Origin of the sequence: Candidatus Methanoperedens sp., assembly GCA_012026795.1 — an archaeon.
Lineage (GTDB): Archaea > Halobacteriota > Methanosarcinia > Methanosarcinales > Methanoperedenaceae > Methanoperedens.
Genome location: VEPM01000016.1, coordinates 1 through 57,671 on the forward strand (window position 1 = coordinate 1; position 57,671 = coordinate 57,671).

General features: G+C 41.3%; 62 protein-coding genes, 1 tRNA gene, 2 pseudogenes and 1 CRISPR repeat array (1 of these 66 running past the window's edge). Of the genes and pseudogenes, 19 read left to right on the forward strand and 46 right to left on the reverse strand.

Going from position 1 to position 57,671, the window contains the following annotated elements:
- Positions 1–230: 230 nt before the first annotated feature.
- Positions 231–752 (forward strand): hypothetical protein, encoded by a 522-nt coding sequence (locus FIB07_08945; GenBank protein ID NJD52979.1) that lies wholly within the window; start codon positions 231–233, stop codon positions 750–752.
- Between the two features lie 8 nt (positions 753–760).
- Here the strand turns inward: FIB07_08945 and FIB07_08950 are convergent, their stop codons facing one another.
- Positions 761–1,822 carry a site-specific integrase gene (locus FIB07_08950; protein ID NJD52980.1) on the reverse strand — a complete coding sequence of 354 codons (1,062 nt, stop codon included), beginning with the start codon at positions 1,820–1,822 and terminating at the stop codon, positions 761–763.
- Between the two features lie 82 nt (positions 1,823–1,904).
- Between FIB07_08950 and FIB07_08955 the strand changes: the two genes are divergently transcribed.
- Together FIB07_08955 and FIB07_08960 are read left to right on the forward strand one after the other, a co-directional pair.
- Positions 1,905–1,977, forward strand: a tRNA-Gln gene (locus FIB07_08955).
- Between the two features lie 354 nt (positions 1,978–2,331).
- Positions 2,332–2,577, forward strand: a complete 246-nt coding sequence (locus tag FIB07_08960) for a hypothetical protein (protein NJD52981.1) — start codon at positions 2,332–2,334, stop codon at positions 2,575–2,577.
- 88 nt (positions 2,578–2,665) lie between these two features.
- Here FIB07_08960 and ltrA read toward each other — a convergent pair whose 3' ends face one another.
- The 7 genes from ltrA to FIB07_08995 form a co-directional block, all read right to left on the reverse strand.
- Complete coding sequence (gene ltrA / locus FIB07_08965) at positions 2,666–3,916, reverse strand: group II intron reverse transcriptase/maturase (GenBank protein NJD52982.1); 1,251 nt, start codon at positions 3,914–3,916, stop codon at positions 2,666–2,668.
- Entirely contained in the window at positions 3,917–4,129 is a 213-nt protein-coding gene (locus FIB07_08970) for a hypothetical protein (protein ID NJD52983.1), read from the reverse strand.
- Between the two features lie 827 nt (positions 4,130–4,956).
- Positions 4,957–5,796 (reverse strand): hypothetical protein, encoded by an 840-nt coding sequence (locus FIB07_08975; GenBank protein NJD52984.1) that lies wholly within the window; start codon positions 5,794–5,796, stop codon positions 4,957–4,959.
- A complete protein-coding gene (locus FIB07_08980; protein ID NJD52985.1) occupies positions 5,797–6,051 on the reverse strand; it encodes a hypothetical protein in 255 nt (84 codons plus the stop codon).
- A complete protein-coding gene (locus FIB07_08985; protein ID NJD52986.1) occupies positions 6,048–6,254 on the reverse strand; it encodes a hypothetical protein in 207 nt (68 codons plus the stop codon). The genes FIB07_08980 and FIB07_08985 overlap by 4 nt, the downstream gene beginning before the upstream one ends.
- Positions 6,255–7,803: 1,549 nt before the next feature.
- The gene (locus tag FIB07_08990) at positions 7,804–8,313 is read right to left on the reverse strand and encodes a hypothetical protein (GenBank protein ID NJD52987.1); all 510 of its coding nucleotides are present in this window, start codon (positions 8,311–8,313) and stop codon (positions 7,804–7,806) included.
- Positions 8,314–8,471: 158 nt separating this feature from the next.
- Complete coding sequence (locus FIB07_08995) at positions 8,472–8,903, reverse strand: hypothetical protein (protein ID NJD52988.1); 432 nt, start codon at positions 8,901–8,903, stop codon at positions 8,472–8,474.
- Between the two features lie 649 nt (positions 8,904–9,552).
- On the opposite strand from FIB07_08995, the gene FIB07_09000 reads away from it, so the two are divergent.
- The 4 genes from FIB07_09000 (at position 9,553) to FIB07_09015 (ending at position 11,533) form a co-directional block, all read left to right on the forward strand.
- On the forward strand, positions 9,553–9,861 hold the full coding sequence (locus FIB07_09000) for a hypothetical protein (protein NJD52989.1): 309 nt from the start codon (positions 9,553–9,555) through the stop codon (positions 9,859–9,861).
- Positions 9,862–9,934: 73 nt separating this feature from the next.
- Entirely contained in the window at positions 9,935–10,756 is an 822-nt protein-coding gene (locus FIB07_09005; GenBank protein NJD52990.1) for a transcriptional regulator, read from the forward strand.
- Positions 10,753–11,163 (forward strand): hypothetical protein, encoded by a 411-nt coding sequence (locus tag FIB07_09010; GenBank protein ID NJD52991.1) that lies wholly within the window; start codon positions 10,753–10,755, stop codon positions 11,161–11,163. Before FIB07_09005 ends, FIB07_09010 begins: the two co-directional genes overlap by 4 nt.
- Positions 11,150–11,533, forward strand: a complete 384-nt coding sequence (locus FIB07_09015; GenBank protein ID NJD52992.1) for a nucleotidyl transferase AbiEii/AbiGii toxin family protein — start codon at positions 11,150–11,152, stop codon at positions 11,531–11,533. The genes FIB07_09010 and FIB07_09015 overlap by 14 nt, the downstream gene beginning before the upstream one ends.
- Before the next feature lie 158 nt (positions 11,534–11,691).
- Here the strand turns inward: FIB07_09015 and FIB07_09020 are convergent.
- The 9 genes and pseudogenes from FIB07_09020 to cas3 all read right to left on the reverse strand — a co-directional run bounded on the left by FIB07_09020 (position 11,692) and on the right by cas3 (position 23,620).
- Positions 11,692–11,959, reverse strand: a pseudogene (locus tag FIB07_09020) (hypothetical protein).
- A gap of 11 nt (positions 11,960–11,970) precedes the next feature.
- Positions 11,971–14,746: a CRISPR direct-repeat array (repeat unit 29 nt; unit sequence CGGTTCATCCCCACGCAGGTGGGGAACTC).
- Between the two features lie 143 nt (positions 14,747–14,889).
- Complete coding sequence (locus FIB07_09025; GenBank protein ID NJD52993.1) at positions 14,890–15,171, reverse strand: type I-E CRISPR-associated endoribonuclease Cas2; 282 nt, start codon at positions 15,169–15,171, stop codon at positions 14,890–14,892.
- Positions 15,152–16,063, reverse strand: a complete 912-nt coding sequence (gene cas1e, locus FIB07_09030) for a type I-E CRISPR-associated endonuclease Cas1 (GenBank protein ID NJD52994.1) — start codon at positions 16,061–16,063, stop codon at positions 15,152–15,154. Before cas1e ends, FIB07_09025 begins: the two co-directional genes overlap by 20 nt.
- 9 nt (positions 16,064–16,072) lie before the next feature.
- Positions 16,073–16,759 (reverse strand): type I-E CRISPR-associated protein Cas6/Cse3/CasE, encoded by a 687-nt coding sequence (cas6e, locus tag FIB07_09035; GenBank protein NJD52995.1) that lies wholly within the window; start codon positions 16,757–16,759, stop codon positions 16,073–16,075.
- Positions 16,759–17,499: a type I-E CRISPR-associated protein Cas5/CasD gene (gene cas5e / locus FIB07_09040; GenBank protein ID NJD52996.1), complete on the reverse strand. Its 741-nt coding sequence runs from the start codon at positions 17,497–17,499 to the stop codon at positions 16,759–16,761. Before cas5e ends, cas6e begins: the two co-directional genes overlap by 1 nt.
- A 10-nt stretch (positions 17,500–17,509) precedes the next feature.
- On the reverse strand, positions 17,510–18,691 hold the full coding sequence (cas7e, locus tag FIB07_09045; GenBank protein NJD52997.1) for a type I-E CRISPR-associated protein Cas7/Cse4/CasC: 1,182 nt from the start codon (positions 18,689–18,691) through the stop codon (positions 17,510–17,512).
- Positions 18,692–18,741: 50 nt separating this feature from the next.
- Positions 18,742–19,251 (reverse strand): type I-E CRISPR-associated protein Cse2/CasB, encoded by a 510-nt coding sequence (gene casB / locus FIB07_09050; protein ID NJD52998.1) that lies wholly within the window; start codon positions 19,249–19,251, stop codon positions 18,742–18,744.
- Positions 19,252–19,286: 35 nt separating this feature from the next.
- Complete coding sequence (gene casA, locus FIB07_09055) at positions 19,287–20,879, reverse strand: type I-E CRISPR-associated protein Cse1/CasA (GenBank protein ID NJD52999.1); 1,593 nt, start codon at positions 20,877–20,879, stop codon at positions 19,287–19,289.
- A gap of 14 nt (positions 20,880–20,893) precedes the next feature.
- Positions 20,894–23,620, reverse strand: coding sequence for a CRISPR-associated helicase Cas3' (gene cas3, locus FIB07_09060; protein ID NJD53000.1), 2,727 nt, complete (start codon positions 23,618–23,620; stop codon positions 20,894–20,896).
- 132 nt (positions 23,621–23,752) lie between these two features.
- Between cas3 and FIB07_09065 the strand changes: the two genes are divergently transcribed.
- Positions 23,753–24,352, forward strand: a complete 600-nt coding sequence (locus FIB07_09065; GenBank protein ID NJD53001.1) for a CRISPR locus-related DNA-binding protein — start codon at positions 23,753–23,755, stop codon at positions 24,350–24,352.
- A 134-nt stretch (positions 24,353–24,486) separates the two neighbouring features.
- On the opposite strand, the gene FIB07_09070 is transcribed toward FIB07_09065, so the two are convergent.
- The 9 genes from FIB07_09070 to FIB07_09110 form a co-directional block, all read right to left on the reverse strand.
- Complete coding sequence (locus FIB07_09070) at positions 24,487–25,185, reverse strand: hypothetical protein (protein ID NJD53002.1); 699 nt, start codon at positions 25,183–25,185, stop codon at positions 24,487–24,489.
- A 1-nt stretch (position 25,186) separates the two neighbouring features.
- Entirely contained in the window at positions 25,187–25,903 is a 717-nt protein-coding gene (locus FIB07_09075) for a hypothetical protein (GenBank protein ID NJD53003.1), read from the reverse strand.
- A 146-nt stretch (positions 25,904–26,049) separates the two neighbouring features.
- The gene (locus tag FIB07_09080; GenBank protein NJD53004.1) at positions 26,050–26,328 is read right to left on the reverse strand and encodes a hypothetical protein; all 279 of its coding nucleotides are present in this window, start codon (positions 26,326–26,328) and stop codon (positions 26,050–26,052) included.
- 134 nt (positions 26,329–26,462) lie between these two features.
- The gene (locus tag FIB07_09085; protein ID NJD53005.1) at positions 26,463–26,684 is read right to left on the reverse strand and encodes a hypothetical protein; all 222 of its coding nucleotides are present in this window, start codon (positions 26,682–26,684) and stop codon (positions 26,463–26,465) included.
- 1 nt (position 26,685) lies between these two features.
- Entirely contained in the window at positions 26,686–27,453 is a 768-nt protein-coding gene (locus tag FIB07_09090) for a nucleotidyl transferase AbiEii/AbiGii toxin family protein (GenBank protein ID NJD53006.1), read from the reverse strand.
- A gap of 1 nt (position 27,454) precedes the next feature.
- A complete protein-coding gene (locus FIB07_09095) occupies positions 27,455–28,240 on the reverse strand; it encodes a hypothetical protein (GenBank protein NJD53007.1) in 786 nt (261 codons plus the stop codon).
- Positions 28,241–28,404: 164 nt separating this feature from the next.
- Complete coding sequence (locus tag FIB07_09100; protein ID NJD53008.1) at positions 28,405–28,614, reverse strand: hypothetical protein; 210 nt, start codon at positions 28,612–28,614, stop codon at positions 28,405–28,407.
- A gap of 242 nt (positions 28,615–28,856) precedes the next feature.
- The gene (locus FIB07_09105) at positions 28,857–29,096 is read right to left on the reverse strand and encodes a hypothetical protein (protein NJD53009.1); all 240 of its coding nucleotides are present in this window, start codon (positions 29,094–29,096) and stop codon (positions 28,857–28,859) included.
- 45 nt (positions 29,097–29,141) lie between these two features.
- Positions 29,142–29,411: a hypothetical protein gene (locus FIB07_09110; protein ID NJD53010.1), complete on the reverse strand. Its 270-nt coding sequence runs from the start codon at positions 29,409–29,411 to the stop codon at positions 29,142–29,144.
- A gap of 637 nt (positions 29,412–30,048) precedes the next feature.
- Here FIB07_09110 and FIB07_09115 point away from each other — a divergent pair.
- Both FIB07_09115 and FIB07_09120 read left to right on the forward strand, forming a co-directional pair.
- Positions 30,049–30,312: a hypothetical protein gene (locus tag FIB07_09115; protein ID NJD53011.1), complete on the forward strand. Its 264-nt coding sequence runs from the start codon at positions 30,049–30,051 to the stop codon at positions 30,310–30,312.
- A gap of 3 nt (positions 30,313–30,315) precedes the next feature.
- Positions 30,316–30,726 (forward strand): putative toxin-antitoxin system toxin component, PIN family, encoded by a 411-nt coding sequence (locus FIB07_09120; GenBank protein NJD53012.1) that lies wholly within the window; start codon positions 30,316–30,318, stop codon positions 30,724–30,726.
- A 103-nt stretch (positions 30,727–30,829) separates the two neighbouring features.
- Here the strand turns inward: FIB07_09120 and FIB07_09125 are convergent, their stop codons facing one another.
- From FIB07_09125 to FIB07_09190, 14 genes and pseudogenes are all read right to left on the reverse strand, one after another.
- Positions 30,830–31,243 carry a VOC family protein gene (locus FIB07_09125; GenBank protein ID NJD53013.1) on the reverse strand — a complete coding sequence of 138 codons (414 nt, stop codon included), beginning with the start codon at positions 31,241–31,243 and terminating at the stop codon, positions 30,830–30,832.
- A gap of 349 nt (positions 31,244–31,592) precedes the next feature.
- On the reverse strand, positions 31,593–31,814 hold the full coding sequence (locus FIB07_09130; protein ID NJD53014.1) for a hypothetical protein: 222 nt from the start codon (positions 31,812–31,814) through the stop codon (positions 31,593–31,595).
- 187 nt (positions 31,815–32,001) lie between these two features.
- Complete coding sequence (locus tag FIB07_09135; GenBank protein NJD53015.1) at positions 32,002–32,586, reverse strand: hypothetical protein; 585 nt, start codon at positions 32,584–32,586, stop codon at positions 32,002–32,004.
- A 41-nt stretch (positions 32,587–32,627) separates the two neighbouring features.
- On the reverse strand, positions 32,628–33,956 hold the full coding sequence (locus FIB07_09140; protein ID NJD53016.1) for a hypothetical protein: 1,329 nt from the start codon (positions 33,954–33,956) through the stop codon (positions 32,628–32,630).
- A gap of 441 nt (positions 33,957–34,397) precedes the next feature.
- Positions 34,398–35,565, reverse strand: a pseudogene (locus FIB07_09145) (IS256 family transposase).
- A gap of 123 nt (positions 35,566–35,688) precedes the next feature.
- Complete coding sequence (locus FIB07_09150) at positions 35,689–38,724, reverse strand: hypothetical protein (protein ID NJD53017.1); 3,036 nt, start codon at positions 38,722–38,724, stop codon at positions 35,689–35,691.
- A 331-nt stretch (positions 38,725–39,055) separates the two neighbouring features.
- Positions 39,056–39,679: a hypothetical protein gene (locus FIB07_09155; GenBank protein NJD53018.1), complete on the reverse strand. Its 624-nt coding sequence runs from the start codon at positions 39,677–39,679 to the stop codon at positions 39,056–39,058.
- A gap of 13 nt (positions 39,680–39,692) precedes the next feature.
- Positions 39,693–39,899 carry a hypothetical protein gene (locus tag FIB07_09160; GenBank protein ID NJD53019.1) on the reverse strand — a complete coding sequence of 69 codons (207 nt, stop codon included), beginning with the start codon at positions 39,897–39,899 and terminating at the stop codon, positions 39,693–39,695.
- Between the two features lie 114 nt (positions 39,900–40,013).
- Positions 40,014–40,349, reverse strand: a complete 336-nt coding sequence (locus FIB07_09165; GenBank protein NJD53020.1) for a hypothetical protein — start codon at positions 40,347–40,349, stop codon at positions 40,014–40,016.
- 3 nt (positions 40,350–40,352) lie between these two features.
- On the reverse strand, positions 40,353–40,574 hold the full coding sequence (locus FIB07_09170) for a hypothetical protein (protein NJD53021.1): 222 nt from the start codon (positions 40,572–40,574) through the stop codon (positions 40,353–40,355).
- A gap of 422 nt (positions 40,575–40,996) precedes the next feature.
- Complete coding sequence (locus FIB07_09175) at positions 40,997–44,224, reverse strand: hypothetical protein (GenBank protein ID NJD53022.1); 3,228 nt, start codon at positions 44,222–44,224, stop codon at positions 40,997–40,999.
- A gap of 27 nt (positions 44,225–44,251) precedes the next feature.
- On the reverse strand, positions 44,252–45,160 hold the full coding sequence (locus FIB07_09180) for a hypothetical protein (GenBank protein ID NJD53023.1): 909 nt from the start codon (positions 45,158–45,160) through the stop codon (positions 44,252–44,254).
- Complete coding sequence (locus FIB07_09185; GenBank protein NJD53024.1) at positions 45,157–46,023, reverse strand: hypothetical protein; 867 nt, start codon at positions 46,021–46,023, stop codon at positions 45,157–45,159. Before FIB07_09185 ends, FIB07_09180 begins: the two co-directional genes overlap by 4 nt.
- A 47-nt stretch (positions 46,024–46,070) precedes the next feature.
- Positions 46,071–46,427: a hypothetical protein gene (locus FIB07_09190; protein NJD53025.1), complete on the reverse strand. Its 357-nt coding sequence runs from the start codon at positions 46,425–46,427 to the stop codon at positions 46,071–46,073.
- A 94-nt stretch (positions 46,428–46,521) separates the two neighbouring features.
- Here FIB07_09190 and FIB07_09195 point away from each other — a divergent pair, with 94 nt between their 5' ends.
- The 6 genes from FIB07_09195 (at position 46,522) to FIB07_09220 (ending at position 49,658) form a co-directional block, all read left to right on the forward strand.
- The gene (locus FIB07_09195) at positions 46,522–46,719 is read left to right on the forward strand and encodes a hypothetical protein (protein ID NJD53026.1); all 198 of its coding nucleotides are present in this window, start codon (positions 46,522–46,524) and stop codon (positions 46,717–46,719) included.
- The gene (locus FIB07_09200) at positions 46,712–47,041 is read left to right on the forward strand and encodes a hypothetical protein (GenBank protein NJD53027.1); all 330 of its coding nucleotides are present in this window, start codon (positions 46,712–46,714) and stop codon (positions 47,039–47,041) included. Before FIB07_09195 ends, FIB07_09200 begins: the two co-directional genes overlap by 8 nt.
- 430 nt (positions 47,042–47,471) lie before the next feature.
- Complete coding sequence (locus FIB07_09205) at positions 47,472–48,020, forward strand: VWA domain-containing protein (protein NJD53028.1); 549 nt, start codon at positions 47,472–47,474, stop codon at positions 48,018–48,020.
- Positions 48,021–48,033: 13 nt separating this feature from the next.
- Positions 48,034–48,252 (forward strand): hypothetical protein, encoded by a 219-nt coding sequence (locus tag FIB07_09210; GenBank protein NJD53029.1) that lies wholly within the window; start codon positions 48,034–48,036, stop codon positions 48,250–48,252.
- A gap of 90 nt (positions 48,253–48,342) precedes the next feature.
- A complete protein-coding gene (locus tag FIB07_09215; protein NJD53030.1) occupies positions 48,343–48,834 on the forward strand; it encodes a Rieske (2Fe-2S) protein in 492 nt (163 codons plus the stop codon).
- Entirely contained in the window at positions 48,831–49,658 is an 828-nt protein-coding gene (locus FIB07_09220) for a 4Fe-4S dicluster domain-containing protein (GenBank protein ID NJD53031.1), read from the forward strand. The genes FIB07_09215 and FIB07_09220 overlap by 4 nt, the downstream gene beginning before the upstream one ends.
- Positions 49,659–49,736: 78 nt before the next feature.
- Here FIB07_09220 and FIB07_09225 read toward each other — a convergent pair whose 3' ends face one another.
- Positions 49,737–51,119 (reverse strand): IS701 family transposase, encoded by a 1,383-nt coding sequence (locus FIB07_09225; protein ID NJD53032.1) that lies wholly within the window; start codon positions 51,117–51,119, stop codon positions 49,737–49,739.
- Positions 51,120–51,229: 110 nt separating this feature from the next.
- On the opposite strand from FIB07_09225, the gene npdG reads away from it, so the two are divergent.
- Complete coding sequence (gene npdG, locus FIB07_09230; protein NJD53033.1) at positions 51,230–51,880, forward strand: NADPH-dependent F420 reductase; 651 nt, start codon at positions 51,230–51,232, stop codon at positions 51,878–51,880.
- A 12-nt stretch (positions 51,881–51,892) separates the two neighbouring features.
- Here npdG and FIB07_09235 read toward each other — a convergent pair whose 3' ends face one another.
- The 5 genes from FIB07_09235 to FIB07_09255 all read right to left on the reverse strand — a co-directional run bounded on the left by FIB07_09235 (position 51,893) and on the right by FIB07_09255 (position 56,495).
- Positions 51,893–52,747: a hypothetical protein gene (locus tag FIB07_09235; GenBank protein ID NJD53034.1), complete on the reverse strand. Its 855-nt coding sequence runs from the start codon at positions 52,745–52,747 to the stop codon at positions 51,893–51,895.
- 224 nt (positions 52,748–52,971) lie between these two features.
- Complete coding sequence (locus tag FIB07_09240) at positions 52,972–55,074, reverse strand: heavy metal translocating P-type ATPase (GenBank protein NJD53035.1); 2,103 nt, start codon at positions 55,072–55,074, stop codon at positions 52,972–52,974.
- Between the two features lie 25 nt (positions 55,075–55,099).
- Positions 55,100–55,225 (reverse strand): CcmD family protein, encoded by a 126-nt coding sequence (locus FIB07_09245; GenBank protein ID NJD53036.1) that lies wholly within the window; start codon positions 55,223–55,225, stop codon positions 55,100–55,102.
- A 26-nt stretch (positions 55,226–55,251) separates the two neighbouring features.
- The gene (locus tag FIB07_09250; protein ID NJD53037.1) at positions 55,252–55,704 is read right to left on the reverse strand and encodes a universal stress protein; all 453 of its coding nucleotides are present in this window, start codon (positions 55,702–55,704) and stop codon (positions 55,252–55,254) included.
- Positions 55,705–55,814: 110 nt separating this feature from the next.
- Positions 55,815–56,495 carry a hypothetical protein gene (locus FIB07_09255; protein ID NJD53038.1) on the reverse strand — a complete coding sequence of 227 codons (681 nt, stop codon included), beginning with the start codon at positions 56,493–56,495 and terminating at the stop codon, positions 55,815–55,817.
- A gap of 164 nt (positions 56,496–56,659) precedes the next feature.
- Between FIB07_09255 and FIB07_09260 the strand changes: the two genes are divergently transcribed.
- Entirely contained in the window at positions 56,660–57,355 is a 696-nt protein-coding gene (locus FIB07_09260; protein NJD53039.1) for a cytochrome C assembly protein, read from the forward strand.
- Positions 57,303–57,671, forward strand: partial view of an AsnC family transcriptional regulator gene (locus FIB07_09265; protein NJD53040.1) — the 5' portion only. 339 nt of this gene lie beyond the right edge of the window; 369 of the gene's 708 nt are visible here — the first part of the coding sequence; its start codon is at positions 57,303–57,305; the stop codon falls past the right edge of the window. The genes FIB07_09260 and FIB07_09265 overlap by 53 nt, the downstream gene beginning before the upstream one ends.

The window sequence follows — 57,671 nt, forward strand, 5'->3', positions numbered from 1 at the left end:
GCGTACACAGCTATGCTTTCTTTCTGCACAGAAACTGAGCCAAATAAGCTTGGTTTACATTTTACTACCTGGAGTCTATCGAAACTACGTGATTATTATCTCAAAGAATCGATTGTACGATCTATAGACCTTGAAAGTGTAAGAGGTTTATTAAACTCTGAAGGAATGAAAATCAAGAAGAGCAAACGCTTTCAATATAGTAACGATGAAGAATTTGATAAAAAAAACTTGTGCTAGATACGCTGTTAGCATCACCACCGCCCAATAGCGTTATTTTATCTTTTGATGAAAAAGGAAAAACTCCTATCAAGAAATTTTCAGGAAGAAAATGGACTAATGATAAACATTACAGAATTCCCTATGCACAGAAGGTAAAAGGACTCGTAGATATTTTCGCTGCGTGGGATCCGCATAATGAACGAATCTACTATAGATTCTATGATTGGAAAAATGCCTATATTCTCATCGATTATTTTCAATGGTTATTGAATACGATTTTTCATAAAGAAGATATTTACATAATCCTGGATGGATGGAGCGTTCATAAATCGCATGCTGTTAAAACATTTGCTGCATTAAATCCAAGATTGCATCTTGTTCCGTTACCTTCCTGTTCCTCATGGATGAATTCAATTGAACGTATTTTTTCTAGAATCCAGGTGGAAGTTTTGGACAATAGCGATTTCCAATCACCTTTAGATGCAATTTATACAGTCAGTGCATTTTTTGAAAAAGAGCTTAATTCAACTTGAAGGCGTAGTTAGCTATGAAGTTCTTCCAGTAACTCTCCAACTCGCTGTTTCAACCAAACTATTTCTTTTCTTAACTCATCATTCTGTTCACTGACCTGATGGCTGAAATCTTCATTTTCTTTGAGCGCTTCCATTATATTTCTATTATCTTCCGCTATCTTACCCAACTGTAATGCCGCATCAGCCACACTGATTGGTTCTGCTTTTTTTATCTTTCCAACGGGTTTTCGTATTATCACTGGGGTCTCGCCAGGATTTACCGCATCCATAGCCTCCATAGCATTGATAACATCCTCGTCCACAATATGTTGATAAGTAGCTATCATTTTACTGTCACCAACCCAGCCGAGGTGCTTACGGATAATACTTTCCTGACATCCTCTGAGAACTAAGTCTGTAGCTCTTGCATGCCTGAAAGCGTGAGGATTAACATGTTTGCCAGTTTTTGCACTGCCCTCTATTGCATGTAACATTTCCGCGACAGCCGCCCTTTTTACTGGAAAGAGTCTGTCCTCTTTCTTTAAAACCGCATATGTTAAATGATTTCGAATATAACTGGCTGAAAATGTGTATAAACTGCGCCTATGATCTTCCCCTGTCTTAGTTGAAGGGACTGAGATAATCATTCCTCTGTCTGTTTCTTCTATATCTTCTACTTTGACCGCGAGGACTTCATTTATTCTTCCCCCACTTTCAAATAGAAAGCTGATCAAAGCTTTGTACATCGGAGAATCAATAGTTTCGATGAGTTTATTAACATCTTCCACAGATAATATATCATCCCTTTTCAGATTGCTTTTTGGCATCTTAACCCTTATGTGGGCTACCATCTCTGATTTGCCTAGCCAAACGAAATATTTTCTTAGAATACTTTTGGTGATTTCTACGGTTCCTCTTTTGGATCTTTTTTGGAGATCAATTATATATTGATTGAAAATGTTTTTATCCCATTCAGAAAGAGATTTATACTTCTCGGCTCTATTGAGGATGGATCTATGTGTCTGAATCGTATTCGGCTTGATGTAGTTGACTTCTTCTTCTTGGAGGAATTTGCTTATCATAAGTATCATAGACTAAAGGCCTAAAGAAGTATAAAAAGATGCTTTAGATATCTTTAATACGTAAAAAGCTATTATTTAGGCCGCTGTTTGAAGCCCGGTAGTGTAGCGGTCAATCATGCGGGACTCTGGATCCTGCGACCAAGGTTCGAATCCTTGCCGGGCTACTTTCCCCAATTTTATAGTCTGTTCATTTTTTCTATACAAATGTAATTAAGCTCACCCACTTCATCAGACAGGAAATTAAGTTTTACCCAGACTCAACCAACAAAAATTATCTATTATCCCATGGTGATTGTTTCGATGCCTTTCTCTGCGCAATTCAGGCCGGATGAGCATATGAACAGCTTGGGTATGGCATTCTGGAGGGATATGAATATGAGGGGGGATAGTTGCTGACCCGCGACTACTTTCTTCTAATTAATAGTCCACGCACTTTTTTAGGCAGATTGTGCATGATTTTTTATTCAAATCCTTGCCCCATAGGTATAAATATTTATAAGTATTATAATACGTACATAATGAAACGCAAAGAATTATCAGAAGCAAGTGTACGAAGAAACTATGCATTCAGTCAGCGCACAATTGAAAACTTTAATTGGCTCATAGATCACAAAATATACAGGAATGAGACCGAAGCTATTGATCTTACGATTGAACGCATGCGGACTATTTATGAAATGAGGGAAGAAGAATCAAAAACGTCAAATCCAGAAAAACCCGGTGACCTCAAAGCATCTAAAAAGGTTAAGACGGGCGATAATTAACCATATTCTTAATGACCTCAGGCATGAAACAAAAATGATCCGCTAAGCAGTAGAGTAAAAGAGAGGTCTTTCAACCTCCCCCTCCTCATCAAACCGTGCGGACGGATTTCCCGTACACGGCTTTCGTCTGACTTTTCCCTTTGCAGGAGACGGATTCATTCAGTAATGAAGAAAGAGAAATCAATCCCATCTTTTCAAGTTCGGATTGAGGAAGTGTATATAAAATTGTCTTCCAGGTACGCTTTTTCGCCTTAAAGCTCCTTAAGCGTGCCCTTATATAACTGTCGAGTATTTTAAACAATATCTTCACAGTACCGCCTTTGAAATAGTTTCCCCAACCCCGTATTACAGGATTGAGCAAACGTATCACAGTTTCAAGGCTTATTGGCTGCTGACGTCTTGTCCGCCGTTTTATCTCTTCCTTGAACTTTTTCCTTGCTTTATCCTTTGGTCTTCTCCATCGTCCATTAAAATGGAAACCGAGAAACTCAACCCCTTTCTTTCTTGCATGTATGATCTTTGTCTTTTCAGGACTGAGTTTTAACTTTAACTCCCCCTCAAGAATCTCCTTTGCTCGTTTCAGGGCATCCTGTGCGTCTGATTCAAACTTACAGAAAATAACGATGTCATCAGCGTATCGAAGGAGCAGATAACCATAATCGCCCATTCTTCTGTCGAAATGATTCAGATAAATATTCGACAGCAGTGGACTGAGGTTTCCGCCCTGGGGAGTGCCTTCAATGCTCTCCTCAAATACATCTTCATTCATTATCCCGCTTTTCAGGAACGATTCTATGAGAGAAAGAACTCTGCCGTCTGCGATCTTTTCACATACAAGATCCATCAATATTTGATGGTCAACATGGTCAAAGAATCCCTTAATATCGGCATCCACTACCCAATGGTAGCCTCTTTCAAGGTATACTTCACCCTTCCTTACTGCTGCATGGGCATCAGTGTTGGGTCTATACCCATGACTTTGAGGTAGGAATATTTCTTCAAAGATCGGTTCAAGTACGTTCTTCATTGCCTGCTGAACTACTCGATCTCTCACTGTAGGAATCCCAAGTTTCCTCATCTTCCCGTTGTCTTTTGGGATCAACACTCTTAAGACCGGGCTTGGTTCATAGCGTTTCTCTTTGAGTAGTCGCTGTATTTCGGCTAAATTCTGTTGTAGATTTCGTTCAAATTGTTCAATGGTTATTTCATCTATTCCAGCACTTCCTTTATTCGCTTTTACTCTCTTCCATGCCTTTTCAAGGTTCTTTTGATCCCATACTTTATGTATCAAGGCAAATGCCTTGAATTTGTCATGGTATTGCTGATTCCATTTTTTCATTTACTGTCTCCATCGGTTTTGGTTTCCAACAGTTGTTCCACTATCTTCATATACTGTCACCAGAGAGGGTTTTATCGCCATCTTGGCCATGCTTACTTTTCTGGTATCTTCTTTTGATACGATTGATGTTATCGTGCTGTTCACCTCTACTCTATCCAGACTGGAACTCCTTTGCTCGGTTGAGTTTTCCCTTGACAGAGTCGCCCCCTGCATCCATCGATGCAGGTTCTCTGTTTCATTGGCTCTACCATCATCGCTACTATGAGTTCTTCCGACGTCTTGCAGAGCTTCACTTTGGTTTTCCCGTCAGGTTATGCCTCCGTTACCTGTATCCCTTCCATTGAATTCAGTAACCCAGAAACAAGTAGGGTATACATTTCACCTTCGGGGAGGACGCTGCAAGACCTCCCTCGGTCACGCAAGAAGGCTTTTGAATCCATCCTGACCATGATCACCCCGACAATCACTATTCTGCTCAAGCTTCCATTGGAAATGGGAATGTCGCATCTTGTCAAGGCCACTTTTGGTTCACTTATTGTTTCAGGCTGTGGATTCCGATATCAGGGAACTCCGCACAATACTTCACAGTACTGCACTTCCCTTTCTCTTCGTACAGGAGCAGACCTGTACGGTGGGATTTTCACCCCGGTGGACATGTGCCGTTATGTTTTTTTTTGTCCTTCTTGTTCATTCTTTCCTTCCTGCGCTTCGAGGCACGCCACTTCCTGACTCTGGGCGAATGCCCAGACACCATATTCTCGCTGGAATATTCCTCAAACATTAGAAAGGGTCTGGGGAATCTATCCCCAGCGCACTTTCAAGAAGAAAAAGACGATATGAATGCAGAAAATAAAGAAACGTAAGGGGTGGATAGTGAAAGGTTTGCTATCTCATCATGAGGATTTGTACTCGCCCCAGGGGCTCCCCTGCCCCGCATGGGGCAAGGAGTATAAATCCCCCGTTTACTGTAGCGGCTCAATCATGAAGGCTGATACTGGTAATGTGGGGGTCATCACCCCAACAAAACCATAAGTGAATCTTCATCCGGTGCAGGCTGCGGCTTCCTGTGGGATATTGGCAGCAGCCGGGTTCATCCTTGTCCTGTCGATCACAAAAGTAACCACTTTCTCGATCCTTGACAGGGAATTAAGAAGTTCCTTGAAACTGTAACTTTCTATATATTCTTTGACATTACCGAGAGGGATCTTATAGCCCATAAGATACCCGATCACTGCGGCGCTGAATTCTGCTGTTACTTCCTGATCCTTCTTCTGGCCTGGCTTCAGGCCATTAAGCTTATCATCTACTGCGTGGCTTAACTCATGAAGGAATACTTCGATATCAGGGCTGGCAAGCTTGATATTTTTATTAAGAAGGTTATATGATCCATAGGATGTCCCACAGAACCGCACAGGTACAACCTTAAGATTGAGCTCCTGTATGATGCCGTTGAGCTCGCAGGGAATATTGACTTTGTAATCTTCTGTTATCAGTGGCGCTCCTTCTGTGTCTTCGCTCCTGAAAACCGGGATAGCCCTGAATCCTGCAAGGATTTCTTTTTCGTTTGTCTCTGTCTCACTTGATGCCGCAGGCTTCTCCTCTTTGATCTTTTTGAACACAGGCCCGAGGATATAGAAAGCCTTTGAACCTTTCATTACAAACCTTCCGGCTTCGTGCCATTGTTTGAATCCTCTTGCGTCTTCGGTGTCATGCATGAACATCACAATGCGATTAAAGAAACTCCATTTATCAGAGGGGATATTACCGCTTCCCCTGAATACTGCATGGGCGACTTTCTCAAGATTATCCTCATCGAATATCTTAAGGAGCAGGTCCATCGCTTCTTTTACCCGTGGATTCCTGGTTTCAGAGGCGGTCATTTAGACCACCTCCATAAAAAGGCTCATGTCCCGGGCCACAGCGATTTCATGCTTGCAGTTGTGGATTTTCGCATCAGGGCAGGAGCAGATAATATCCTGCCCCCTGATCTGTACTTTGTACCTGTGGCCGTTCTTGCCGTTCACAGCCTCGAAGTAATCAAAGCGGTTCAAAACCCTGATCCCTGCAGATCTGGCCAGCCTTTTCAGGGTGTCCATATCCCTTACATTCACGAAGCTTTGATCTTTCTTCATCATAGCCTCACCCCTTCTGCTTCAAGCTGCCTCTCTATTTCCCTGCAACCTTCAGCCCACTCCTTCCAGGCCTGATTTCCTTCAACCGTGAAGGGGTCGTATTGTGGCGCGCTTGCTGCCTGCTGGCTCAACAGCTTTTTGAGGTCTTCGATCTTTGCCATCTCCGAAGAGGAGATAGATTTAATTCTCTGTGCGTTGTTTTCCATATGCTTATTCCTCGGTACAGGAATGAGCCGCGCCTCTGGGTGTTAGTAGCACCGCAGGGGCAATTCTGCTCTTTTCCTTAATGCTTTATACGCATGCATACTATTTAAACTAAAGCATATTAAATCCCTTTAGAAAGTGCGTGCAAAGTATTAATATGAATGCATACAATTTAACATCGAGGTATAGTAATAAATGACTACTAAAAGCATCAGGCTCGATGAGGAAACATATAATAAACTCAAGGCAATACAGGAGCGCTATGAAGATTTGACTTTTTCCCAGATACTTGACTTTCTTATTGAATCAAAAGTTGATATGAAAAAGCTGGAAAAAGTTTCAAAATAAAATCACCATGCTGGCGCGCAGGTGAACAGCTTCAAACGTTCTGAGGATAAATCTATTCTCGCCAGGCGTACAGAGAGTGGAGGGCAGGCACATTATGTTTTTTACGTCTCTTCTCTTTGCGATTAATACGATATAAGTAAATTCGTAAAAACACGAACAAACACGGGCGCATAACTAAAAACATCGCGAAGCGCGTGGAGATAGAGGTATCCAGGGAGGTTAGAGCCTGACCCTGCCACAAAAAAATATCATAAGCCAAAGCAACAATTCAGGATCACTAAAAATCTGTGCGCTCTCAATACGTAGAGGAACATTCAAAAGAGTATATCCGTGGTGTCATCGCCTGCCCTGCCAAATAGATAAACGACGAATGAGATTATGATGGCTCGTCGCCGCGCGATTTTTTGCCGCAGCAAAAAACCCTTCAGGGCGAGCCTTCATTATCTCAGGCGTCGATGACGTTTGGCAGGAGCAGGCAGCAACACGGATATTTACTTTTTGCGTGAACGGAGTACATAATAGACCTGCGCACCCGTCGTAATTAGCAGCTTCAACCATTGGAGACGTAAAGCTGCAACTCTATGCAGTTCTTAAGGTCGCCCAATCTCACTTCAACGATCGGCCTATCGCGCCGCAGCGAGAACTGCCGATATCCGAAGCGAAGCGTAGGGCTGAGGCAGCGTGAGCCCCGGCGGAGCGAAGCGACAAATCAAAGATACGCTAATCATACCCCAAGGGCAGTCATAGTATCAATATCCCGGCTGCCCCACGATACGATAAATCCATGCCCCTTCATAATATAATGTTCTCGCGAGCCCGTTCTCAGTTAGCCGTTGCAACCTGAATAGTGAAAGGATCACCTAAACCGGCGACTCTCTGGAGCGAGAGCGAAAGAGTGTCGCCAAGACAGCAGCGACAATGACCGCAAGGCGAGAGCCGTGCCTGAGTGAACGACGCGCAAGCGTGCGGAGTGAGCGAAGGATGCGGTGATTGGAGTGTACGGATAAACAATGCAGCAATCCGCTGGAAGCGGCGCTTTGGATGTTGAAAAAATCCTCTAATGCTTCCAGAAATTGACAAAATGCTGCTTGCCCTTTACCTGCTAATCCAAGGCTGGCATCAAGAACTTGGGTGACCTCGACCGTTATTCCTGTAGGATACACCAATTATATTATATAATTGTAGTGTCAAGAAGTTTTAATTCTAATACAATTTCCCATTCTTCCAGAAAAAGGGCTTTTCTGGCGGTCTATTGAATTTATCGAACACACTTGGGTAAAGTGCTGGATATTTCGCTTCTTCCAATGGAATATTAAACATCTCTTCAGGGTCGTTGTCTACACCGCCTAATCCAATAACAATGAAAACAGGCATTCTCCGTTTATGCGAAAACTCTTGATACCTTTTCATTTGTTCAGGATAAGACCAATTTAAAAGACCTTCATTATTAAGATTTGAACGATATTTACATTCTACAGCGAATAATTCACCAGAAGGCTCATATCGAAAAACAAAATCTGGATTCATGCTACTTTCAACATAACGTTCTTGGTTTGTTTCAGTAGAATGTGTCTTTTCTACAAGGGAAAAGTATTTCATTGAAAATAAATCTAACACATAATCTTCAAATCTTAATCCAACCATAAAAGGTTCTTCAGAGAACGTGTATTTTATACCTTTAAGAAGGTCGATACCAACATCTAATATACCCATATTTTTTCACTATACATATATATAACACATTGATATTTTAAAGTTGTGAAAAATTAAAATGAGCATGATTTCCTTTGTGAGCTCTCCCTGAATGATACCAAAATTATTGGGGTAATATTGTACTATTTGCAGCTTTTAAACAGTTGTTCAAAGCTGCGCTAAAAAATAATTTTCTCAGAAATTCGTCTTGTTTCCTCAAGACCTCTGCTGAGGTATATTGCACCGAATAATGCTTCCAATGCCTCTGCATTTATTGTTTCGTTGGTTTCATAATCGGATGGTTTATTTCTTATATCCATATAATTCACTAACTCAAGTTTAATCGCTATATCGGCAAAGTTCTTATCCGATTCAATCTCTTCACCACTTTTTTTTGTAAGTTCTCCCTTTCCCCAATCAGGATTATTTATATAAAAATGCTCCCTTATTATCAGCTTCAGTACTGCATCTCCAAGAAATGCGAGTCTTTGATTATTGTTTGAATTGTTGCTGCTATGAGTCAACGCTTTTTGGAACAGTTCAACTTCATAGAAAGATAATGTAAAAATATCGCCCAATAAATTCTGTATGTCTTCAATTGAATTATTCATGCTCAGTCTCCACAGTTTAAATAACTGTGAAATATAATATAGTTATTCCAGCTGCCCATCACCTTTCGTGAGCATGAGAACGGACTTAAGGCTCCTGGGTGATCTCGGCAGGCCTGCTTATCGTATACTACAATAATACGATAAAATTGTAGTATTTATTCTCCATGCCTTCTCCTTCCCAGGACCAGACCTCTCACCCTGACACAGGCTGATTAGGACAGATACGGCTGGATAAGTATCTCATTCCAGCATCTTCCTTACGATCTTCTCTGCTGCAGGTTCTACTTTTTTGAGGAGCTTTTCAAATCTTTTCTCATTCTGAAAAGCAAACCAAGATTGTTAAGATGATGTCCTTCATTTCCTCTATCTCCGATTTTCTGAGAGATAGCCAGAGCTTTCTGGCAATTAGGGAAGATTGCACAATTTCTGCCGACTAAATTCACCATCTTGCGACGTTAATGATAATTCCGTTCCTTGACATGTATTGTATGCCTCGCAGCAACCGCCGATAATCTCCTTTATCCACCTGTGCCATCGTATTGGCACTCCATGCAAGTAATAAGATGCCTGGGATGTACTTCTCATATCCTGCCCCAAATTCACTTAAAACCTAACCTTTAATCTGAAATAGCAGGGATATAGATCGAATATGAATAACGATAACAAGGCCTTGTTTATCTTCAGTATGGTCTTTTTTTTCATAGGTGACCTGGCAACGACCTATATCGCCCTGATTAATGGGATACCGGAAAAGGGATTTATCAGAGTGATCGGAAGCTCTGGTCATGCAGATTTGGTTATCATGAAGCTGCTTTTTTTTACAGCCCTGTATTTTCTAATCATGTTTTTAGAGAAGCAGGATAATTATCTTTGCGGCGCCGTCCTCGGTCTTGTTGCGGGGATGGGGATGACGGTTACATGGATGAATGCTCTGGCTATTGTGGAGTATTTAGGGTGATGTAACCTATCACATGAAATAATGATAACAAACCGCGATAAGTTTATAAATACCTATAATCATTGTAGTATTTGTGATTGAATCAGGAATATATCTTACAGAAAATAGAAAAAGCCTTTCAAAGACAGAATCATATCTACTTTCGAAGCTATCTGAGGAAGGAAGGGAAATTTTTACTGTAAAAGATGCAGCCGATGTTTTAAAAAAATCTCACATACACTCCCGAAAAATAATAAGTAACCTTAAGGCTAAAAGATGGATTGAAAAAATAGAAGCGGGAAAATACCTCATAATGCCGTTATCCGCAGGCGTTAAGCCAAAATATACAGAACATGAGTTCGTGATCGGTTCAAAACTTATCGAACCTTATTATATCGCGTACTGGAGCGCACTGAATTACTATCATTTGACCGAACAGATACCTTTTTCTGTTTTAATTGCAACCACAAAGAGAAAGAGCAACAGGAAAATACTGGATGTGGATTATCTTTTTGTAACATTATCCAAAAAGAAGTTCTTTGGCTATACAACCGTAAACATTGCTGGAAAAAACATCTTGATGTCAGAGAAGGAAAAGACCATAGCAGACTGCCTTGACTATCCTGAGTACTGCGGCGATATTACTGAAGTTGCAAAGTCTTTGAAAGCCGAGGGTTTGTCTTTTGAAAAGATAGTTGATCATGCAAAAAAGATGGGAAATGCAACAATACTGAAAAGGCTTGGATATTTGTCAGAAATCCTATATATAAAACTAGATGAAGAATTAAAGAAAACTATGCTGGAAAATATTTCAAAAGGGTATTCCGTTCTCGATCCATCCATAAAATCAAGAAAGGGAAAATATAATGAAAAATGGAAGCTGTTGATAAACAGAAAAATAGGTGAAGAGTTTTGATAACTGCAGATGAAGTAAAAAAAGCAGCACGAAAGAAAGGATTTCCAGCAGGGGTTGTAGAAAAGGATTATGCACTGACCTGGCTGCTTTATGGGGTATATAATTCCGAGCTTAAAGATGTCCTGGCCTTCAAGGGAGGAACTGCATTAAGCAAAGTATATTTCCCTAAATTCTGGAGGCTGTCTGAAGATCTGGATTTTACAGTTGTTAAAGAAATCCAGCCACAAGAAATTGAATCAATGCTGAAAAGCGGTCTGAACCTGCTCAATGAAAAGACTGGAATGAATTTCAATATTGCCAGTTTCCATTCACATCCAGATCATGCCATAGTAGCAATACAATTCACGGGATCACTTGGCAAGAACGTCATCAGAATGGATATAAGCCTGAAAGATGCTGGTCATTAAACCTTTGAAAATGGAAAAGATTGATGATTATTCTGACAGCATAAGATTTACTATTCTTGTTTATTCTCTGGATGAGATATTGCTGGAGAAGCTTCGCTCAATTATTCAGCGCAGCAAGAGCAGGGACTACTTTGATGTCTGGATGCTCCTGAATAAAAATAAGTTTGATAAAGGCAAGATCAAAGATCTCTTCATAGAAAAATGCAAATTCAAGAATATCAAGCCAGACTATGAATTGTTTTTCGAGGATACAAAGCTGAATGAGGCACGAGATTTCTGGGAAAAAGGTCTGGGAAGACTGATGAAAGAAGTTCCTGTGTTTGACACAATCATTGCTGATTTGAGGAAAGAGCTTGAGTTTTTGAAATGAAATCTTTCTTTACAGAAAAGCCGGTCATTGCATCGATACTGAGTTCCCTGAATATGAAAATGGCGGAATCCATTTCCTCGAATATCTTTAAGTCGTCGTGAACTTTGCATCTGTCAGCATGATTCTCGATGAGGTCGACACATAATGAGTGGAAAGTCTTAGCGATCACTTCCTTTCCCTGAAGGATTTTTCTCTACTTTTTCGCGCATGTTCCTTGCAGCTTCTTTGGAGAAGGTGAGGGCGAGGATATGGGAGGGGTCGATGTTTGTTTTCGACCATGTATGCTATTTTTGCAGTTATGGTCGTGGTGTTGCCAGTGCCTGCGCCTGCGAGGATCAGGGGGTGGGTATGATTTATGGAGGGAGCTGGCGGGATAATAGTATTGACAGCATCAAAAATAAGGGCATGATAGCCCCTCTTCCACATCATATCGAAAACGGTTCATCCCCACGCAGGTGGGGAACTCATCTCCACCGCCGCCATTACCGCCCATCATACCGGTTCATCCCCACGCAGGTGGGGAACTCGGATGAGCTATACCCTTTCCCTTCATGATCTCCGGTTCATCCCCACGCAGGTGGGGAACTCCTCCTCCTCTACTATGAAACCCTCATCAAGGGCGGTTCATCCCCACGCAGGTGGGGAACTCCCCGTCCCGCATTGTTTCCATGAACTCAATATCGGTTCATCCCCACGCAGGTGGGGAACTCTCTGGCAGCATCCATTATTTTTGTGCAGCACTCGGTTCATCCCCACGCAGGTGGGGAACTCTGTATGAAATGACCTAACCTCTAAGATCGTGCCGGTTCATCCCCACGCAGGTGGGGAACTCAGTTCAAAGCACCAACATCAAAGTAATTGCTGCGGTTCATCCCCACGCAGGTGGGGAACTCCTTGCAAGTCTTTTCTCTGATTGTTTCAGGAACGGTTCATCCCCACGCAGGTGGGGAACTCGAGCCCCCGAACTCAACGAGAGCAGCGACAATAGGTTCATCCCCACGCAGGTGGGGAACTCTAAACGCAACCTCATAACTGAGGTTGTTTTTACGGTTCATCCCCACGCAGGTGGGGAACTCATATCGAAGGATCGCAGGATATCGACCGGTATCGGTTCATCCCCACGCAGGTGGGGAACTCCTATATAGACTAATTTATTCGTAGGATTCATGCGGTTCATCCCCACGCAGGTGGGGAACTCACAAAGGCGGAAAACAAGCGATCCGCAAAAAACGGTTCATCCCCACGCAGGTGGGGAACTCACAACTTCTGTTGGTGGATTAACTTTATCCGGCGGTTCATCCCCACGCAGGTGGGGAACTCATGGCGGTTCTGTCTCATGGCTCAATAGCTCGCGGTTCATCCCCACGCAGGTGGGGAACTCGTAAGTTATTGTACTCCAGGAAGGGATCGTACGGTTCATCCCCACGCAGGTGGGGAACTCCGAACACCATCTCAGAATAATGCGGCAAACCTCGGTTCATCCCCACGCAGGTGGGGAACTCCCAAGACCATCTCCATTCGTGACGATTGCCATCGGTTCATCCCCACGCAGGTGGGGAACTCTCGAGAATTTTGAAACATTCGATTATATGTTTCGGTTCATCCCCACGCAGGTGGGGAACTCATCCATCATAACAGTTAGTCCTGGACTGATCACGGTTCATCCCCACGCAGGTGGGGAACTCCCGGATTCGTTGTAGACGTCAGCATGGGTCCTCGGTTCATCCCCACGCAGGTGGGGAACTCGTAATCATTCAAGAATGAGGAGTTGAATTATGCCGGTTCATCCCCACGCAGGTGGGGAACTCTTTACACTAAGACGTTACGTAACCCGTTAGCTGCGGTTCATCCCCACGCAGGTGGGGAACTCGATTTTCTTTGTTGTTAAGTCTTCCGGGATTTCGGTTCATCCCCACGCAGGTGGGGAACTCCTGCCCGCGCTCGACTTTCAGGCGTTAGACTCCGGTTCATCCCCACGCAGGTGGGGAACTCACTACCGCCACATGGCAGCGATAGAAAGGAGTCGGTTCATCCCCACGCAGGTGGGGAACTCGTTGCGGCCTTGTTTTTCTCTTCTTCTGATGCCGGTTCATCCCCACGCAGGTGGGGAACTCATAATGCAAATTATACGCAGTTTTTGCATAAGCGGTTCATCCCCACGCAGGTGGGGAACTCGGGGGGCGGTTCTATCCCCTGCAAAGTACAGCCGGTTCATCCCCACGCAGGTGGGGAACTCGCATAAGCAGCAGTCAGGGTAAGCGAAGTGTTACGGTTCATCCCCACGCAGGTGGGGAACTCAGCCAATAGGCGCAGACATTAAAATAATATTCCGGTTCATCCCCACGCAGGTGGGGAACTCTAATGCAAGCTACCAGATAAATAGCGGTGCTGCGGTTCATCCCCACGCAGGTGGGGAACTCGCTCCATTTCACCGTTATACTGGCCGGATCGCCGGTTCATCCCCACGCAGGTGGGGAACTCATGTCCTTTCACCTTTTTGATGAGGGGCGTAACGGTTCATCCCCACGCAGGTGGGGAACTCTGCCACCAAGCGCACATTTCCATACGTCTATTCGGTTCATCCCCACGCAGGTGGGGAACTCTCCCTGATCTGCACTATATATACTCCGTCCGCCGGTTCATCCCCACGCAGGTGGGGAACTCACTATACTGTATTTTATATAATTCTAATTCTGCGGTTCATCCCCACGCAGGTGGGGAACTCAGTTCCACCAGTATAATGTCGTTGTAATTTCTCGGTTCATCCCCACGCAGGTGGGGAACTCATACAACGAACTGAAATTCAAAATTATGAAGGCGGTTCATCCCCACGCAGGTGGGGAACTCACGCGTCGCAGTATATCCTTCCCGCATCACGATGGTTCATCCCCACGCAGGTGGGGAACTCATAAATAGAAAAGATACTGGAGAGAGGTTTATCGGTTCATCCCCACGCAGGTGGGGAACTCTTAAGTGCGCCCTTCTCGCCAACAGTGTCTTCCGGTTCATCCCCACGCAGGTGGGGAACTCTTGCCCTCTTTGCAACCACGCAGTCCCAATTTCGGTTCATCCCCACGCAGGTGGGGAACTCATATTTTCTCATACCAGACGTCAGCGCGCGCTCGGTTCATCCCCACGCAGGTGGGGAACTCGGCGTGACTCCGAACGCTATTTTTGTTATTCTCGGTTCATCCCCACGCAGGTGGGGAACTCTCTTTACTATTTATATCATTAAAGCGGAAGTCTCATACCGCTATCCTTTACATATGGGTAATATTGTATAATACTATTAATTATTAAATCATATATATTAATTACCATGATTATTTCACTATCACCATATTCCATAAGATATATCAGCCATTCGGTAAAAACGATACCAATTTAAAACCATCCATATCTACTGGCATTCGCCTGTTAGCCCCTAAAGTTACAAAATCATAACCTGCTTCATTTTGCGCACTCCATGCCATGATTGCACTTCCACCATCCAATCCCTTTTCCACATTATTCCATATCATATCCCTCACTTTCGAAGAAAAATCACCAACATATACACCTGCGCGGATCTCAAGCATCCATACAGCCAATCTACCACGGAGATTAGGTGGCGCATTTTCAGTTACGATGACCAGCATCACCAATCCCCTCTTCCACTGGAATCGCGGGCTGCACGGCATCTGGCGCATCTTCTGGCGGAGAAATGCCTCCTGCCTCCAGTATCTCCTCAATAGTAGGAATGATGTTTCTAAGCAGTTTAGTTTCCCTGAATGAGTCCCTGCATGCCCGGCGCACCATGCCTTCCGGATCGGCTGGTTTTTTGGCAGCAATACTGAAAGCTACTGGCACAACAGTCTCAAATTTAAACAGATCAGCAATATCATATACGAACGAAAGAGGTTTCCCGGTATGCACAAAACCTATGGCCGGTGCATATCCTGCCGCCAGCACACCGGCTTCTGTAACACCATACAGGCAGGAAGTGGCAGAACTCAGGCATCGGTTAGGCAAATCCCCGCTTCCCCATTCTGTGCTGTCATACCGCCGTCCTTTCCATTCAATCCCATAGCGTTTCGCCATTAATTCATACATTTTCTTCACCCTCGCTCCTTCCATACCGCGCAGCTGTTCTACATTGCTGCCAGGAGGAATATTATCATCAAACCTGAATTCATACATCTTGCGAACCACTTTGAGCCGTAATTCCTCATCAAGAGCCAGTTTAGCCTGGTAGAGAAGACGGTCTGAGCGTGCTCCGCCTGGTTGACCTGCTGAATAGAGACGCACACCTGCTTCACCTACCCATATAAGTAAGCACCCTACCCTTGCAGCAAGAATCGCTGCAGCATGGGATACGCGGGAACCGGGTTCAAGCATCAGGCAGGCTACACTTCCTATGGGAATGTGGGTACGCACTCCGTTTTTGTCCACTAATACGAATGCTCCGTCAAGAACGTCAAGCTCTCCCTTTTCCAGAAATAAGAGGGAGATGCGTTCTTTGATCGCTATGGGTTTGAGTTTAGGGAGCATGGATTGGCCTCAGATCGATGCACGACGCACCATCATCAAACCACATCCAAAACCCTTTGCAGGACCAATACCAACATACAAAGCCTCCTTAAAACGCTCAGGATCAGTGACAGTCAATAATCCAGTAAAATCAATAGTGCTAATATTAATTTGATTTTTTCTATTTGGCTTGTAGAACTGTTTCTGATGATAGCCGTCCGCTCGGACTTCATTTTCACTGATTCTAAATCCATATTGTTCCCCTTTTCTTGCCAGCCATTCAAAACCATGCTTCTGGACTATCTCAGCTTCTGATGGCCATTTCTCTCTTGGGACACTTTCTTTCTTCAATTGAGTTTTTGCATTCATGACAACATCATGACGATGCTGTTTTTTTTCATCATTGCGTTTTGTGCGGATAGGATTTGCACATAGCGTAAACGATAGCTTCTGGTCAATTTCTAAAACAGGTTCATATTGTTTGGATTCAATCTCCCATACATCACTTCTATCTTCCGGGATTCGTTCAGAAACACAGTAAAATGTCGGCAGACTTTCCGATCTTTCATAACGATATAAAAAATCTCGTTTTCTTTTTGGATCATCTGCAAACAACAACCAGAGCAAACCATGGATATGATATGTGTTATCCATGCTTTTCCAGAAGTCTTTGTTCTTATATGCATTGCGCTGCAATTTGATTCTGCTCATATACATTATTTATCTCCCCCATATGGTTGAACGACAGCATAATGCTCTTTTCTATCTGCAAATTGCCAGCGCTTTCGACTTAATGGATCATCACGCCTTGTTATTGTATGTAACGATGGAACACACGAAACATTTGTTCCTTCCCAGAATAACCTCATACTATCATCTTTTTTCAGATCATTCAGAAGAGTATCTGCATAATTTGAATTGATCACATCTGTTATATTCGCGCCATTGATCACTCTGGCATCAACTGGCATTGCCAGGGGACAGGATTTGCGACCAAGATAAAGGACAAAGGTTGGTTCCTTCATTTTTTGCGCCAGAGTTTCAAGTGAATAAGGAATCTCTTCTGATTTCGCCCATATGCAAACTGTGTACAATGCATCACAATAATAATCCCTTGTAGAGAGTATCGTCTTCAATTCTTCCTTTGAAACCGCAAGTTCATCCTTTCGTGTTGCAAATTTCTGTTGATTCCGTTCTTTGCCTGATGGTGGAACCTGTGAAGTATGATAATCCCGCAGCATAATTCCTGATGCATCAACACGAACGGCAAAATCATATGATTCTGCAATTGCTCGAAGTTTCACATCTTCATCCCTGCGAATTCCAATAGCTGCTGCAATTAATCCCATAATGGCAGATTTCGATGGATGGTCAAATGTGGGGCGATAGGTCCCAACTGCGACATCACCCCAGGAAGCCATAGGTCCATAAAGACGAAAAACCAGGTATTTCGTCATAATATTGCTCCTAAGTTGTAACAAATTTAAGAATTTCTTCTAAGGAACCTGTACCAGCAAATGCATTCATTTCACAATTTGATTCACTGCATTTTCCGTAGACCGTTTGAATATTTTTATTCGTTGTCTTCAAAGCAGATATGGATTCATCCAGCAAATCCTTTCCATTCAATGCTTTTAGGAATGCAACTGATAAAGAGCGGGGCTGTTGAGTGCCCTTTTCTGCCATAATATATGATGCATAAGCACGGGATGCAAAACTGTTCTGCTTTCCAGTTGGACCAACTTTCGCAGCAGCTTCTACCAGAGCTTTCAATGCTTTTTTCGCCAGTTCTTTATCTCCTCCAAGATTTTGTTCAAGAAGTATGCGGTTAATACAGATGTAATTATAGAACAGACCTGATGCAAATTCTGCTTCTCCGACATGTCCTGCTCCCGCATTATCTTCTTTTTTGTTGAGGTCATCCACAGCAGTGAAATAGTCATCTTCCACTGCAACTTTATGAACGGTTATTGCATGGGAAACCTGAACTGCAGCTTCAATATTGGATTTTGGAGCGTTTGCGAGCATACGACCGAACATAGCAATATCAACAGATGTAATATCTTGATGTAATAATTTTGATAACTCATCTTTACGCGGCTCACGTCTTTCATTTGAGATCATCTTTATCAAATCCTGAATTGCAGAAATTTCATTATTTGAATAAAAAACCAATTGTTCACCTTTCAATGTTTCTTTATCGATGTTACTGCTTTTCTTCTTGGTTTTTTTTCCATTGCTTTCGGCATCTTCTTCTATCACTGTCTCTTCAGTTTTTGAATCTTTTTTGGTTGCTTTATCTACAAACACTGCAGCAATATTAAATGCCCACAGCTTCGCTTCATTTTCAGGGATTATGGCTGGCGCTGGCGGCATCGTTTGTCCTGATAAAAGGTTCTCAAGACTTATTCCACTAATAAGTGCCTCCTTGATCTTTACACCCATCTCTTTTGTTCGAATACCTATATTCTTTATTAGAACTTCTCGAAACAGTTCTGACTCCCTCCAGGCTCTTTTCAAACTCTGGGATGATATTCTGAGTCTCTGGGTTCCACCCATTACAGCAGTTTTTGGTCTTCCGAGGTCATCACGGTTCAGATTCGATGGCGGATACGATGCCAACATATGTATTTGTATGAAATCACTCATTTTCTATTCTCTCCTTTGTTCTATTTTTTTCAATTTAATTGATACTCAATTCATGACTCCGATGGCGCTTTTTCATAATATTTGAAAGCCCATTCCTTGCGTGTTGATTCATTCACGTTCCACCAGTAAATGCTATTTGCAAGTACTGGGATATTCACAGTTCCATCAAGCATGTGTACAATGCGAATCAACGGTTCAAACAATTCGTTATCATAAAGCTTCAATAAACGCCTGAAGCGCAATCCACTGACACAGGCATTATTGCTTCCAGACCTTGGTGCAGCCATCTGTTCTGCGAAATGAACTTTTTCATTATTGCTTCGCACATGGGACAGGATGCCAGCTATCAATGCAAGAGATTCTGGATTCACATAGCCAAAATGTTTGAATTTCATTCTGAGACGGTGAAATGCAGGATTAAATGCGACTTCTGTAGGGTTGTGACATCGTCTCAATGCAGCCCTGTCCCCACGGGAATTTTCCAATCCTTTCCACCATTCCAGCAATACATCACGTGCATACTGATTAGATACAAATGATAGACTTCTATTTTGTTCCATATTTTATTCACTTCATTTTTTATTCATTTCATTTTTTATTTATTTTTAGATATAGTTGGTTTGTCAGGCAAATACAATATTTTCATGATTTGTTTGTTGTTTTTTTGATTAAATTTTCGTAAATTTCTGTGGGCTAAAGCAATACGTTTTGGATCAGCAACATCAATTTGATTTGATTGGGAATACTCATCAAATAATTGCTCGCCAATCCTGAATAATGTATTTAGCCATTTAAGTTTTATTTCAACAATAGTATCAGTACCATCAGAAAATGCAACTCGAAGTTTTTCAAGAGTGGTATAAAACTCCGGTTCAGCATTATTCCAGAATCTGTTATCTATGAAAGAAAAATCACCTTTTACATCCCCTGGTCTCGTGAACATTGCTTCTTTCGCATATTTTCTAACATTGTCCGATATAAGCTCAGACACTCTTATCAATTGCTCTATAGCCGATTCATAATTTTCACGGATATTATCCTCAACATTAATGAGCGGCATTTTTCCTTCATACCAGCAGCGGACTTTCATATTATCAAAATCATAACCGAACGCCCATAATTGAAGTGTTTTCTTATTTTCCAAAGAAGGTTGTCTTTGTAACCTGAATGTATGAACGACAACCGCAGGTTCATTTCCATTTTTCCTATCATTTTGCACAAACCCAAGCCAGTGGCGAAAAGTGATTCCCCCAGGCTGACCCTTTATTGAGATCAGATCGCTCTTTTCATGTCTATAAGGTGTAAGAGTATGATGCCAACTGCTGCCATAATATGTTCCCTTATTCTTTGTAATATAACTTGTGATTAGATTGCTTGAATTTTGATTACACAGATCGCAATTGCCCGACTCCCCAGATTTAATATCAAGGAAAATTCTTCGAGGCATTCCCCAGAACATATGCGCAGGATGTACATGTTCAGGTGTGGTCAATTGATCTTTTTCACTGGTGTGGGTAGGTCCCATCCATGGAAAAATGGAAGCGTCATCTATTAATGACGAATTTCCATATTTATCAAGAAAATCCGACTCGTTCAAAACATTAAGCCATATAGTCTGCCAGAGTGTATCTCCTAATATTATGGTAGTTAGAGGACCTCCTCCTCTGAGTGACACTCTATGTCCTTGCCCTCCACTTGGTGCATTAGTTTGCAATGTGAAAAGAGCCAATGCACTGCAAGCTAAACACATTCTTTTTATGGAATTACGTTTAACGAAATGGTCTGTATTATCTTTGATAGTCTTGTCACCGGGAATCTCAACAAGCAGTTTATCAATCTCATTGGATTCCCATTTATCAGGTTTAAAATCCTGCATAAATCGAGGTCGATCACCATCCACATTAAAAGCACGTGAAACTATCTCAAAAGCGGTCTTGAGCTCATCAACCTTTGGAGGTTCAGTAAATCTTGTCATCCAGTTCCTATCTTTTTTTGGAGCTATTGTTGTCTGCACAAGACCAATTAAAAACTGGATCAATGCCCCATTAAAATCAGGGCGATTGGCATCAAGACTAACAATAGGATTTGAGCCAATATCATCAGTAACCTGCCATGGAGCAATAAATTCTTTTTTTCCATTTGCCCGCCGCACAGGAATCCATTTTTCATTTATCAAATTATATACCACTGTTTTAACACCTCTTAATCTTCTTGAATTGTATTGAGTCCAGTAACAGGATCATAAATCACCCTGACACTGGAACCTTTTCCATTAATCGCAACTCCGTGCCACCTATCTCCTTCTGTCTTTGATAATGGTAATATCACAGCCCATTTTCCCTTATCTGGCATTGAATTTATCGCTTCATCAAGAGCACTCTTCAAAGCTCCTTCGTATCTTGCCATATCCTTAATATTTCTCTGACTTATACTCACCTGACTCATTTCCCATGCATATTTTTCATCTGATATCCACGGAATTATTTTTTTACCATCCCATCTTGCAAGCCGCACATTTGTGGTTAGCTCCCCAAGACGTGTTGGAGTTTTAGTATCATCTAACCACTGATCAACAGTTGCCCCGTATCCTTTGTTAAGAACTAAGGCATTCAGTTTGGCTACTGATTTTGCAGCCTTATCTTCTCCCTCTACTTTATCATCCCTATCTCTCAGGGCTTCTGGCACGTTATTTCTGGCATCACTTCCAAAAACACTCTCTATAAAATTGCGTGCATCATCAGGCATAACAAGTTCCCCACGCTCTGAAAGCAAATGCGCAGTAAGCCATAATTGACCGTGGCTTGGATAAACATAAGCTGCTTTTGAAAACATGTCTTTGTACCAGTTTCCAGAAGGATCATCTGTCAATAGAGGCGCAAATATTCTCAATATCGCAGTTCCAGAACGCTCTTTGCGTGAATGTCTATGAAGGCGTCCAGCTCTTTGAATCATCAAATCCATAGGTGCCAGGTCACTTACCATATAATCAAAATCAAGGTCAAGAGATTGTTCAACTACCTGAGTAGCTACAAGTATCTTTCCTTTTCGGGTAGCATTGTCACTTTCTTTTCCAAACGTGTCAAGTACTTTTTTCTCAATTTTTTGCCGGTCACCCATTGCAAATCGTGCATGAAAAAGAAGAACATTTTCTGAACCCAGTTTAATGGACAAGCTGTTGTATGCATCCACAACATCATCCACTGTATTGCGAATCCAGCAGGCACAACCTCCATTTTCTAAAGTATTCACCAGAGATTCTTGCACAGCAGAAATATCCTCAATAAACTTCACAGTAACATTCCGTCGAGTGCCTTCACGAATTGCAAGAGGTGTTTCAGACAAATAATTCGCAGTGCTGTGAGTGATAAGGGGATATGAATTATCATTTAATTTGTGTTTTTTACTTTCCAGCCCTTCAGAAAAACTATTGACCAGTTCCTGACGTTGCTTTATAGGAAGTGTTGCAGAAAGTAGAATCGCACTTCCCCCCAATGCAGCATGGAATCGCAGCAGTGTGCACAACAGTGTGTGCATATACGGATCATAAGCATGCACCTCATCTACGATCAAAACATGTCTTGATAAACCTAACAAGCGCAGCGACTGATGTTTTGAAGGAAGCACAGCCATTAATCCCTGATCAATGGTTCCGACTCCCACATCTGCCAGCAGAGCCTTCTTTCGATTGTCAGCAAGCCATTCGGTACATTGCGCTGAAGCCGTTTCTTCATTTCTGGCATAAACCCCTTCAACACGGGAATGCTCCAAACCTATGGAATGGCGGAATGTATCAGAAAGATGCCGTGCACTATGTGCCAGCACAAGAGATGGCGCAGCTTCTGCTGAAAACATCAATCTATATGCTTTTACCAATCTGTCATACATTGCGTTAGCTGTAGCCATTGTTGGCAGGGCTACAAATATCCCTTCCGCAAGCCCTTTTTCCATGAGACGGTGAGCTAAACATAAAGCAGCTTCGGTTTTTCCACTTCCAGTGACTTCTTCCAGTATGAACATTTGTGCACTGTCTGAAAGTCCACATGTGGAAACATGAGCCTGTAATGGACTTGGACTCTCAATTTTCGGGAACAATGCCCTCATACCTGTTTTCGATGATATGGTTGATGGCAGCACGCCCGCCTTATTGATTGCTTCTTCTGCTTTTGGTAATGCAATTTTATTCCAGTAATAATCAAGAGACTTAGGTTCAGAACAATACTCACTATTTGATCCGATCCAATCACTCACTATCGCCAAACCAGCAAGCAACCAGGATGATCGCTTGAATAAATCTTCCATCTCTTCATCATAATTTATCAGCAATTGTTTTGATTTACCTGGAATTAGTAATTCAGCAACCTCTTTTACGAAAGATTGCGCCATGATAATATTTTCATCAGTAAAAAGATTCTTTACGTGTATCGTCATACCGTTATCATCAAGAAGTGGCGGTTTGCCATGATGACCTGTTACTGCCTGAACCCACGATATTAAGATAAACCGCCAATCGGTTTTACTGATACTTCCACCTTTTTCCAGATGCAGCAAGTTATCATCCCATAATAGAGACCATATGCTATCCCATAAGTGATATCCCATGGTGTCATGGCGTATATTGTATATTTTATCGCATGTATGTCCCCGTAGATGCTCGAATATATCATGTCTAAGTTTCTGAAAACTATCTGAAAATTTTCCGATATCGTGGATTGAAAGATAAAATGTAATTAGATCGATAGCAACCTCATCACTTAGACCTGTAATTTCAGAAAACTGCTTTAGAAGATGCTTATCCTTTTGCAGCAAAACATGCCCAACTGCTGCAACATCCAGACAATGATACACCAATAAGTGGTAAGATACCAAACTCCTGCTTTCGGAATTATCCGCTTTGCCCCAATATTTGTAATATCCTTGTATTTCATTCATAATTGTTGTTAAGTTGTATATAGTAAACATATACTGACATTTAATGAATATATACCTTTCCACATAACTACAATAACAACAGAAAATTATCTACACAAATAATAAATAATACTAACACAATAATACTTCTCAATGACAAATCTTACACTCATCTCTACAATATATTCACTCGAACCAGTCATTGTATGTGTCACCCGACTATCCCCAGTAAAACTCATACTTCTCACAGAAGAAGGGACAGATGAAAAAAAACTTCGCTCTGAAAAAACCCTAGAAGACACGTTTGGTAAGGTGATCGAGATTGTGAAAAGGAACACATCCCTTTACGACCCGGTCAAGGTTGCTCAGGATGTGGCAGCCCTCATAGAAGAAGAGCACACCCGTGGCAACCACATTATGATAAATGTTTCAGGCGGAAGAAAACCCCAGGCTTTCGGGGCGCTCTTTGGCGCATACACACGAAGCGACATGGTAAAGCGTATAGTCTATGTTACCGAAGAAGACAATTTTATCATCGACTTCCCAATACTTAGCTTCAATATATCTGACACAAAAAAGACAATACTGGAACAAATCAAATCAGGAGTGAGTTCCATTCAGGATATAGCTATAAAAGTGGGCATTTCCAAAGGCATGGCATACAACCACCTGCGAGAACTCAAGGCAATGGGATATATAAAAGGTGAGGACGGATATACAATTACAGACGCGGGTAAGATTGCAGTCATATGAAATGTCTGATATATCACTTCTGGTTATTTTTTTTAATAAGTGTTCGATGACTAATAATTTGAGGGGATGGGGAAGAGAAAACGATATTAAGCTTCCTCAGGGCCGGACTAATTGGGGTATTCATACTAATCTGGTCAGATCGGATAGTGATCTCTCAGTAACCTGGAGAAAAATGCCTCGTTCTCAAATCCCATATCATTGGCTATTTTTCCAAAACCTTTTATGCATTTCTTGGCAAAATCCAAGTCGTCTAAGAAGAATTCAATAGGCTTGATATCAGCTAAATTTGTCATCAATTCCTGAAATATTCGTTCATCATTTGTATCTTTAAAATGTATATCAGCAAGTGATTTCTTGATCTCACTGAGATGGTCCAAATCAAGGGATATTATTTTGAAATCCGGATGAATTTCCTTGATTTTGAAAACAATTGACGCAGATAAATTTATAGAAAGCTGAGATAAAAATGATGGAAGATCTTCTGCATTATGTTCTTTTAGAAAAAGCAATATTTCATGAAAAACAAGATCAAGGAAATTCGTTATGCCAGGTTTATTGATTTTTATCTTTTTAAATAGTTCAATAATCCTGGCCTGGGATTCGATATAATCAATTTTTACATCCTGATATATATCCCGGAAAAATCCTATAATTTCTACCATCACTTCATTTATTTTGTTTCTCAGAACATTATGCGATTCCTTCAGGGCAGAATTACACAAAAAAAGTTCTGCATTTCGCTTATCTTTCATCAAGGCGATCGATGCTTCATGGATCCGGTCCTTGGTATTAACTATCCCTAAAATGATATTTGTATCCAGAGAAAAATTCATCTTAAGCCCCTAGAACCTCAAAGACCGCATTATAATTCCTTGGGATTGTTTCATCCTTTACATAGAAAAAGCGTAATTCAGATACATCATCCTGAAGGTCTTCATATGTGATTTTTCCTCTATGAAAAGCTTCAATCCTCAGTAATGAAATAGATAACATAATCCAGATATCGATATCATCCACTTTTTTGATGCCCTCTTTTATTAATTTCTGGATCAAGAAAAACATTTGATCCAGGACCAATAACTGGCTGGCATTCTCATTTTTATCCCATATTTTTGATTTTATTTCCTCTCTAATGGAGGAAATCCTTCCATTAAGTTTTATTAAAGCTAACCTGTTAACTTCATATCGTTGGTGAGAATCTAATTTTTTCGTGATTGTTTTCAATCTTTTAAAAGTTTCATCAAATTCTTTCAAATCTGATAGTTTCAATTCAAGCCTTTTTTCAATTTCTTCAAGGTCTTCTTGATATACATTTATTGAGACTATATCAGTTAAAGCATCAAGCAATTTTTCTCGGGTATCATATTCCAGATTCAAAATTTGATTCAACTCATTCTGAATATTATACAATTTATGCATGGATCGCAAATAATCAACAGCACCAACTACTGGTCGCCTTATCCAGGTAATAATTTCGAATATATCAGATGAAAAAATATCTAATATAAAATTAATTGATTTATATTGAGTATTTGAATAATAGCCTTCCATATCATATCAACCTGGTTATATGTTGTAACTATAATCTTATTGAAGCTTGTTATCTGTTCTTACAGTATAGTTAAGCTCTTTATAAATAAAAGTTGTTGCTTATATAAATATTGGATGTATTAATAAAATAATTATTATTAAGTATGTCATTTAAGATATCTCTCAGCTGCACTTTCTTCCTCTTTTACTTCAAATACACCAAACAGCGAATTCCTCATTTTTCTTTTCTTCAATTGTTCAATAAAATTCTCAAAAGGTATATCCGCGAGTTCCAAGGCTTTTCCTATCGATATCTCTCCTTCTCTGTATAAATGGGCCGCTATAGGGATCAGATATTCTTTTTCACTCCTCACAATTCCCGGAATAGATATGCCAATTTCCAAAAAAAGTTTTGGCGACGATCTAACTATCACCCAGAGGTCGATTCCCTAAAGTTTCTGACCATCAGAATCCATAGACTCCACCGCTCCACAAAGCTGCGCAGTCCCTGCCGCAGCAGTCGCATACTCCAACGCCCGCAGGCGCGCCGTTCCTGAATGGGAAAATACATGAAAAGGACTCATAATTCAATCATTTCAGCGACTCTGTTCCCGCATAAACCGCATTGCATTAACCTTGCATTTCCCACTGTGAAATACTGCATCATGTGACCGCATTTTTTACAGAATGCTGTGTCCCCTTTCAGTTTCAAGGCATCGATCGCCTGTCTGATCGAATGTAATTGCATATCTTTTTCTTTATCAAGATACATCAGGTCTTCATCCGTGAATGTTATCGCCATATTATTTTATACCCCCTGTCATCAACCCATCAACCGCCTTTTTCGCGGCAACCTCATACGGAACGACCACGCCAAGCAGCGGCATAAGGTCTTTACTCCAGCCCGTCTCAAGCTGCGCTATACGCTCACTCATTTCCTTGCCGGAATAACTCTTATCATAAAGAGCAAGCTTGCTGTTTATTAACTTAATATTGGGTTTTACCCCTCTTTCCAGCAGGAACCAGAGGTCATAGAGATCTCTTGCCATGCCTCTCACCAGCAGCGCCCTCACCTTTTCAGCAAATATATGGTCAAGGCTTGCCGCACTGATAACAAACGTCTTCACATCATCGTATTCTGTACGCACCACTACTCTTTCTTCAGATACGTTCTCCCCTCTCAGACTAACATCAATTCTTACCATACCTTTGGTAATATCCCTTCCTTCGTATAGCGGCCCCATATAGCTCAGGACAAAGCCAAATCCTGACCTTGACATCCTTTTGTTCCTGATCTGTGCATTGATGCCGAAATACTCAAGCTCCTTTACTGCTGTTTCCAGCGTTTTATATGCCTCATCTTCGTCAAGATTTGAGTTAAAATCCAGATCCTCAGAATACCTCGGTGAACTGTAAGCAATTCGAAGGCAGGTGCCGCCCTTGAATATTAATCCAGTTGTCTTCGAATAAAGCAGGCTAAGAAATACTGCCTGTACGTAGTCCCTCTCCTGGGTAAATAGCGATACCCTGTTCTTCAAGGCGATCTTTTCAATTTTCTTCCTCGTCAGCATGCTAAGTCTCCCTCCATCCAAGGATCTCTTCTTCGTTCATATTCACATTAATATGCCACTTCTTATCCCAGACTTTGCTCTTCTTTCTTGCCGGATCAAGCTTGACATACTCATTCGACGAACATTCCAGTAACATCCCTGCATCAGCGCCGAATCTCTCAAGCAGGTATCCTAATCTTGAGCAAAGGCTCCTGTTCTTCATGGCTGATGCATAATCAAATAGTCTCTCAGGATCAACTTTATCTTTTGCATTATAAACCGCTTTTATCACCTCTGCCGTTCCACCTGCATTTTCAGGCAGGTAAAGACTGTCAATGACTGCCTTTTCCTCTTCTGCGATCAGGAAATCAAGTTCTCCTGTTCTCTCTTTCCTGTATCCAAAAAACTTCTCTGGATTTATCAGCACATATTTGAACCTGGAATTGTTGAACTCTACTTCTTTCTTTTTCCTGGTAGATGCAACAAAAACCACCGCTGGAACCTGTTCTGTGAATCCGTAGAAATTCAAAGCACTCCAGAAACTCACATATGAAGGATAAACAACCCTTGAAGCTATAAAAAACGGATTGGAAAGAACGTACTCTGGTTCGAAACCAAGCAAGAGATACTTTCCCTTCTCTACGGATTTAATAAACCCTCTTCCCTCAAGTCTTGCCACAATCGTATATGCTTTTTCAACAGGGACTTTTAATAAACCCGCAAGCTCACGCACTGTGAAATAGTAATATTCCTGCTCAAATAACAATTTTATGATGTAATTTGTGGAAAGTTTTGAATTATTTTGCATATAATTATATACACAATTTACATAGATAAAAAGTTTACCTTTAATTCCCGGAATCGATAAGCCATTTTTCCAAAAAAGTTTTGGCGACAATCCAACAATAACTCCGAAGTCGTTTTCCTAAGGTTTCTGACCACCAATAAACAATAGAACCCCATACATTCAGCTTACAGTAACCTGCTGCCAAAAAAAATAACAACTACTCGGCTCTCCTGGCCCAGGAACTCATTCCAGCACTTATAGGAACAGATACCGGTTATCAACTGTTCGCGTTCCCACGGTTTGGAGTTCGGGAACTGTTCCTGGATAGGTCTGTCATTGAACCTATCAAGCACGGTATCATATATCTGAAGACAGCTCGGGCACTGCCATCTCATAGCTCAACCACGCTCCCGCATAGTGAGCAAAGCCTGATGTTTCGGTACTCGACATCGTTTCCATTTCTGACTGCTTCGTTATAACTGAGCAAACGTTATCACCGCACTCTTTACAAGCCTTCTCATTGTTCATATTGATTCTCCAAACTATCGATATCTCGATAATTCATACCCAATAATTTTATTTAAAACTAGGCAACCAACCGCCCGCAGGCGGCGCACGATCATCCCCTGATCGGGCTTTAGCCCCATTTATCCGCCGTCAGGCGCGCCCGTTCCCTGAAAGAGGATAATTCCAGAGGTCGATGCGCTTGTCCACTGACGGCAGATGAGAGAAGGCACGATTCATCCTGAAAGGCGTTCCGATCGCCTGATGACCCGAATATGCTGTACGCTCTGATGGTCCACAGCGAATTCCATGACCTGGATATCGCCATTGACACCCTGAACAGGTGCGTAGATATTGTTCCTCTATGCTCCAATGATCATGTCGCACCTGGGGCGGCAGGATAAATTGAGAGAAGGAATCAGTCTGATGAATTGATCTCGATATCCTCAAGGGTTTTTTCTACATCACTCTCTTCATCAAGCCTTGAAAGCACATCCATTACCTTGGCGACAGGTACATCGATATTTTCGGATATACTGGAGATCGAATATCCTTTCCTGTGATATTCGATAATAAGCTCCTCTGTAACTCCTCTGGCGATGTATTTCCTTGCAATTGCAGATACCGGAAGATATTCTTCTTTTGATTTCCGTTTGAGGTAGCTTGCGATCATATCTGGAAGTGTCACATTAATATTTGTTCCTATATTTTCACCAACTCTCTATTTTTTTCAAGATTGGGATCATTGATGTTTATCCCTAGCTCATTTTCAATTTCAGCGGCTACATTTTTTATGGTGGATAACTTCATTTCCCGCAATATTTCGGGTTCTGTTCTCAAGGTATTTATTAGAAATGTGGCATTTACAATAATTTGCATAAATTGCTTAATTAGCATAAATATATGTAAATATTTAAAAGTATCTTTGCGTGACGGGTATTAAAAATCTGAATTGCTCATTTTTCAATATCTCACCTGTTCGTCAGCACGATCCCTGACTCTGGACGAATTCTCAGACACCATATTCCCGCTGGTTTATTCTTCAAATATTGGGGTCTGGGGTCGTTAAACCCAGCGCAGTAAGATGAAATAAAGCCATCAAATTGCCCGTTCAATCTACCCACTCGTTTAACCATCAAGTACCATTGCAGCATAAATTATGGATATCCACTGGACTCCAGCAAGCTTCGTAGCGCCTCAAAAGGCGAAAGATAAAGCCATCCAAAAGAATCCGGGAACTGCGCCATGAAGATATCGGTTTTGGAGAATAGACCTCATCAATACTGGCAAAGCCTTATTAGGTAAGAAAGTAAGAAGTTAGTATCATGGCAACAGAAGTCGAGTTCACAAAAATGTCCACAAAAGGTCAAATAGTGATCCCTAAAAAACTCCGCGAAGGATTTGAAGAAGGGACACCCTTTGCAGTGATCCGGGACAGGGATACTATCCTTCTCAAAAAAATAAAACTCCCTGGCATTAAAGAATTTGAATTTCTTGCAGAAAAAGGAGAAAAAATAGCAAGAGAACAAGGTATCAAAGAAACAGACGTTGATGATATAATCCATAAACACCGCAAAGTACAAAAATAAAATATGGTAAAGGTAGTTGCTGATACCAATATTTACATTTCAGCTTTGTTCTGGCGCAGGAATCCATACAAGTTCATCCATCTATGCTTTGAGGGAAAAGCCAAATTAGTGATATCAAGTCAAATTATCAATGAACTTGAAAGGATACTTTTAACTGATGGGAAATTTGAACTGCCGCGAGAAGATGTGGCTTTATACTCAGAAATAACCTTAAGCCATGCTGAACTTGTCTCTCCTGCATTCACTTTGAACGTCATTGTTAAGGATCCTGCAGATGACAGGATATTAGAGTGCGCTGTTGAAGGTGAGGTAGATTATCTGGTTTCAGGCAACAAACATCTTCTTGATGTTAAGGAATTCCAGGGGATAAAAATCGTGACTCCAAAGCAGATACTTGAGATCCTTAGAGGATGAACTACAAGATCGCATTAATGAGTGCCCAGCTTTGAGCTTATCCCAATAATAGTCAGCTTATAAAAAAAGCTGAACTGTTCTGTGTGAATTGAAATCTCTATTATTATTGAGGAGGTTCTACCAGTTCTATCAGCACCCCGTTCGGGTCTTTCAAGAAGGCAAGTTTCATACCCCCCTCCAGTTGTACTGGCTCTAAATGAAATACAATGCCTTTCTTCTTAATTTGAGATACTGTAGCCTCAATATCATCCACGGAAAAAGTGATATGGTCATCTATCGGGATTGAACCTTCTCCGATTTTGAGTTTAACACCCTCAGAACGCTCTGGAACATTTTTGCCTCTGCACTTCATGAGTTCTATTTTACTTCCATTCTTTTCTACGAAAACTGCTGATAATCCCGCCTCTGCCATCTCTATCCTGCTGAAAATAGAAAAGCCAAGCACATCAGTATAGAATCCCACTGACTGATCTAAGTCGTTTGTTATAATCCCAATATGGTCGATTTTTTTAATCATTTTTTTCCTCCCTGCTGCTTTTTCAGAATGCCTTTATAATATTATATATTTTACATTTGATAATCTTTTGAGAAGATGATTAACCGGCTTGAAACTAAAAGAAAGCGATTGAACAGATAAGATTTGAACGGTTGAATAAATGGAGGAAGAAATAAACCCCTTTATTTCTACTGGAAAATTATATAAGTTAATCTATTCAATACTAATAGGATAGAGCAGGCCATGGATAGGATGGTAAGTGGAGTGATATGAAGCTAATTGCCTGCTCACACTTAACAATAACCATCAAAACTAATATACCTGTTTCGTTAAAAAATGATTATGATTATGACATATCAAGACTAGGGTTTCATAATTCAATCATCTCAGCAACCCTATTCCCGCAGAAAACACATTGGAGAAGCTTTGCATTTCCAACTGTGAAATACTGCATCATATGACCGCATTTTTTACAAAGTGTTGTGTTGCCTTTCGCTTTTATGGCATCAATTGTCTGCCTTATAGATCGCAATTTTTCATCCTGATCTTTGTCAAGATACATCAGGTCTTCATCACTGAATATTATCGGCATCGTATGCTATATTTATGTTATTCATATATTCAAGTATTGCTAACTTGAATAAATATGTATATTTTCAGTATTTTGTCTGTTCCTGCGCAAGCACAATCCCTGACTCTGGATGAATGTCCAGACACCATATTCTCGCTGGTTTATTCCTCTAGCATCAGGGTCAGGGGTCATCAAGACCCCGGCACAGTCAATCTATGAACTTAAACGATCCAAAAATCTCATTGAAATTGGTTTCAAGTTCGGCAGTCACATTATCCCGTTTTTCTGCATTGCTGCTGATGACCTGAAAGCGCAATACATATGATCTTTTTCCGTGAATCACATGTATATCTCGCTGGTATAAGTCCCCGACAGTCCTGTATTTCCTGATGATCTCCCATGCTCTTTCTCCTCCAAGTTTTGTCTCTCCCTCATAGGTAATGCCCTCTTCTCTTTTCAATTCCTGTGAACGTGCATACGCCAGAGTGTACCCGATAGGGACTAATTGTGTATCCATACTCACCTGGACTATGGAAAGAGTGCCGTACTTTTCCAGATCAAGCCTTATGGCGCTATCATCACCCGACGGCCACCAGGGGTATTTGTCATTAACAAAATTAATTACACCACCATAGGGTACTTGCCACATTACATCTGATTTCCATCCGGAAGGGATTTTCATTTCAAACATAAGAGTTTTGTTGGAATAAACATCCTTTCTGATTTGATCGGTATTAGATAATGTCTCATTACCTGCAATTTGTGTAATGCATCCGCTGAAAAGAACGATCATCAGAAAAAATAAAGTGAATAAAATGTTTTTCTTTTCCATAATTATAACCATTGATATATTAAAGTAAGTAGCTCCTGGTATGTTATTGGATCTGCAAATCCAGCCGGTACTGTTTTGCTTATCCAGTCGTCTATTGCTTTTTGAATGTCAGCGTACTCCACTGTGCCGGGATCATCACCAAGTTCCCTGTAATATGCAAGAATATCGAGTGTACTTGCAGGTTCAACAACCCACACCCAGGTTTGTATGGCATTGCCTTTTGCATTATTGACAATTGAAGTTACGATCCATGTGCACTGTGATGCGCTGGTGTTGACATAGTTCGACAGGGTTACACTGCTGTCGGTCTGAACCACTGCATTATTGAGAGACCATACAATATTTACAGTCTGATTGGTCGCGATACTGAATGTCCTTTTTTCACCTGCAGTATTTTTCACTGTGGAATTAGCAGGGCTGAAACTGGTTATATTCGGCGCGCCGATCGTTGGAGTTTGCTGTGATTCCTCAGTTGCATTTATTGTTATAACATAGTTTTGCCCTTTGAAAGAAGTTACATTGAAGTAGATCCCTTTTCCATATTCCCTGACTACAGATACGGTGCTTCCGGATGTAAAACCCATTTCATCATAATAGGGCTTCTTTGATGAATCCTGAATAATTACACGATATAATACATCGGGCTTAGTGTATGTGAAATTAAAATATGTTTTTGTTGAGTTTGATGAGTAAGTAACAACATAAGGAATAGTTGAACTCTTAGATACTGATGTTTCATAGGTTGCATTATATGTGCCGTCATAATCGTCATCGCTTCCGATATAGCAGCCTCCCTCTTCAACACGTACAAAAGCAGGCTCATTAATATCAGGACTGCAATCCTTATAATATTGAACTAAATAGTTCAACCGTTCCAGATTTGTAAATATATTTGTGTCGTATGATAGAACGATATCCGAGGAAGTAATTACTGCATTATCATTAAAAGCCCAGTGAACTTTATTATCAAGACGAGAGAATGATACAACTCCACCGCCAGAACCGCCGGATCTTATCGTAAAGGAGGTCTGATAATCCTGGGGAGGGAAGGAATATAAATTTGTTAAATTTATGGTTAGAGCTGACAGATGATCCCAGGATGAAGTATCAAAATATAGTTTGTCAAACGATACATCATATTCAGTAGCCCAATCGTTCCCGTTCCCAAATGTGTAAACATGAGTATAATTTTTTTCCTGGGTGTCGTTCATAACCACCTTACCGGATTCTGCTCCGGCTACGGAAGTTAATAAAAATACCAATATGATCGAATACAATACGTTCCGACATTTCATGGCCGCAATTCCTTTTTTACACATTATTTTTTTCACAAAAACTCGATAGTGCAGCTATGTATTTAAATTATTGCACATATAATATATAAAAGTTAAAATTAGTTTTTATCTTCAGTTTTCATCTCGTATATCAAAACCAAGATTTAATCTTAAACAACGTTGATGTGGATTGAATATCCCGTCTGGTCAGAACAGATTAACAGATTTCCAAAGGGGTGACTCAGATAGGCAGAATGGTTCCAGGCTTTTTATCTACTTGAAAAAATGTTTAACGCAAACACTGAATCTTTGATTGAGGCACGGATAATGGCTACGCACACCTTATAGACGTTATGTGCGAATCTGGTCTTTGGTGGGATTGCCTTTATCAAGCGCATGCGGGGGTTTTATGAAAAGACTTTTTATACATGGCAAAGGATTTCGGTTGGGAGTGTAACCGTTTTTGCTCAAACTTTCAATTCTCATATTTCACCATCTCTATAAATATCCATCCACTCGTTCATCGAAGTACACCCTGAGCTGGTTTAGGATCATACCCCAATTCTGAATAGGCATTTTCCATTTTTCAGTGGCATCCATAACGATCAGATATAGAATTTTAAACAGAGAATCGTCTGTCGGGAATGAACTTTTGGTTTTGGTGAATTTTCTAATTTTCCTATTAAAATTCTCTATCGGATTCGTGGTATAGATCATCCTTCTAATCTCAGGCGGATACTTAAAAAATGTGCATAAACCCTGCCAGTTGCTTCTCCAGCTCTTTATAGCATATGAGTATTTGCTGCCCCATTTCTTCTCGAATTCGTCCAGGGCTGCTAATCCTGCTTCTTCATTAGGGGCGGTGTATATCACTTTCATATCCTCACAGAACTGTTTTCTATCCTTGTAATTGACAAATCTTGTAGAGTTTCTGATCTGATGCACTATGCATTTCTGGATCTCTGTTTTTGGAAATGCAGCTTTGATAGCGGCTTCAAACCCACTTAACCCATCGACAGATGCAATCAGGATGTCCTTTACTCCACGATTTTTCATATCAGACAATACATTCATCCAGAATTTGGATGATCCCGCCTCCCCTATCCATATGCCCGGTATCTCCTTTTTGCCCTCTATTGTTATTGCAAACACCGTATAAGCTGTTTTTTTGCTACCTTGCCATCCTGGTTCACATTGAAGACAATGCCGTCCAGATAAATTATGGGATACATTGGCTCAAGCTGTCTGTTTTTCCACTCCTTTGTTATGGGAAGGATCTTGTCGGTTATCCTTGTAACCATTTTTGGCGATACATCAATCCCGTAGATCTTTCTCATATGATGCTCGATATCCCGATTGCTCATTCCCTGAGCAAATAAAGAAACGATCATATCCTCAAGCGAATTTGATATGGTCCTTTCATGCTTTTTCACGATCATAAGTTCAAATTCGCCATTGGTGTCTCTTGGAATATCAAGAGGTATCTCCTCGAACTGGCTTTTTACTGTCTTTTTGATGTGCCCGTTGCGAGAATTACTCGTTTTTTATTCTTCCAATCGTACCTGGAATAACCAAGTTCGCTTGTCATTTCTTCTTCCAGTGCTTCCTGGAGAACATCTTTGATCTCAACAATAAAAGCTTCTTCTATACTTTTCCCAGTTTTCAGATTATTCTCCCTGAGCCATGTCCTTGCTTGTTGTTTTGTAAATAGTTGTGCCATTGTTGCTAACTCCTATACATTCTTCTGTATATGAAGTTTCAGCAAAAACAGTTACACTCCCGTTCCAGCTTATAAAAATGGTAATATGAGACTTATAATCGATGCAAGCCCAACCACTCGATTGAACCAGACTTCTTTTTTGGGTACTTTTAAATCCTCTAGTTTTTTCAAAATTTCCTTTGTTGCATCATTATTTTGAGGCAGCTTTGGTATTATCTGAGCCTCAATTTCATTAGCCAACCTTGTTATATCAACATCTAAACGATTAAAACCCTGATGCTGCCGATTTTCTATGTCATTTAAGCTTAAACCAATTTTGTTAAGATCTGCTTGAATTGTTTTTAGTTTATTCATCTCATTTTGTATCTCATGCAGTGAGGGAACTATTTCTCCAGAACGAAGTTTTAGCATAGAAATACCATAACTAAGATTATCAAGTTTGAGAAGAACTTTATCCTCCAGATATTCAATCTGCTTATCCTTTTCTGCTAATTTTTCTTTCATGTTATTTATCTCAACAGAAATAGAAATAACCATAGCTTTCATGGCCATTGCTTTATCTAATAAATCTGCGTTTTCAAGTTGGCTATATCTACCACTCTCTTTAGGTAAAAGAATATCAAAGGTAGCACGCACATCAGTAATTAGATTGTTCAATACGCGATCGGCTTCGATTGGTTTCTTAGTATCTCCCAATCCTTCAACATGAACATTGGCACTATTGCTTATCTTTTCAAAGGGAGTTCCTTGAGATACCTCATGGAGTTTCTTTGTTTTTTCTTCGATTTCCCCAAGTAATTCCTTAATTTTTTTATCAATTATTGGTAGTCCCTTCCTGATCAGCTCCTTTGCTCTAGGTGCTTTTTCTTCTATTGCTTCAAGAATCTCACAAGCACGGTCGATGTACTGCTTGTATGCTTTTATGTCGGATTTAATTTCATTTGAATCTCGCGCTCTCCGCAGCTCCTTCAGTGCATTTCCGAGATTTTCCACAGCTTTCAGGAGCTTTTCTTTAATCTTTGAGCCTTCAAGAGCACCTTCTGCTTCTGCAAGATATTTTTCCACCTCAACCTTTGCATCTCCTTCCTTGAATACTATGGTATAATAAGAAAGATAGAATGGAAGACAAAATCTTGCAGGATTAAGATATTTTGACTCACTTGAGGCTTTTTCAAAAAATTTCAGGGCTGACTCCAACTCTTTCTTAATTGATTCTTCATTTTTCGCCTGGATTGCCCTGTATATTGATACTTCACCGGATGAATGGTTTGCAGCTATACGGACATCTTTTTCAGGGTCATGTGTCAGCATTTGAAGCCAATCCCATACCTGTTTTCTATATTCTCCGGGAATCTGGGAATAACAAGAACCGAGGCCACGACAAGAATCAATTCGCACAAAGTAGTAATTGTCCTGCCTGAGCCTTTGAAGGTCATCCCATGCCTGTTTTCTGTATTCTTCGGGAATCAGGGAATAACAAGTACCAAGGGCTTTAGCAGCTCCACCTCGCACAAAAGGATCTTTGTCCTGTGTGAGCCGTTTAATGTCATTCCATGCTTTCTTCCTATATTCATAGGGCGTATGAGAATAACAAGAACTAAGTGCTTTAGCGGCATACCCTCGCACCTGGAAGTTACTGTCCTGTGTGAGCCCGATCAGTTCGTCCCATGCCTGTTCTTTATATTTTTCTGGAATGCAGGAATAACAAGAACCAAGGGCATCAGCAGCTCTCATGCGCACGCCCTCGTAATTGTCATGGGCGAGCCTCTGGAGGTCTTCCCATGCCTGTTTTTTGCATTCTTCGGGAATATAGGAATAACAAGAACCAAGGGCACAAGCTATGCTACTTGGCACATAGTTGTCAATGCTCTGTCTGATAATTTCATGATCTGCGAGGGATGCAGCGGCGCCATTTTGCATTGTGTCGTTATTGTCCAGTGTGAACCTATGCAGGTCGTTCCAAGCCTGCTTTCTATATTCTTCTGGAATGCAGGAATAACAAGAACCAAGGGCATCAGCAGCGCGCATACGCACAAAGTCGTTATCGTCCTGAGTGAGTTCAATAAGTTTGTCCCATGCTTGTTGTTTGTATTCTTCAGGAATTTGGGGATAACAAGAACCAAGGGCAATAGCGGCCTCACTATACACAAAAGGATCATTGTCATGTGTGAACCTAATCAGATCGCCCCATGCCTCCTTTCTGCATTCTTCAGGAATCTGAGAATAACAAGAAACAAGGAACCTACCGGCATCTCTTCGCACAATATCATATTCGTCCTGAGTTAACCTGTGAAGGTCATTCCATACCTGTTTTTTGTATTCTTCGGGAAGGTGGGAATAACAAAAATCAAAGGATTTTACAGCACCACTTCGAACACCCACCATATCGTCCTGAGTAAGCCTTTGAAGGTCATCCAAAGCCTGTATTTTGTATTCTTCGGGAAGGTGGGAATAACAAAAACCAAGGGCATTAGCGACACCACTTCTCACCTCGTAGTCATTGTCACGGGTGAGTTTATGCAGGCAGTCCCAAGCTTGCTTTTTGCATTTTTTTGGAATCTGAGAATAACAAAAACCAAGGGCATTAGCTGCGCCACTTCGCACATCCGGGTAATTGGCCTGCAAGAGCCCTATTAGGTCGTCCCAAGCCTGCTTTTTGTATTTTTCGGGAATGTAGGAATAACAAGAACCAAGGGCACGACTAGCGCCACTTCGTACAAAATACTCTTTGTCCCGCGTGAGCCTGTGCAGGTCGTTCCAAGCCTGCTTTCTGTATTCTTCGGGAAGGCGAGAATAAAAAGTCCCAAGAGCATTAGCGGCACGAGTTCGCACAAAATATTCTTTGTTCTTCGTGAGTCTGTGAATGTCGCCCCAAGCCTGCTTTCTATATTCTTCGGGAAGGTGAGAACAACAAATACTAAGGGCAATTGTGGCACCCCTTCGCACATCATCACTATTGTCCCTAGTGAGCCGGATCAGGTCGTCCCAGGCCTGTTCCTTAGATTTAAGAATAGAAAAGTTGTCATTCAGTTCTTCTATTGCTTTTTTCCGGTCCTTCACATCCCTGCTCTGTGCGAGTCTATGAATCTCAGCCTGATCGACCACTTTGAACCTCCTATTCTCATTACCTCAGCAGATTTTAAAACAGTTTCGATTGAATCAGTGCTGTATACTTCCGCGTCAAAGTAGCAATAAATACTTGTCAAGTAGCCGGAGGTCGTTTCCGACCCCAAGCTCTTTAAGAACCGTACATGCGACTTTCACTGCATACGGCTCAAATATTTTTAACCCTTTATATCTTCCAAACAGACATTTTTCAGTATCTCAGCTGTTCTTGCGCCAGCACATTCTCTGACTCTGGACGAATGTCCAGACACCATATTCTCGCTGGCCTATTCCTCTAATATTGGGGTCTGGGGTCTTTAACCGCAGCGCATCAGTCTAAGAACTTAAAAGATGTGATAATTTCATTGAAATCTGGTTCAAGTTCAACTGTGACATTATCCCGTTTTTCAACATCTGTACTGATTACATTGAAATTTAACACAAATGATCTTTTTCCGTGAATGATATGTATATCTCGCTGGTATAAATCTCCAACAGTCCTGTATTTTCTGATGACCTCCCATGCTGTTTCTCCGCCGAGTTTTGTATAACCTTCATATATGATTCCCTCCGGTCTTTTGAGCTCCTGTGAACGTGCATATTCCAGCGTGTACCCAGCAGGAACTAATTGTGTATCCATACTCACCCGAACTAAGGCAAGAGTGCCATAGGTTACAAGATCAGTTCTTATGGCGCCATCATCGCCCGATGGCCACCAGGGATATTTGTCATTTACAAAATTAATCGCACCGCCATAGGGCAATTGCCACATAACATCTGATTTCCATCCCTGGGGCATCTTCGTTTTAAACATGAGGGTTTTGTTGTGAAAAATATCGTTTCTAGTTTCTCCTGAAAAAATATTTTTATTGAGGTTTGTCTCACTTGCAATGCATCCGCTGAAAAGAATGATCAGCAGCACTAATATAGTCGATAAAATGTTTTTGTTATTCATATTTTATTTCTCCTTAACAGAATTTTAACCTCTCCACAAAATTGACTTTAAGACCGATCTTCCACCCGAACTCATCCTTTCTGGTGTAGATGCACCCTTCTTCTTTTAGTCGGGCTATGGCTGGCGGAGCATCTATAGCGCCCACACCGGTTTCATCACAGAAGTGATAGAAATCACGAAAGTAACGATACTTCTCTCCTGTCCTCTCAAAGTGATTCACCAGTACTCCTACTACTATTCGTTCAGGTTCTGAGATATCTGAACGATTTGTGAAAACTGACAGGTCGAGTTGATGTGATTTTTTGGGACTGTCTAAAGTTCGTTTATCCTTCGTTTATCCTTCGTTTATCATATCTTTATCCTTCGTTTTTCCATTATTATTATTAATACTTAATATTAACAAACCAAATGATGTAACCCTCCATCCCCATCGTTCCTTTCTCTCAAAAACACCTCTTTTTTCACCACCACGGCAATAAACACCGACTATACGAACAGGTATCCCTGTCTGTTCAGAAATTTCCATTGTAGTCATTCCACCGCTATTGGAAAGAACGCCGAGGATCTCTATGGTTTTTCCCCTGAACTTGCAGGGATTTGGAATAAGATTGGTAGGAGTAGGAGTACTGCTGGCCAGGTTCCTGTCAGGATAGTTATCGTTTTCATGCATATATCAAGATATCCTTAAAATCCCTGGCAATTCATCACAACTGAAAATCCTGTTCATTGACCATCCTCTGATGCCACAATCGCTTTTCTCAACATCAGATTTGTATCCTTTGCAATTTGATAGATCTCCTCTAGCATCAGTTAGTTTGATGATTGCATTGCTTTTATTCCAGCCAATATCTAATAATTTTTTATCCGAAATTCCATGAAATTTTGTTTGTTTCATATTACGTACGTGTTATAGTACATAAGAATGATGATTTATAGCTTTCGCTTGCATCAAAAGGTGTAAATCTCTTAAGGCCTGAATGCAATTTTACATTTCGATTAAAATACCCCTATGATCATTCATGAGCGTAACTAAATCTTAGATATTCTCATACCATCCATGACACCCGATCTCTCCATGAAACAACAATGCGGTAGCCAGGCACCATATCCTATAATAAAGTACCTTCTGAAGATTTGCCCTATTATCGCCCCATTTCAAAAATAAACAGAAAAAACAGCTCCGATTTGCTCCATACTGTTCTGTTTTTTAAATGCTTGTTCTTTATATAATCTGGTTGATTCCGTAACGTAATTGCCCGATTTCTACCATAAATAAACAGACGACCCTTCTTGTTTCTCCAGTTTTTCTTTTGATTTTCATGGATCTGCCTGTTTCAAGCTTGTTTCTCCAAGAAGTTCTTTAATCTTCTCATCCAGACGAGTGCCTCTTGTGATAACGATTTCATCGGTTTCTATTGCAAGCGCGACCTCTTTTACGCTGTGAGTATTCCCTACAAAAAACAGACGACCGTACTTGTTTTCACAGTTTTTTCTTTTCTCGGTCAAGATCTTCGGATCGTTGTACCCCGAAGTCTGGTACTCAAATGCTACCGGACCGTCTGGCAGCCAGGCAACTACGTCTGCATTGTCATAATGATTAACCTCAACCTTGATGTTTCGTTCAATGAAATACGCTGCTATCTGAATGACACTCAAATAGTGCTCTTTACTCTGGTTAAGGATGAGTTCATGATTTATATTCTCCTTTTCAATGTATGCAAAAGCTCTCCCATTTCCGACTGCCCTTTGAGTCCATTCCACCAGCCTCTCTTTACGGAGAATTGTTGTATCGCCATTTATCCAGTCAGACATAATTACACCCTGCTCTTTTGCAAACGATTCAAGATCAGGGTGAACAAAGGTGTAGGCAACCTGCCGCTTTTGTTTTCCGAACAGGATCTGCGCCTCAAGATCAGATGCTACCCTTTGCATATGATAGGTAGTTGCGTAAGGGTATCCCACGGATACAGCGCACATGCCAGGCCTGGAGCAGGATAACAAGAACTGTGCATCGTTATTCGATAACTTGAAAAATTTCACCACATCGTCAATGCTTTTTCCGATATTCAGTCCATATACCTCAGAAATAAAGATGTTCGCTCTTAACTCAGGACCTATGCTTGAAAGATCGGATAGCTGCTGAGACCCGATTATTATCCGAACTCCGAAACTCCCCGCCTGTTTTAGCATTCGCGAGAACTCATCCTGCAACCTCGCGTTCTTCAGGAACACGCCTGCTTCATCGATCATGATCGTGGTCTTTCTCTTTGAGTTTATGTTGAATCGCAGGGCAAGGATGGCAGTGAGAAGATAATTCATAGCTTCCTGCGTATCCTGGGGAATGGCTGAGAGGTCTATCACGGTATATTGCTTTGTCAGGTCAACGTTGGTGGGATTTGAAAGCCATCTCAGTGTATTCCTGAGAGAGGATGTCCTGCTATACACCGCTTCAATGGTAGCATCTGATCTGTATTTCTTTTTATCCCTCTCCCAGATATCATATAGATCAAGAAAGGTCGGTTGTTTTTCCTGTTTCCATGTTTTCCTGTCTTCTGGAATAATTCCGAACTTTGCATAGAGCTCTACCAGAGTCTCGCCTATGTATGATATCTGTTTGTGGGTTCTGTCCCCTCCTGTCAACAGATTCAGGAAAAACTTAACGGTATTTAAGTGTTCATAGAACTTCGAGATAGGATCGAACGACACATTCTCATTAAAAATAATCTCAAGTGGATTGATATTATAACACGTCTTTCCGTCAGGCTGCCTTCCAAGGTTAATGATCTGGCTCACGTCACTGAAATACTCTGCTACTGCCAGATAATTTGTTGTCGAATCTGGCTTGTTTGTTATGTAGATGGCATCGTCCCCGTTCAGGATCGTCCTGATCCCAGTAATTGCCATGGCTGTGGTCTTGCCTGACCTTGTCGGACCGATCATCAAAGTATGGCTTGCTCCAAGCTTATCAAGGTCTATTATTATCTCCTGGTTCGTATGAATGTCATTCCCGAAATAAACTCCATAAGACGAGACCATATTGTTCGGGCCGTTCACAAGAGGCGTGATCCTTGAAATACCGGAAGTAGGAAGCCAGACTGAGATCTTCTCATCGTAGTAGGGTAAGAACTGAGTGCATTGTATTGTCTCCAGAATCCTGCCGTTAGGCACGCGGTTCATAATGTTATTCGCACTCAGGATGGCCCGTACTTTGGAGATCCCTGCAAGCAGTGATGTGTATGAATGAGAAAAGACTGTAATAATGAAGTTAATATCGAACATGCTCTCCTTCCCATCCTTTATCTGGGCATACAATGCCCTCAGGTCTTCCTGGTCAAGCCCCATATCAAAGCGTGCAGTCTGGTTATTCTGGAGCGATTCCTCATTTCCTTTGATTGTGTTCATCGCTCTTTTGATCTCAGTTAATGCCCTGGGAGAATCTATCGGGTATATGCTCTGGTCTATCCTGATCACATGCTCTTCGCTTGCGGACAGCCTGTAAATTTGAGTCAGTATTTCAGGTGAAAGCGTGGGTGGAAATCCGCTTACTCCTCCAACAGGTATCCCCACGATTATGCAGGAAATGTACTCTGTATTGTTGACAAGAAGATGGTCCCTGTTATCCACGATCGAGCCCTGCATTATCTGGCGAAGCGTATTTTTCCAGATCGCCTTCTCTCCATAGAGCGCAGGAGTCCTGTTAGATTGCACCTGATAGCTTGTATTATCATTTGCAAAGATATTGTAGATCTTATTCCTCTGTGTTATTACCGCTGACATGGTGTGGGCTGCCTGTAATCTGTTCAGCACACCGGGCAGCAGAGTCATCATAAGCGTCTCTATTTCACTGGGATTAGATACCACTCCAATGAAAATTTTTACATCCCAGTTTGTGGTCTTTGGTGTTCTTGAAGATAGATCATGCAGAGAATATAGCAGAGCCTTTTCATTATGCGACCTTGGTTCGTTTACCTGCTCCATTATCATTCTTTCCACGGGATTCAAATAAGGTATCTGGGAACTTGCCCGTACTTTTATCAGTGTCTTTGGTTGTATCGAATTCAGGAATCCACTTATCCTTGTTATATTTAGCGCCAGTTCCTCGTCATCAAGCCAGCGAGTATCGCATCCCAGGATCACTCCGAATCTGTTGTCCCCGAAGTCTACAACTCCTGTTTTTGAAATATTTTTTATGCTGAATCGATACAGCTGGGAGACCTGTTTATCCGGGCTTGAGATGCTTGAATATCTATCCAAGCCTTTTAACTTCCTGATCTTATGAGCGAAAATTATCTTTGATTCTACCAGTATTTCATGAGTTCTTGCGTATTTATAATAGAGTCCCCATATTATCAACAGGGCTATGGAATTCAGTACAAGTCCTGATATTCCTTCTCCCGTTCCGATTACTATTGTGGTCAGAATAGCGCATACCAGCATCACTTTTACCTGATCCCAGGATAATTCCAGAGGCCCAAGCTGCAGCTTCTCAACAATGAACCTGGGTGGTAAAGGAACGATTATTTTATGGGACTGTTGGTCATTCATTCTAATACACTTCCTTTTTTAGTAGGATCACTTTCCCTTTGCAAACAGAAATTTACCGACTATCAGATACTTTATTTGATTTCCAAAACTGGCTAATAACGGATACAATACGCACGCCACTCCTGCCAATATTGCTCCAGATGAGACTACGTAATAAAGCAATAGTGATTCATTCAATGGATATGGCAGTCCGCTCATTAATCCTGTTCCTCCTAACAATATCAGGCACATGAGGAACCTTGAAAACAGCATCACTGCTCCGTATGAGAAAAGCATCATTGCAAATTGTCTTGTCCAGGGGAATAAACCCGCAGCTGCTAATAAAAGAAAATATGCAGATATGATCCCCACAACCAGATATCTGTAATAAAATATTATCATTAAACTGATGAAACTCAACGCTCTAAAAAGATATGCCAGTGAGTTGTCAGGGGAATATGAAACGAAATTCATTGACTCTAAAAATGCTGATTTTGCAAGTATTGATTCCAGGGAGAATATCCACTGTAATCCGTACAGGTAGAATGCCCATATCAAAGGAGCGATTATGGCTATCTCGAAATATTTATTTCTCCAGCTTCCGAAAACATTCCCCATTGTATCGAAACTTGCTGACTCTTTCATCACAGCAATCCCTCCTGCCAGTAGGAATATTGTGTAAAACACGAAATACCAGAATGCTGTGAAATTCTTCATTCTCTTCACCATTGGATTTGATAAGAAATCGTTGTTATCTGCCATCATGGTTGAAACTGCTGGCTGTACGTTGGAATTATTTAAACCCATCATATTATACAAGTTATCTGCCTGCGATTCCAGTATCCTGTCAAATCCTTTTGATATAACGTTAGGTAGAAGCTCTTCCAGGTCGAATGAAGCTGCTGCTGGCTGAACCAGGATCAGGCACAAAACCATGAATAATATAACTCGTTTCATTTTTGCCTCGATGATCTATACATTATGTAAATTCCTGACAAAAATATCAAAACTACATAAATTATGTAACCAATTGCCGGGTTTATGCTTGTGGATTTATTCTGATGATAAACGGCATATTCACTAAAATTGTAATCTGGCGCTCTTCCGAAAGGTGTCCACAGGAACACTGAAATTATAGTCCCATTATCCATTATCGTGTCGTCGCCCTGATGATATATTCCATTTCCAGTCTTTCTCCATACCGAGAACGGCGTGACGTTCATGTAGGGAATACCTTTGCTGGTAAACTCGACCATCCCTATGTTCAGTAAATGTTCCACAGAGCCGCTTTGCGTAGTTATATTGAAAAATATTATCGAATCGTTAAGACCTGTAAAGTGTATCAGGCTCACAGGATGAAAACCGGGGAACCGTTCTATTGTCATGTTTTGTGGGCCTGGATATGTGAATTGGGGTGGAGAAATCTCCGAATCAATCCAGTCATGAGTTTCTGTGAAATGACCGCTTATCCAGCATCCGTCATTATCGCAGGAGACAGTATCCCATTTCAGGACCGCATGCAGGGTAGCAATAATGTTTGACCCGACCTGTTTAACAGATATGCTTTGAGTCAGTTCTGTGTTGACTCCAGATGGTTGGATCCATATCCTGGCATCTCCTCTTACTACTGCATTTGCAACAGGGTCATCGTGGATATAGAGTATGCCGCTGATATTTGCCATGTTCTGGAAGCCCACAATGTCAACCCAGCCCTGTAAATGATCCGTAGTGGTCATTTCTATATCCGGACGCAATTCTGATTCGTTGTATAGAGGAAGTCCGGAAACATCAGTAATATAGGTATTATTCAATTCTTCCAACACCCCTGCACTTACTGGATGGAATGACATTGAAAAAAGGAAGGCAGTTAATACCAGCCAAAGAACCGTGTTCCAATTTTTATAAGTAATACTATTGCCACCAGTGCATAAAGGACTTGCAATAACGAATTCTGTGCGTGAGACCGTTCCCTTGGGTCTCCCATGGTCGTTGAATGTGCCATGATCCCGACACCGGCTTTCCCGGTAAATATCGCATAAGCCACTATAGTTACCACCGCGAGGGCACCAAGCACAAAGTTAAGTAATTCCTGTACATCCGCTCCCTGCTGTTCAAGCCAGGCGCGTCCCATGCCAGGTTTCATTAAATCGCTGTCGTTACCCGCTGCCGATGCAAGCCCTCCCAGCATCATGAAGATTATAATACATATTACATATTTTTGCATAAAACTATGTAATTACTTAATAGTTTATATATTTTGCTTTAAACTTGCATAAATAAGAAGATTTATATAAGTTCAGGCAAAATATACCGTAAACATGGCTAAAGATGAAAAAAACTCAAAAGACGATATCAAATATACCTTCGCGAAATACTACAGGAAACCTAACGGAAGCGCGAGCATCAATCTGCCTGTAGGATTCGATGTCGATCTTGCCCAGGGTGAGGAGCTTGCTGCTAAATGGGATGGTAAAACGATTGTCCTTATTCCGCTTAAGAAGGTGAACTTTGAATAAATTTAAATTATTTGTAGCTGCGATGCTGCTTGGTTCCCTGTCCTCAGGGTGTGTAAGTGAGAATACATATATTGGCACCTACAAGCTTGATAAGACACCTTCTAAGACACTTGAGATCAGAGAAGATGGGACTTATCTCCTCATCCCGACAGATACTAAATTTACTCAAAAGGGTGTATATGCTAAACGCGGTTCTACGATAGAGGTAACCAATGCGTTAGGATTTACAAGCGTAATAAATATCACGGATTATGGTCTTCTTGAAGACAATGGTGACAGGTGGATAAAAGTTACGCAGAAAAATAAATTAAATGAGGTTTAAGAAATGTTAATGGAAGAACTGATGATATTTTCTATCATCTTGAAAAAGGAGCTTTTGCTTCCCATTTATTACACGAATGAGGACATTAGCTCAAGTTTTTACACTGCTCTGAAGAATACTCAATCAACCTCAGAGAAGCTATGGATGGGGACTCGAAGGTGGCGAACTTTCGCGCAAGCCTATCCAGCAAAAGCTGGAATTAGTCAGAAAGCTGCAATATGAGAAGTTCAAAAGAATAGCAGAGGTAATCGGCAGAATAAGACGGCTTGCAGTTCACCAGTAGAAGACCGAACTGGCCCAGTCGCGGGATAAGATACATTCAGTTGGCAAGGGCAGTGATCTTTCAGGAGTGCTTTCAGCAGAACTTGTCCAGCTTCGCCATCCATTGTTGAAGTCGGAGTTCAAACGCAAGTTCATCGAGGGATAGCTGATGCAGTATGAGCTTAAAGGCAATAAGAAGCAGGGCAAAGGGCCCATAATCGCCTGCTGCGATAACAGTGGATCGATGGCTGGAGATAGAGAGATATGGAGCAAGGCTGTGATATTGACACTCCTTGAGATTGCCGTGATGCAGAAACGGAAGTTTGTCTGCATACACTTTGGCGGACCCCTTGATGAACTGAAGGTCATCGAGGTTGCAGCTGGCGATAAGAACATACTTATCAAAGCGGTTGAGATAGCAGAGTTTTTCCTAAATTCGGGTGGCACTGCTTTTGGGCCTGCGTTGAAAAAGGCTACTAAGGTGGTTGCATCGCAGGCGTATCAAAAGGCTGATGTTGTGTTCATTACAGATGGCCAGGATCCTGTTGCTCCAAAGTTTCTGGTTGAATTCCTTAATTCAAAGAAGCAACGGGAGTTCAGAGTGCTCAGTGTTCTTGTTCAGTCTCGCGATAACACAATCCTGAAAGAGTTCAGCGATGAGATTGTCAAAGTGGATGAACTGCTGGATGCTGAGGCGGAAGGGCTGATGGAGATATGAAAGAGGAGGATACGTGGATTCGATAAACGGATATGAATCAAAGACTAGCAGCATGACTCCTAAAGTGCAGTCCGGTCAGGACATCATGGACAAATATACAAAAACCAATGCTGAGAGATCTGGAATTGTTAAAAGAAAAGTCCCTGCGCGTGTTCAAATAAAAAGAAGTCCTATATTTTTTGTAAATTTAAACCAAAACTCCCATGAAGAAAGAGAGCGTTTCTTTACTTAAAACAATGTGAGTAGAATCTGGCTGTCACTTTATACCTGCATCTAAAAAGGATCGTAGCAAGAAAAGTACGGACTACAATAGAGGAAATGCATGAACGATAAAATCACTTTTACTACTACTCGAAGAAGACTCACTGAAATTCTAATGGGTCTGGTCTCATTATTTTTTGCTTCAGGAGCTATAGCTACAATATTAAAATATTTATGGCCGCAAACAGCAAAAGCTACTTTCAGTGAAGTAAAAATAGCTTTAGTGGATGAGGTTCCAACCGGAACTGCAAAAAAGTTTATGTTCAACGGCAAAGCGGCCGTCCTTTTAAAGATGCCTGCTGGCTTCAGAGCATTCGGAGCAGTATGCACGCACCTGGGGTGCATCGCTTACTGGAAGCCTGAAGAAAATGATATCTTTTGTCCTTGCCACTTAGGTAGGTTTGATCCCAACACAGGGGCAGTGATCTCAGGACCACCTCCATCTCCTTTGCCTGCTATTGATATTGATGTAAAAGAGGGGGCAGTGTATGCTCTCAAGTGGAATGATCCCGATTATGTGAGAACCATCTCATTCTATGCTGGGGCAGCATGAGGCGATATGTGAAAAATGAAATATCCAGGCGAGAATTTACTGAAATTGGATGTAAAATAATCATAGGAGCCACGGCTAGTATAGTTATCATCAAATCCCTTGTTAAAAACAGCATTGCTGCAGTTGACTTGCCTGATATAGAAAATTATGATTGGAATGAACATTACTGGAGCTTTGTGGTTGACAGCTATAAATGCATCGGCTGCGGCAGGTGTGCTTATGCATGCAAACTTGAAAACCACGTTCCCTTTGATGAACCCTGGTATAGAACATGGGTTGAAAGATATCGTTTTAAGAAAGATGGAGAAACTAAAATTGATTCTCCGAATGGAGGTGTGGATGGATTTAATGATGATATTCCTGCTGAAGATATCAAAAAGGCATTTTATTTCCCCAAGTTATGTAATCATTGCGATAATCCACCATGCGTCCAGGTCTGTCCAGTAGGTGCCACGTATTTGACAAAAGATGGGGTTGTTCTTGTGGATTATGATTACTGTATTGGGTGCAGGTATTGCATAATGGCATGCCCATATGGTGCCAGATACTTTATGTCGGAAGGGAGCCTTCACTACAAACCTGATCCAAATTTGGGAGGCGGTGTTGCTGATAAATGTACCTGGTGCTATCACAGGATTACCAGGGGTCTTTTGCCAGCTTGTGTCCAGGCATGTCCTGTCGGAGCCAGAGTATTCGGAGACCTGAAAGACCCTGATAGTGCAGTCAATAAAATACTAGATAAAGAGAGGATTAATGTTCTCAAACCTGATCTGGGAACAAAACCAAAGGTATATTATGTGGGATTGGACCGGGAAGTGAGGTGAGGTAGAATTAATCATAATTCTTTTGATGCTGAAAAAAAAGATTAATAAAATTTGCAAACTTAACTTGACATTGTCAGATTATCCCCCTCTTTTATGATGCGATAATTTAGCTGAGTACCGTGCTTTATGTTTTTTCTTTATCAATTTTAAGATTTCTTTATCAGTGACCTTTCTTTTAGGCATAATTACCTCAAAAATCTCCCTCACATCACTAATAGTAAGCAGTGATGCTTTCGATTTCCATTTATCCTGCATCTCAAGAAGAAACAGCATTGCCATGAAAACCATAGCTACGTGGTGATTCCAGCCGAGGTAACCTCTTATTTCATAATCGGCTAAACCTACCTCCCCTTTAGCATCCTCAATAGCACGCTCGATCCAATAACGGCTGCAAGACATCTTTCCAATCTTATCAATGCTTGTATCGGCCGGAGTATTTGAGAACTGGTATTTTGTCTCAGTCTCACCCTCATTTCTTCGAATAATAAGCCAGCACTCCTCACCTGGCAATTTATCCTTGACTGGAAAAATCCGCAGATACGCAAGCTTGCACCACATTTCTTTTCGCTCAGAATCCCGTAGAAATATCCTATGCCATTGTGAAGAATCTAACTTGTTTGCTAACTTATCTACTCGTATCGGGTTATTATCAAGAACTTTTTCGATTGTTGGATTCCGTCCTCGAATTCCATTTTTCGGTGGTATCCCTACATCAGGTTTGTTCAACCAGACTCTTGTATCACATGGTATATCAGCAATGTAAACAATTCTCTCTTTTTCAAGTTCAGCAAGAAACCATGGTTGCTGCCCATAAAAAGAATCCATCCCAATCCAACCAAATGGGAGGTCTCGTCTTTTGGCACCAAGTATCATCTCAAGCCCAAGCTCAGCTTTAGTTTTAAAAACCAGATCTTCCGGGATACCACATTTCTTTTTGCGTTCAATATCGTCTATCCATTCCTGAGATATGTAAAGACGTTTGTCGATTAATGTCCTCTTGTTATCGTTTACATAACCCAGGAAAACTCCTACCTGGCAGTTTTCTATTTTTCCAAGCCGTCCACAATATTGCCTTTGCACTCCTGCTGAACTACTGCCTTGTTTTGGAAATCCTGATTCGTCTAACTGAAGGGAGCCATTTTCTTTATCACCTATCAGTTCAACTAAGCGATCCTGAATGTCATGTATGAGACCTTGCTCATCCCACAGTGAGTCGGATATAAAGTGCTGAAGTGATTGATTATTGCAGTTCGGAACAGTCTTTGCTATTTCAGTCATAGTCCCCCTTTTTTGTACGGTCAAGCATCCATAGAGATATTTTTTGGATTGCTCTATAACTTTACGTGTCCTGGTCTTAAAACGTTGTATGAAATGGTTATGGTAGGTCTTTAATTCGGTTCTTGACCGTATCAGATCCTTTCTTATAAGTTTGAAAAATCTCTTGATATGTACTCCCCATATTTAAGGAAGCAAACAAAATATAATAGGGTAGCTAATGTGACAATGTCAAGTTAAACCAAAAACAAATTAAGGGATTAAACAAATCTGATTTATTCAGAAATGGTGGTTCTATGAAAATAGCTGTTTTGGGCGGCACAGGTAGAATTGGTGAAGGATTGGCTTACAGATGGGCACCGCATCATGAGATTTATGTCGGCTCAAGAGATATTGAGAAAGCAAGAAATGCAGCATGTGGATATGCTTGCCAGCTTACAGACCGTGATATAGATTGCCGCATTGACGGGACCAGTAATAAAGAAGCTGTGGAAAAGTCAGATGTGGTAGTACTCTCCACCCCGTATGAGGCTTCATTAGAGCTTATTGAGTGTCTTCGCCCCATCCTAAAAAACCAGATAGTCATTTCACTTGTTGTACCTATGAAAAAGAACCAGTGGTTTGAGTACACGCCACCAGAGGAGGGCTGTGCTGCCCTCCGTATACAGCGTATGCTTCCCGGAATAAATGTGGTCTCTGCCTATCATAATCTCTCATATAAAAAATTATGCAACTTTGATTTGGTGATCAAAGGTGATGTAGCTGTTTGCGGTGATGATTCGAATTCTAAGTCTATTGTGATGGATCTGACGCGAGAAATACGCAGCGTTAGACCGCTTGATGGTGGACCTCTTAGAGAGTCGCGTATGATTGAGTCGCTGACACCTTTTTTAATAAATATGGCTATCAGAAATGGTCTGTCAGACCTTGGCGTAAAATTTGTTTAAATCTTATATTATTTAATATTTCGCATACTGCGGCCTTGGACATGCACCGAACTCAAACGTCCTGAACAGGTCGTATACATGCTTAGGAACTCCTTTCTTGACTTCCAGGCCGAATTCTTTAGCGACTGCAAATGTTATAGGCGTGCTGTGGGTTATGTATCCTCCCGTTAAAAAATTAGCCACCTCCTGTGCCTTTTTTCTTTCCAGTCTATCTTCCAGCAGCCATTCTACTAATTTTATTACTCTTACTAGACTCTTCTTGGCTATATCCGAAAGAATGATATTCTCATCTGAGATGTTCTCCATCTGCTTTTTATTGAGCAGAGAGATTAAGGAGCCTGCAGGTATATCCTTTATCTGCGGGTCAACAGGCCCAAGCACGCTGTCCTTCTCCATAATAATTTCGTCAGCAGCCAATGCAATAAGTGTGCCGCCAGACATAGCATAAAAAGGAACTATGACCGTGACTTTTGCAGGATGATTTTTTACTGCCATGGCGATCATCTCAGCAGCTAGGACGAGCCCACCCGGAGTGTGCAGAATCAAATCCACGTCCTTTGGTGTCTGCCTTATGTTCATTAAAACATGCTCCGTATCCTCAATGCTGATATAATTTTCATCTTTTTCTTCCCACGGTTCCCTTCTATGGATCAATGTTATAACCCTGGTCCCTCGTTCCTCCTCCAGCTTAGAAAGTATTTCAGCCCGCTCTACCATGATTGCAGCTTTCATTCTTCCTTTTTTATCAAGTCCCCCAAACATAACTGAGCAGTGCATGCTGCAAAATTTAATTTTATCCCCTTCAATCTCCCTGGTTATTCCTTCTCCCTCAATTTCCATACCGCAGTAGATACATCTTTCAGACATTCTTAAACCTCCATTGATAATTCCTAATTGATCTGCATTTTTAATTATACCTCAGCCAGAGGGAGACGAGTCCCAGTATGGCAATAAATATGATCATGAAAAAAGCAACACGCATCATTTCTCTATCTGTATCTCGCGTTATGAATCACCTCTGTAAGAACTAACTCGTTTGTTAAAGCAGTTTTTGGTTTAAATTTTTAGATTATGCATAAGTATGGTTATAGTCAGATTTCTCTATCGAACTTGAATCTCCTTAGTAAAGCGGAGTTCGCCACAACCGAGAGAGAACTTATAGCCATGGCCGCCGCAGCAATTATTGGATTCAACAGCCCGACGGCTGCTATCGGTATTGCGGCTGTATTATACCCAAGCGCCCAGAACATGTTCTGCTTTATTTTCTTCATAGTGGCCTTGCTCAACTTGATCCCTGCAACCACGTCCCTTAAGTCGTCTTTGATCAGGACTATCCCGCCGGTCTCCTTTGCAACATCAGAGCCACTGCCTACTGCTATGCCAATGTCCGACTGTGCAAGAGCAGGAGCATCATTTATGCCGTCGCCTACCATTGCAACCACTTTGCCCTCTGCCTGCAATTTCTTTATAACATTTGCTTTTTCTCCGGGTAGCACATTTGCAATAACCCGCTCTATTCCCACCTGCTTTGCAATTGCCTTTGCAGTTCTCTCGTTATCTCCTGTGAGCATAATTGTCTCAATTCCGATCTTTTTAAGTTCTGCTACCGCTTCGACTGAGTTCTCTTTCAGGGTATCAGCAACTGCTATTATGCCAATGACTTTCTTGTTCGAGGCAACAAGCATTGCAGTTTTTCCCTGCGTTTCAAGAGTCTGGATATTCTGCTCAAGATTGCCTGTATCTATACCATTGACCGCCATTAGTCTGCGATTGCCTACGAACACTTGTTTTCCTTCTATTGTCACCTTGATACCGTGCCCGGGCACAGCCTCAAAGTATTCAGCATCCTTTATGTCGATACCTTTTTCCCTGGCAGCCCTGACTATAGCCTCGCCAAGCGGATGCTCTGAGCCCTTTTCAGCGATCGCAGCCAGCCTCAATGCCTCATTATCGTTCTGTGCAATGATATCAGTAACAGAAGGCTCGCCTTTTGTGAGCGTTCCAGTCTTGTCAAATACCACGGTCTGAAGTTTCTGCGCCCGCTCAAGATATTCTCCACCGCGTATCAATATCCCGGCTTCAGCGCCTTTTCCAACGCCAACCATCAAAGCAGTGGGCGTAGCTATACCAAGTGCGCACGGACATGAAATGATAAGAACCGCAACGAAAGCAAGAAGTCCGGCGGTAAAATTTCCAAAGATAAAATACCATACTGCGAATGTGAGAAATGCCGTGATAATCACAGCAGGCACAAAATAGGCGCTGATGCGGTCTGCCATCCTCTGGATCGGCGCGCTTGATGCCTGTGCTTCCTCTACCATCTTCACGATCTGCATCAGCGTTGTATCAGCCCCGACCTGCGTGGCTCTGAACTTCAGCATACCCATCTTGTTTATGGTTGCGCCTATCACTGTGTCTCCAGCTTTCTTTTCAATAGGTATACTCTCGCCAGTAATCATTTTTTCATCCACTGCGGATTGTCCTTCCACGACAATTCCATCTGTAGGGATCTTCTCGCCAGGGCGCACTACAACGATCTCACCCACCATTACGCCCTCTGCCGGAACCTCCACCTCTTCGCCGTTCCTGATAACCTTTGCCATGCTGGGGCGCAGATCCATGAGCTTTCTTACCGCAGCTGAGGTGCTTGTTTTCATATAATCTTCCATGAATTTCCCGAGCAGCACAAAGGCTATTATGACCGCACTTACCTCAAAATACACATCTTTTTCTTTTATAGGCAGAGCATCTGGGAAGAACAGTACAAATACGCTGAAGAAATATGCTGTCAGGGTTCCAATTGAAATCAAGAGATCCATGTTAGCTCTTCTCGCCTTCAGGGCAGTGTAAGCGCCTGTATAAAAACTCCAGCCGCCTATGAACTGGACTGGAGTGGTCAGTATAAACAACCAGTAGCCCCAGGTAAACCATGGAAGTGAAGGAATTGGTGCCCATGTGACCAGCGTAACTCCAGCTGCCAGAGTTAACATAGCTGTTACCCGCAGGGCTGCCAGTAACAGTACTCCTGAGAGAGCTATTGTAACCCTGCGCTTCATGCTTTTTAACTCTTTTTCAGGGTCTTCGAACGTCTTTAGGCAGCTTTCACTGCAAAAATAGTAAGTTCTATTCCCAATTACTTTTTTAAGGGAAGTCTTTTCATCAACGTACATTCCGCATACCGGGTCTTTTGGCATATTTTACCTCTTAATATCATCATCATCATGGCTTTAAACTTTCTAAGACATTAAGTTCATTATTTAATGATCTGTGCAATCGAAATAGGTTTAAGAGATAAGCTATCAATACAACCCATACGATGCCGAAAGCAATATATAAATAACTCATATCTACCTTTCTCTATTACTTTTTACTTATTTTCTTACAGTCAAAACAGGAATTCTTGAAGTTCGGATAACTTTATCCGCAACACTTCCGAGTAGAAATCTTTCAATCCCGCTGCTGCCCAGTGTGCCCATTATTATCAGATCGACTGACTGCTTCTCTGCAAGCCTCAATATCTCCTCGGCCGGGTGTCCTTCCACAATCCATCTTTCAGTATGGATACCTTCCTTCTTTGCCAATTTCTCGATGTATTTTATGGCTGTATCACCGTGACATCCCAGAATACTTTTTATCCTTTCAGGGGATGCATCAGAAAGAATGCATGATTCAGGACCACAACCATATCTTGTATCTATCACATAAATCGCATGAAGCTCTGCTCCAGAAAGTTTTGCAAGCTCTATCGCATGGGCTGTCGCCTTTTTGGTGTAATCTGACCCATCTGTTGCTACTAAGATTTTTTTATACAGCTTGCTCATAATCTTCTCTCCTGAGTATGTCTATATAAAACAATTATCTTCTTTTTAATTTAAGCGGTTTTCCCTTTAAGTTTTCATATTCGGAAGGGTATCGTCTTTTAAGAAAATGAAATCTAAACACGCTTTTTTATTACATCTTCACTTTTAATAAATCCGATGTACATTACAGCAACGCCGAGTAGTTCGAGTATATAGAGCGCCCATTCCATGCCGAATCTGGATAGACCGCCCCCGGATGCCACAAGAAGGGCACCTATCGCGATGAATAAGTTATAATTTCTTCGTGCGATATACCAGGAATATAATGCACCGCCGATCAATGCGATGGAACCGGGAATTGTAAGAAAAGGGGAAATTAGTCTTACATTGGCGGGCATGGCACTGCCTCCGACAATTCTTTCTTTAAGGTTTTCAGAAACAACATCCGCATTCAGAGTTGAAATAATGAGAGCAGCTATGACCACCGCAAAATAAATGGTTAAATATTTTCCAGCGCGCCGATTGAAAAGATAAACTGTACCAAGCCCCAATATGGCAACCAGGAAGGCTATCAGTACATAGTAAACCCGGTACATGAGTATACTCCAACCTTTGATTTCAGAAATAAACTCAAATAGAGTGGTAAATGAAAAAATAAGAAGTCCGGTTCCCCAGATAAACTGGTATATTTTCATCCTTTCTGAATACTGACGAAATACAGAGATGGCAAAAAATAGGCTTACCAGTGTGGTTATTAAAGGGCTCAGGAATTGGATTGAAGACTCTACCTTAAATATCATTTCTATGCCAGTCATTTTGTTCTATTTTTTAACCTTTTATAGATGAAAAACGATATAAACAATCTGAAATTATTCATTTATGTAGTTTGTGCTTAATAAATAAAAAAAATTAGAAAAATATTTAGTTATTTTGTAAATGGAAATTAATATAGCTAAGGAATTGATAACATATCCTTAACATGTTGAAAAAAATACTTTTTTTATTGACAGCAATAGCATTGATTGTTTCAATTTACATGATATTTTTCCTCGCGCCCATTCCCATTGATCCCATGGAAGCTGCAGGAGATCCGGTAAATTTCAAAATATTCTACTTTCATGTTCCCATAGCTGCAACCGCTTATCTGGCCTTCGCAATTGTATTTGTTTCCGGTTTTATGTATCTAAGGACAAAGCTGGAAAAATGGGATATAATAGCAGTTTCGGCATCGGAGGTCGGAATTATATTCGCATTCCTTACTCTTATCACGGGCTCAATATGGGCAAGATCAGCATGGGGCGAGTACTGGGTATCCTGGGATGTCAGGTTAAATACTTCGCTTGTTCTTTTCTTAGTCTATTTATCCTATCTCATGGTGAGAAAATCCATTGATGAACCTGAGAAACGCGCAAGGCTCTCAGCAGTTTTTGGTATTTTCGGCTTTATAAGCGTACCTTTAAGTTTCCTTTCCATCAGGTTATGGAACAGGGCTACTGTTCACCCGGTTGTGATAGGCCCCGGAGGAGGAGGGATCAGCGGGGATACTGTAATTGGTACGGTTCTTGTGAACGTTATTGCATTTATCCTTCTCCTGACATCTCTGATCATTTTACGCATGGACAATGAGAAACTGGTTGAGATTATTGCTTCTATCAAACGTGCGAAGAATCTGTGAAAAATACAAAATATGCCGCAAAGTACTTAAGTTTACACTCCTTGTAAAGATATATATGATAGAACTGGACAATCTCGATGTAAAGATATTATCGCATCTGCAAAGCAACAGCAGGGAATCATTCCAGGAGATCGCAAAGCGCTGTCTTACAAGCGTCCCAACGGTCAAGAGCCGAGTAGACAGGATGCTTGAACTCGGGGTTATCAATAAATTCACAATAAATATTGATACCATCAAACTGGGGATAACCGAAGCGATACTCCTTGTAAATGCAAAGCCAGGCGCTGTGAGGAGAATAACCGAAGAGCTCCGGGGG

Coding starts and splice junctions, on each gene's coding strand:
- FIB07_09015 (NJD52992.1), top strand. CDS start 11,150: ATGCTGGTCATTAAACCTTTGAAAATGGAAAAGATTGATGATTATTCT.
- FIB07_09065 (NJD53001.1), top strand. CDS start 23,753: ATGACAAATCTTACACTCATCTCTACAATATATTCACTCGAACCAGTC.
- FIB07_08985 (NJD52986.1), bottom strand. CDS start 6,254: ATGGAAAACAACGCACAGAGAATTAAATCTATCTCCTCTTCGGAGATG.
- FIB07_09170 (NJD53021.1), bottom strand. CDS start 40,574: ATGAAACAAACAAAATTTCATGGAATTTCGGATAAAAAATTATTAGAT.
- FIB07_09120 (NJD53012.1), top strand. CDS start 30,316: ATGGTAAAGGTAGTTGCTGATACCAATATTTACATTTCAGCTTTGTTC.
- FIB07_09075 (NJD53003.1), bottom strand. CDS start 25,903: ATGGAAGGCTATTATTCAAATACTCAATATAAATCAATTAATTTTATA.
- casB (NJD52998.1), bottom strand. CDS start 19,251: ATGGAACAAAATAGAAGTCTATCATTTGTATCTAATCAGTATGCACGT.
- cas6e (NJD52995.1), bottom strand. CDS start 16,759: ATGTATATGAGCAGAATCAAATTGCAGCGCAATGCATATAAGAACAAA.
- FIB07_09165 (NJD53020.1), bottom strand. CDS start 40,349: ATGCATGAAAACGATAACTATCCTGACAGGAACCTGGCCAGCAGTACT.
- cas5e (NJD52996.1), bottom strand. CDS start 17,499: ATGACGAAATACCTGGTTTTTCGTCTTTATGGACCTATGGCTTCCTGG.
- FIB07_09195 (NJD53026.1), top strand. CDS start 46,522: ATGGCTAAAGATGAAAAAAACTCAAAAGACGATATCAAATATACCTTC.
- FIB07_09090 (NJD53006.1), bottom strand. CDS start 27,453: ATGCTGACGAGGAAGAAAATTGAAAAGATCGCCTTGAAGAACAGGGTA.
- FIB07_09180 (NJD53023.1), bottom strand. CDS start 45,160: ATGAAACGAGTTATATTATTCATGGTTTTGTGCCTGATCCTGGTTCAG.
- FIB07_09220 (NJD53031.1), top strand. CDS start 48,831: ATGAGGCGATATGTGAAAAATGAAATATCCAGGCGAGAATTTACTGAA.
- FIB07_09235 (NJD53034.1), bottom strand. CDS start 52,747: ATGTCTGAAAGATGTATCTACTGCGGTATGGAAATTGAGGGAGAAGGA.
- FIB07_09255 (NJD53038.1), bottom strand. CDS start 56,495: ATGACTGGCATAGAAATGATATTTAAGGTAGAGTCTTCAATCCAATTC.
- FIB07_09085 (NJD53005.1), bottom strand. CDS start 26,684: ATGGCGATAACATTCACGGATGAAGACCTGATGTATCTTGATAAAGAA.
- FIB07_09240 (NJD53035.1), bottom strand. CDS start 55,074: ATGCCAAAAGACCCGGTATGCGGAATGTACGTTGATGAAAAGACTTCC.
- FIB07_08975 (NJD52984.1), bottom strand. CDS start 5,796: ATGACCGCCTCTGAAACCAGGAATCCACGGGTAAAAGAAGCGATGGAC.
- FIB07_09100 (NJD53008.1), bottom strand. CDS start 28,614: ATGAGATGGCAGTGCCCGAGCTGTCTTCAGATATATGATACCGTGCTT.
- cas3 (NJD53000.1), bottom strand. CDS start 23,620: ATGAATGAAATACAAGGATATTACAAATATTGGGGCAAAGCGGATAAT.
- FIB07_09190 (NJD53025.1), bottom strand. CDS start 46,427: ATGCAAAAATATGTAATATGTATTATAATCTTCATGATGCTGGGAGGG.
- FIB07_08960 (NJD52981.1), top strand. CDS start 2,332: ATGAAACGCAAAGAATTATCAGAAGCAAGTGTACGAAGAAACTATGCA.
- ltrA (NJD52982.1), bottom strand. CDS start 3,916: ATGAAAAAATGGAATCAGCAATACCATGACAAATTCAAGGCATTTGCC.
- FIB07_08970 (NJD52983.1), bottom strand. CDS start 4,129: ATGCAGGGGGCGACTCTGTCAAGGGAAAACTCAACCGAGCAAAGGAGT.
- FIB07_09175 (NJD53022.1), bottom strand. CDS start 44,224: ATGAATGACCAACAGTCCCATAAAATAATCGTTCCTTTACCACCCAGG.
- FIB07_09095 (NJD53007.1), bottom strand. CDS start 28,240: ATGCAAAATAATTCAAAACTTTCCACAAATTACATCATAAAATTGTTA.
- FIB07_09025 (NJD52993.1), bottom strand. CDS start 15,171: ATGCTGGTCATCGTAACTGAAAATGCGCCACCTAATCTCCGTGGTAGA.
- FIB07_09070 (NJD53002.1), bottom strand. CDS start 25,185: ATGAATTTTTCTCTGGATACAAATATCATTTTAGGGATAGTTAATACC.
- FIB07_08950 (NJD52980.1), bottom strand. CDS start 1,822: ATGATACTTATGATAAGCAAATTCCTCCAAGAAGAAGAAGTCAACTAC.
- cas7e (NJD52997.1), bottom strand. CDS start 18,691: ATGAGTGATTTCATACAAATACATATGTTGGCATCGTATCCGCCATCG.
- FIB07_09155 (NJD53018.1), bottom strand. CDS start 39,679: ATGAATAACAAAAACATTTTATCGACTATATTAGTGCTGCTGATCATT.
- FIB07_09115 (NJD53011.1), top strand. CDS start 30,049: ATGGCAACAGAAGTCGAGTTCACAAAAATGTCCACAAAAGGTCAAATA.
- npdG (NJD53033.1), top strand. CDS start 51,230: ATGAAAATAGCTGTTTTGGGCGGCACAGGTAGAATTGGTGAAGGATTG.
- FIB07_09215 (NJD53030.1), top strand. CDS start 48,343: ATGAACGATAAAATCACTTTTACTACTACTCGAAGAAGACTCACTGAA.
- FIB07_08995 (NJD52988.1), bottom strand. CDS start 8,903: ATGAATAATTCAATTGAAGACATACAGAATTTATTGGGCGATATTTTT.
- FIB07_09000 (NJD52989.1), top strand. CDS start 9,553: ATGAATAACGATAACAAGGCCTTGTTTATCTTCAGTATGGTCTTTTTT.
- FIB07_08980 (NJD52985.1), bottom strand. CDS start 6,051: ATGATGAAGAAAGATCAAAGCTTCGTGAATGTAAGGGATATGGACACC.
- FIB07_09125 (NJD53013.1), bottom strand. CDS start 31,243: ATGATTAAAAAAATCGACCATATTGGGATTATAACAAACGACTTAGAT.
- FIB07_09135 (NJD53015.1), bottom strand. CDS start 32,586: ATGATCGTTCTTTTCAGCGGATGCATTACACAAATTGCAGGTAATGAG.
- FIB07_09130 (NJD53014.1), bottom strand. CDS start 31,814: ATGCCGATAATATTCAGTGATGAAGACCTGATGTATCTTGACAAAGAT.
- FIB07_09260 (NJD53039.1), top strand. CDS start 56,660: ATGTTGAAAAAAATACTTTTTTTATTGACAGCAATAGCATTGATTGTT.
- cas1e (NJD52994.1), bottom strand. CDS start 16,063: ATGCTCCCTAAACTCAAACCCATAGCGATCAAAGAACGCATCTCCCTC.
- FIB07_09205 (NJD53028.1), top strand. CDS start 47,472: ATGCAGTATGAGCTTAAAGGCAATAAGAAGCAGGGCAAAGGGCCCATA.
- FIB07_08990 (NJD52987.1), bottom strand. CDS start 8,313: ATGGGTATATTAGATGTTGGTATCGACCTTCTTAAAGGTATAAAATAC.
- FIB07_09245 (NJD53036.1), bottom strand. CDS start 55,225: ATGAGTTATTTATATATTGCTTTCGGCATCGTATGGGTTGTATTGATA.